Source organism: Achromobacter sp. 413638 (genome assembly GCF_043119405.1).
Lineage (GTDB): Bacteria > Pseudomonadota > Gammaproteobacteria > Burkholderiales > Burkholderiaceae_B > Achromobacter.
The window spans coordinates 1-55204 of record NZ_JBICCO010000032.1; the positions used below are offsets into that span (position 1 = coordinate 1).

General features: G+C 68.7%; 52 protein-coding genes (1 of these 52 cut by a window edge). 23 read left to right on the plus strand and 29 right to left on the minus strand.

All coding sequences use genetic code 11. The features are described 5' to 3' along the window. The first annotated feature begins 117 nt into the window (after positions 1–117). The 3 genes from ACEU5R_RS14925 to ptsJ all read left to right on the plus strand — a co-directional run bounded on the left by ACEU5R_RS14925 (position 118) and on the right by ptsJ (position 2834). Complete coding sequence (locus ACEU5R_RS14925; RefSeq protein WP_392410669.1) at positions 118–861, plus strand: hypothetical protein; 744 nt, start codon at positions 118–120, stop codon at positions 859–861. Positions 862–892: 31 nt separating this feature from the next. Continuing rightward, positions 893–1363: a WG repeat-containing protein gene (locus ACEU5R_RS14930; RefSeq protein WP_392410670.1), complete on the plus strand. Its 471-nt coding sequence runs from the start codon at positions 893–895 to the stop codon at positions 1361–1363. Between the two features lie 175 nt (positions 1364–1538). Continuing rightward, positions 1539–2834, plus strand: coding sequence for a transcriptional regulator PtsJ (gene ptsJ, locus ACEU5R_RS14935; protein WP_392410671.1), 1296 nt, complete (start codon positions 1539–1541; stop codon positions 2832–2834). A gap of 48 nt (positions 2835–2882) precedes the next feature. Here the strand turns inward: ptsJ and ACEU5R_RS14940 are convergent, their stop codons facing one another. The 5 genes from ACEU5R_RS14940 to ACEU5R_RS14960 form a co-directional block, all read right to left on the minus strand. Beyond that, a complete protein-coding gene (locus ACEU5R_RS14940; RefSeq protein WP_392410672.1) occupies positions 2883–3485 on the minus strand; it encodes a 2-hydroxychromene-2-carboxylate isomerase in 603 nt (200 codons plus the stop codon). After that, positions 3482–4810, minus strand: a complete 1329-nt coding sequence (locus tag ACEU5R_RS14945) for an MFS transporter (protein WP_392410673.1) — start codon at positions 4808–4810, stop codon at positions 3482–3484. The genes ACEU5R_RS14940 and ACEU5R_RS14945 overlap by 4 nt, the downstream gene beginning before the upstream one ends. Before the next feature lie 36 nt (positions 4811–4846). Continuing rightward, the gene (locus ACEU5R_RS14950) at positions 4847–5626 is read right to left on the minus strand and encodes an aldolase (protein ID WP_103271171.1); all 780 of its coding nucleotides are present in this window, start codon (positions 5624–5626) and stop codon (positions 4847–4849) included. A 107-nt stretch (positions 5627–5733) separates the two neighbouring features. Beyond that, complete coding sequence (locus tag ACEU5R_RS14955; protein WP_103271170.1) at positions 5734–6627, minus strand: LysR family transcriptional regulator; 894 nt, start codon at positions 6625–6627, stop codon at positions 5734–5736. Positions 6628–6749: 122 nt separating this feature from the next. After that, positions 6750–8234, minus strand: coding sequence for an L-lactate permease (locus tag ACEU5R_RS14960; RefSeq protein WP_392410674.1), 1485 nt, complete (start codon positions 8232–8234; stop codon positions 6750–6752). A 213-nt stretch (positions 8235–8447) separates the two neighbouring features. Here ACEU5R_RS14960 and ACEU5R_RS14965 point away from each other — a divergent pair, with 213 nt between their 5' ends. The 3 genes from ACEU5R_RS14965 to ACEU5R_RS14975 all read left to right on the plus strand — a co-directional run bounded on the left by ACEU5R_RS14965 (position 8448) and on the right by ACEU5R_RS14975 (position 11460). Next, positions 8448–9287, plus strand: a complete 840-nt coding sequence (locus ACEU5R_RS14965; protein ID WP_392410675.1) for a YggS family pyridoxal phosphate-dependent enzyme — start codon at positions 8448–8450, stop codon at positions 9285–9287. Positions 9288–9398: 111 nt separating this feature from the next. Further along, positions 9399–10925, plus strand: coding sequence for an argininosuccinate lyase (locus tag ACEU5R_RS14970; protein ID WP_392410676.1), 1527 nt, complete (start codon positions 9399–9401; stop codon positions 10923–10925). 217 nt (positions 10926–11142) lie between these two features. After that, the gene (locus tag ACEU5R_RS14975) at positions 11143–11460 is read left to right on the plus strand and encodes a hypothetical protein (RefSeq protein ID WP_392410677.1); all 318 of its coding nucleotides are present in this window, start codon (positions 11143–11145) and stop codon (positions 11458–11460) included. A gap of 114 nt (positions 11461–11574) precedes the next feature. Here the strand turns inward: ACEU5R_RS14975 and prpF are convergent, their stop codons facing one another. The 4 genes from prpF to ACEU5R_RS14995 all read right to left on the minus strand — a co-directional run bounded on the left by prpF (position 11575) and on the right by ACEU5R_RS14995 (position 16620). Further along, the gene (gene prpF / locus ACEU5R_RS14980) at positions 11575–12759 is read right to left on the minus strand and encodes a 2-methylaconitate cis-trans isomerase PrpF (RefSeq protein WP_392410678.1); all 1185 of its coding nucleotides are present in this window, start codon (positions 12757–12759) and stop codon (positions 11575–11577) included. An 81-nt stretch (positions 12760–12840) separates the two neighbouring features. Beyond that, positions 12841–15456, minus strand: coding sequence for a Fe/S-dependent 2-methylisocitrate dehydratase AcnD (gene acnD / locus ACEU5R_RS14985; RefSeq protein WP_103271164.1), 2616 nt, complete (start codon positions 15454–15456; stop codon positions 12841–12843). Beyond that, complete coding sequence (locus tag ACEU5R_RS14990) at positions 15456–16166, minus strand: GntR family transcriptional regulator (RefSeq protein WP_392410679.1); 711 nt, start codon at positions 16164–16166, stop codon at positions 15456–15458. Before ACEU5R_RS14990 ends, acnD begins: the two co-directional genes overlap by 1 nt. Before the next feature lie 274 nt (positions 16167–16440). Continuing rightward, positions 16441–16620 carry a hypothetical protein gene (locus ACEU5R_RS14995; protein ID WP_199771081.1) on the minus strand — a complete coding sequence of 60 codons (180 nt, stop codon included), beginning with the start codon at positions 16618–16620 and terminating at the stop codon, positions 16441–16443. Between the two features lie 110 nt (positions 16621–16730). Between ACEU5R_RS14995 and ACEU5R_RS15000 the strand changes: the two genes are divergently transcribed. Beyond that, entirely contained in the window at positions 16731–16913 is a 183-nt protein-coding gene (locus tag ACEU5R_RS15000; RefSeq protein ID WP_392410680.1) for a hypothetical protein, read from the plus strand. 107 nt (positions 16914–17020) lie between these two features. Beyond that, positions 17021–17986 carry a glycosyltransferase family 9 protein gene (locus ACEU5R_RS15005; protein ID WP_392410681.1) on the plus strand — a complete coding sequence of 322 codons (966 nt, stop codon included), beginning with the start codon at positions 17021–17023 and terminating at the stop codon, positions 17984–17986. Between the two features lie 57 nt (positions 17987–18043). Here the strand turns inward: ACEU5R_RS15005 and ACEU5R_RS15010 are convergent, their stop codons facing one another. Further along, positions 18044–19498 (minus strand): tetratricopeptide repeat protein, encoded by a 1455-nt coding sequence (locus ACEU5R_RS15010; protein ID WP_233772575.1) that lies wholly within the window; start codon positions 19496–19498, stop codon positions 18044–18046. A 208-nt stretch (positions 19499–19706) separates the two neighbouring features. Between ACEU5R_RS15010 and ACEU5R_RS15015 the strand changes: the two genes are divergently transcribed. From ACEU5R_RS15015 to ACEU5R_RS15025, 3 genes are all read left to right on the plus strand, one after another. After that, positions 19707–20405, plus strand: a complete 699-nt coding sequence (locus ACEU5R_RS15015) for a glutathione S-transferase C-terminal domain-containing protein (protein ID WP_392410682.1) — start codon at positions 19707–19709, stop codon at positions 20403–20405. Positions 20406–20643: 238 nt separating this feature from the next. Then, complete coding sequence (locus ACEU5R_RS15020; protein ID WP_392410683.1) at positions 20644–21990, plus strand: c-type cytochrome; 1347 nt, start codon at positions 20644–20646, stop codon at positions 21988–21990. Then, positions 21987–22919 (plus strand): c-type cytochrome, encoded by a 933-nt coding sequence (locus ACEU5R_RS15025; RefSeq protein ID WP_103271158.1) that lies wholly within the window; start codon positions 21987–21989, stop codon positions 22917–22919. The genes ACEU5R_RS15020 and ACEU5R_RS15025 overlap by 4 nt, the downstream gene beginning before the upstream one ends. Before the next feature lie 129 nt (positions 22920–23048). On the opposite strand, the gene ACEU5R_RS15030 is transcribed toward ACEU5R_RS15025, so the two are convergent. From ACEU5R_RS15030 to ACEU5R_RS15055, 6 genes are all read right to left on the minus strand, one after another. After that, positions 23049–24458, minus strand: coding sequence for a PLP-dependent aminotransferase family protein (locus ACEU5R_RS15030; protein ID WP_103271157.1), 1410 nt, complete (start codon positions 24456–24458; stop codon positions 23049–23051). A gap of 41 nt (positions 24459–24499) precedes the next feature. After that, positions 24500–24658, minus strand: a complete 159-nt coding sequence (locus ACEU5R_RS15035; RefSeq protein WP_392410684.1) for a DUF2474 domain-containing protein — start codon at positions 24656–24658, stop codon at positions 24500–24502. Next, complete coding sequence (cydB, locus tag ACEU5R_RS15040; RefSeq protein WP_392410685.1) at positions 24658–25665, minus strand: cytochrome d ubiquinol oxidase subunit II; 1008 nt, start codon at positions 25663–25665, stop codon at positions 24658–24660. Before cydB ends, ACEU5R_RS15035 begins: the two co-directional genes overlap by 1 nt. Before the next feature lies 1 nt (position 25666). Beyond that, positions 25667–27100 (minus strand): cytochrome ubiquinol oxidase subunit I, encoded by a 1434-nt coding sequence (locus ACEU5R_RS15045; RefSeq protein ID WP_392410686.1) that lies wholly within the window; start codon positions 27098–27100, stop codon positions 25667–25669. A 257-nt stretch (positions 27101–27357) separates the two neighbouring features. After that, positions 27358–28044, minus strand: coding sequence for an alpha/beta hydrolase (locus ACEU5R_RS15050; RefSeq protein ID WP_392410687.1), 687 nt, complete (start codon positions 28042–28044; stop codon positions 27358–27360). A 101-nt stretch (positions 28045–28145) separates the two neighbouring features. Next, positions 28146–29036, minus strand: a complete 891-nt coding sequence (locus tag ACEU5R_RS15055; RefSeq protein ID WP_392410688.1) for an EamA family transporter — start codon at positions 29034–29036, stop codon at positions 28146–28148. Between the two features lie 160 nt (positions 29037–29196). On the opposite strand from ACEU5R_RS15055, the gene ACEU5R_RS15060 reads away from it, so the two are divergent. Next, complete coding sequence (locus ACEU5R_RS15060) at positions 29197–30093, plus strand: LysR family transcriptional regulator (protein WP_103271151.1); 897 nt, start codon at positions 29197–29199, stop codon at positions 30091–30093. 24 nt (positions 30094–30117) lie between these two features. Here the strand turns inward: ACEU5R_RS15060 and phbB are convergent, their stop codons facing one another. Genes phbB through ACEU5R_RS15095 form a run of 7 tightly spaced genes read right to left on the minus strand, consistent with a single transcriptional unit; the run spans position 30118 to position 39598 of the window. Continuing rightward, on the minus strand, positions 30118–30879 hold the full coding sequence (phbB, locus tag ACEU5R_RS15065; RefSeq protein WP_103271150.1) for an acetoacetyl-CoA reductase: 762 nt from the start codon (positions 30877–30879) through the stop codon (positions 30118–30120). Continuing rightward, positions 30869–31336 (minus strand): hypothetical protein, encoded by a 468-nt coding sequence (locus ACEU5R_RS15070; RefSeq protein WP_103276200.1) that lies wholly within the window; start codon positions 31334–31336, stop codon positions 30869–30871. Before ACEU5R_RS15070 ends, phbB begins: the two co-directional genes overlap by 11 nt. Positions 31337–31384: 48 nt before the next feature. Next, positions 31385–32509 (minus strand): ABC transporter permease, encoded by a 1125-nt coding sequence (locus ACEU5R_RS15075; protein WP_103271149.1) that lies wholly within the window; start codon positions 32507–32509, stop codon positions 31385–31387. Between the two features lies 1 nt (position 32510). Continuing rightward, complete coding sequence (rbbA, locus tag ACEU5R_RS15080) at positions 32511–35261, minus strand: ribosome-associated ATPase/putative transporter RbbA (RefSeq protein ID WP_392410689.1); 2751 nt, start codon at positions 35259–35261, stop codon at positions 32511–32513. Then, positions 35261–36328 (minus strand): HlyD family secretion protein, encoded by a 1068-nt coding sequence (locus ACEU5R_RS15085; protein WP_103271147.1) that lies wholly within the window; start codon positions 36326–36328, stop codon positions 35261–35263. The genes rbbA and ACEU5R_RS15085 overlap by 1 nt, the downstream gene beginning before the upstream one ends. A 19-nt stretch (positions 36329–36347) precedes the next feature. After that, positions 36348–37859 carry an efflux transporter outer membrane subunit gene (locus ACEU5R_RS15090; protein WP_392410690.1) on the minus strand — a complete coding sequence of 504 codons (1512 nt, stop codon included), beginning with the start codon at positions 37857–37859 and terminating at the stop codon, positions 36348–36350. Continuing rightward, complete coding sequence (locus tag ACEU5R_RS15095; protein ID WP_392410691.1) at positions 37856–39598, minus strand: PHA/PHB synthase family protein; 1743 nt, start codon at positions 39596–39598, stop codon at positions 37856–37858. The genes ACEU5R_RS15090 and ACEU5R_RS15095 overlap by 4 nt, the downstream gene beginning before the upstream one ends. A gap of 213 nt (positions 39599–39811) precedes the next feature. Between ACEU5R_RS15095 and ACEU5R_RS15100 the strand changes: the two genes are divergently transcribed. Both ACEU5R_RS15100 and ACEU5R_RS15105 read left to right on the plus strand, forming a co-directional pair. Then, positions 39812–40462 (plus strand): TetR/AcrR family transcriptional regulator, encoded by a 651-nt coding sequence (locus ACEU5R_RS15100; protein ID WP_392410692.1) that lies wholly within the window; start codon positions 39812–39814, stop codon positions 40460–40462. A gap of 125 nt (positions 40463–40587) precedes the next feature. Then, positions 40588–42141 carry an EAL domain-containing protein gene (locus tag ACEU5R_RS15105; protein WP_392410693.1) on the plus strand — a complete coding sequence of 518 codons (1554 nt, stop codon included), beginning with the start codon at positions 40588–40590 and terminating at the stop codon, positions 42139–42141. Here ACEU5R_RS15105 and ACEU5R_RS15110 read toward each other — a convergent pair. After that, complete coding sequence (locus ACEU5R_RS15110) at positions 42138–42383, minus strand: hypothetical protein (protein WP_392410694.1); 246 nt, start codon at positions 42381–42383, stop codon at positions 42138–42140. The genes ACEU5R_RS15105 and ACEU5R_RS15110 overlap by 4 nt on opposite strands. A 102-nt stretch (positions 42384–42485) precedes the next feature. On the opposite strand from ACEU5R_RS15110, the gene ACEU5R_RS15115 reads away from it, so the two are divergent. The 3 genes from ACEU5R_RS15115 to ACEU5R_RS15125 all read left to right on the plus strand — a co-directional run bounded on the left by ACEU5R_RS15115 (position 42486) and on the right by ACEU5R_RS15125 (position 43799). Beyond that, positions 42486–43085, plus strand: a complete 600-nt coding sequence (locus tag ACEU5R_RS15115; protein ID WP_392410695.1) for a DUF2975 domain-containing protein — start codon at positions 42486–42488, stop codon at positions 43083–43085. After that, the gene (locus tag ACEU5R_RS15120; protein ID WP_392410696.1) at positions 43085–43342 is read left to right on the plus strand and encodes a helix-turn-helix domain-containing protein; all 258 of its coding nucleotides are present in this window, start codon (positions 43085–43087) and stop codon (positions 43340–43342) included. Before ACEU5R_RS15115 ends, ACEU5R_RS15120 begins: the two co-directional genes overlap by 1 nt. A gap of 82 nt (positions 43343–43424) precedes the next feature. Beyond that, positions 43425–43799, plus strand: a complete 375-nt coding sequence (locus ACEU5R_RS15125) for a DUF4156 domain-containing protein (protein ID WP_103276199.1) — start codon at positions 43425–43427, stop codon at positions 43797–43799. A 16-nt stretch (positions 43800–43815) separates the two neighbouring features. On the opposite strand, the gene kch is transcribed toward ACEU5R_RS15125, so the two are convergent. Both kch and ACEU5R_RS15135 read right to left on the minus strand, forming a co-directional pair. Then, positions 43816–45030: a voltage-gated potassium channel protein gene (gene kch / locus ACEU5R_RS15130; RefSeq protein ID WP_392410697.1), complete on the minus strand. Its 1215-nt coding sequence runs from the start codon at positions 45028–45030 to the stop codon at positions 43816–43818. 470 nt (positions 45031–45500) lie between these two features. After that, positions 45501–46301 carry a response regulator transcription factor gene (locus ACEU5R_RS15135; protein WP_392410698.1) on the minus strand — a complete coding sequence of 267 codons (801 nt, stop codon included), beginning with the start codon at positions 46299–46301 and terminating at the stop codon, positions 45501–45503. Positions 46302–47111: 810 nt separating this feature from the next. Here ACEU5R_RS15135 and ACEU5R_RS15140 point away from each other — a divergent pair. Next, positions 47112–47507 carry a helix-turn-helix domain-containing protein gene (locus tag ACEU5R_RS15140; RefSeq protein WP_103271138.1) on the plus strand — a complete coding sequence of 132 codons (396 nt, stop codon included), beginning with the start codon at positions 47112–47114 and terminating at the stop codon, positions 47505–47507. Here ACEU5R_RS15140 and ACEU5R_RS15145 read toward each other — a convergent pair. Beyond that, positions 47488–48642, minus strand: a complete 1155-nt coding sequence (locus ACEU5R_RS15145) for an acyltransferase family protein (RefSeq protein ID WP_392410699.1) — start codon at positions 48640–48642, stop codon at positions 47488–47490. The genes ACEU5R_RS15140 and ACEU5R_RS15145 overlap by 20 nt on opposite strands. Before the next feature lie 311 nt (positions 48643–48953). Here ACEU5R_RS15145 and ACEU5R_RS15150 point away from each other — a divergent pair, with 311 nt between their 5' ends. The 3 genes from ACEU5R_RS15150 to ACEU5R_RS15160 all read left to right on the plus strand — a co-directional run bounded on the left by ACEU5R_RS15150 (position 48954) and on the right by ACEU5R_RS15160 (position 51237). Continuing rightward, a complete protein-coding gene (locus ACEU5R_RS15150) occupies positions 48954–49481 on the plus strand; it encodes an META domain-containing protein (RefSeq protein ID WP_103271136.1) in 528 nt (175 codons plus the stop codon). 116 nt (positions 49482–49597) lie between these two features. Continuing rightward, positions 49598–50392 (plus strand): META and DUF4377 domain-containing protein, encoded by a 795-nt coding sequence (locus ACEU5R_RS15155; protein ID WP_392410700.1) that lies wholly within the window; start codon positions 49598–49600, stop codon positions 50390–50392. A gap of 107 nt (positions 50393–50499) precedes the next feature. Next, entirely contained in the window at positions 50500–51237 is a 738-nt protein-coding gene (locus ACEU5R_RS15160) for a sulfurtransferase (RefSeq protein ID WP_392410701.1), read from the plus strand. Between the two features lie 74 nt (positions 51238–51311). Here the strand turns inward: ACEU5R_RS15160 and metG are convergent, their stop codons facing one another. Then, entirely contained in the window at positions 51312–53378 is a 2067-nt protein-coding gene (metG, locus tag ACEU5R_RS15165; protein WP_392410702.1) for a methionine--tRNA ligase, read from the minus strand. A gap of 243 nt (positions 53379–53621) precedes the next feature. Further along, positions 53622–53897: a hypothetical protein gene (locus tag ACEU5R_RS15170; RefSeq protein WP_103276198.1), complete on the minus strand. Its 276-nt coding sequence runs from the start codon at positions 53895–53897 to the stop codon at positions 53622–53624. Positions 53898–53998: 101 nt separating this feature from the next. On the opposite strand from ACEU5R_RS15170, the gene apbC reads away from it, so the two are divergent. Then, a complete protein-coding gene (apbC, locus tag ACEU5R_RS15175; RefSeq protein ID WP_392410703.1) occupies positions 53999–55087 on the plus strand; it encodes an iron-sulfur cluster carrier protein ApbC in 1089 nt (362 codons plus the stop codon). Positions 55088–55090: 3 nt separating this feature from the next. Further along, positions 55091–55204 carry the start of an autotransporter assembly complex family protein gene (locus ACEU5R_RS15180; RefSeq protein ID WP_103271131.1) on the plus strand. 1776 nt of this gene lie beyond the right edge of the window, so the window shows 114 of its 1890 coding nt (coding positions 1–114); its start codon is at positions 55091–55093; its stop codon lies beyond the right edge, outside the window.

The window sequence follows — 55204 nt, forward strand, 5'->3', positions numbered from 1 at the left end:
CAAGCGGCTGAATAATTGCTATCTTCTCGTCGGGCAGACATCCAACCGGCCATGGCCATCCCCGCCACGGCCGCATGCCCACCGTAACGATCCAGGCTCCCACAGGACTTTCCGCCCATGAGCGCATCCCCCGACAAGATCGACTTCACCCAACCCCAGCCCTTCCTGCACCCGTTCCCCGACCCGGCCGACGTCTTCGCCTCCGACCCCGCCCAGGCCGCGAAGCTGCTGCATCCGCTGGTCTCCATCGACCTGTCCGCCGTCGACCCCGCCTGGTCCGGCCGCATCCACCTGCTGAGCCCGGTCGAACCCTACGACGATTATTTCGCCGATGGCGCCGAGGCCTATCACTCCTACTACACGCGCAGGAACTGGATCGGCTTCAGGCTGGGCGAGGACAGCCGCTACGAGCTGCTGGGCGACTGGCGCTGCTTTCAGGCGATGAGCGAGGACAAGACGCGCAGCCAGGATCCCGAGCTGCTCGAACACTACGCCAAGCAGCAGCAGTCGTTCGACGAGGTCAAGGCGGCCTATGCCGAGCGCGGCCTGCTGATGAACGTGGACCTGGGCAAGCGCGAGGGCGAGGCGCAGATGCTCAAGTATCGGCTGGCGTTCCTGGAAGACTGGAAGGAATCGCAGGGCGCGGGCAACTGGGCCGATCCCGACCTGTTTCCGCTGGAGTTCGTCGACAACCCGGAGATGGATTGGGAAGATGCGTTTCCGCTGACCGAGGATGGCCGGCCATTCCGCTTCGTGGCGGCGGTGCCGGGCTGGAACTACCGGGATGGCGGGGCCGACCAGATCCTGCTGTTCTATGATCCGCAGACCCGCGTGGCCCTGCAGACGTTCGAATGGAGTTGAAGCGGGCCGGCGCGCGGCCAAGGAGAAAAGAATGCATGTGAAACGCCGCGTCATCGGCGCGATTCTGCTGGGCGCGGCCTTGGGGCCGGCGCAGGCGCTGCAATACTGGCCGGCGCAGGAGCAGGATGACGCGCCGCCGAGCTACGACGTCCATGGCCATACGCTGGCCGTGGACGAGCAAGGCCTGGTCTACGTGGACCGCCAGGATCGCCCGGTGCTGCGCCCGTTCATCTACGACAATGGTCCGGACTTTTTCCAGGACGGGCTGGCGCGTCACGTGGAGAACGGCAAGATGGGGTTCCACGATGAGGCTCTGAAGGTGGTGATTCCCGCCCGCTATGATTTTGCCTTTCCGTTCCGGGACGGCAGGGCCAAGGTGGGGATGGATTGCGTCCAGTACCCGGAAGGGGAACACTCCAGCGTGCAGTGCAAGTCCTGGGAGAGCATAGACAAGGCGGGGCGGCGGGTAGAGGAGACGCAGGCGCAGAAGCTCTCCGACTGAGTCCCGGCAGGCAGTCGGCATGCGCGCCGCGCGCTGATCAAACTCCGGAAGGGATAGACCGGGTGGCAGGGGGCGTCCGCATTTTGCCGCAGCCGTCTATCGTGCCACACTCCGGCATCGGACTTTCCTGTCTGGCAAAATGGCCAGCCAATCAGTCCGATTGTCCTGGGACGATATGAAGATACAAGGAAAGACCGCTGCCCAGATCGTGGACTGTGTGCGCGCGCTGGTGCAGTCGCAGCAGTTGTTGCCGGGCCAGGCGTTGCCGCCGGTGCGCGAGCTGGCGGCGGAACTCGACATCAACCGCAATACCGTGGCGGCGGCGTACAAGCGGCTGGCGGCCGCCGGCATCGCGTTGACGCAGGGACGGCTGGGCACGGTGATCCGCGATCCCTACGGCGCGGGCGAGCAGGAAGGCGCCTTGCCCGATACGCCGCTGACCGATCTGGCCAGCGGCAATCCCCGGCGGGAATGGCTGCCGGACATGGCGCGGGCGTTCGCCGCCCGACCGTACCGGCCCCGGCTCTACGGCGAGCCGACGGTCAATCCGGGCCTGGAGACCTACGGGCGCGGCTGGCTGGCGCCGGATTGTCCGGGGCTGTTCGACATCAACGTGACGCACGGGGCGGTGGACGCGATCGAGCGCTTGCTGGTCTCGCACCTGGTGCCGGGCGACAAGGTGGCGGTCGAGAATCCCTGCTTTCTCAGCAGCATCAACACGCTGCGCTCGGCCGGGATGGCGGCGATCGGCGTGGCGATGGACGACGAGGGCATGCTGCCCCGCGCGCTGGAAGCCGCGCTGGAAAAGGGCGCGCGGGCGGTGCTGATCACGCCGCGCGCGCACAATCCCACTGGATGCAGCCTGAGCGAAAAGCGCGCGCGGGCGTTGGCGCGCGTGCTGGCGCGCCATCCGCAGGTCCTGGCCATCGTGGACGATCATTTCGCGCTGCTGTCCAACGCCGCCTATCATTCGGCGCTGCCCACGGGCGCGCCGCGCTGGGCGCTGGTGCGCTCGTTGACCAAGGCGCTGGGGCCGGACATCCGCGTGGCGCTGGTGGCCAGCGACGCGGCCACGTCGCGGCAGCTGCGCTTGCGGCTGGCCTCGGGCACCAGCTGGGTCAGCCATGTCTTGCAGGACATGGTCGAGGCGGCGCTGGGCCAGACCGAGGTGGCGCAATTGATGGCGCGGGCGCGCGAGGACTACGTGCGCCGCCGCGCCGCCCTGGAAGACGCGCTGCGCGCGCAGGGCCTGCCGCATGCGGCGCAGGGCGATGGACTCAATCTGTGGATTCCGCTGCCGGCGGACGATCAGGCCGTGGCGCTGGCCATGGCGCGGCGCGGCTGGCTGCTGCGCCATGGCGAGGCCTTCTGCGTGCAGGATCCCGTGCCCGGGCTGCGCGTGACCCTTTCCGATATCGAGCCGGAACAGTGCGCGCAGCTGGCGCGGGACCTGCGCCAGAGCATCGCCTGAGCAGGGAATCGCACGGAGCAGCGTCACGCGCTGCCACGGGATCCCGCGTCACGTCGCTGCGATCGCCTCTTCCAGCATTTCCAGCCGGTCCTGGCCCCAGAACAACTCGCCGGCATAGACATACGATGGCGAGCCGAACGCGCCTGCGGCGACCGCTTCGTCGGTGTACTGGCGGTAGCGTCGCTCGACGTCCGGCGCGGTCGCCGCGCGCAGCAGGGCGTCGGCGTCCAGCCCCTGCGCGGCCGCGATCTCGCGCAGCGTGGATTCGGACGAGATATCGCGGTCCTCGCACCACTCGGCATGCAGGATGGCCTTGTACAGCGCGGCCACCGGCAGCCCCTGCAGGTCCGCCGCGATCACGATGCGCGAGGCCTGGTCGGCGTTCGGGCACATATGGGCGGGGTGCGGGTTGACCGGGATGCCCAGCTTGCGGCACCAGCGGCGCAGCTCGGCGACGCGGTAGTCCTGTCGTTCCCGCGAGCGCTGGCCCAGCAGCACGCCGCCGGTGCGCGCGTAGACGTCGGGCAGGTCGACCGGCTTGTAGCGGATGGCCACGTTCTGGCGCCGCGCGAGCGCCTCCAGGCGGTCGGCGCCCAGGTAGGCCCAGTCGGAATTCAGCCAGAAGTAGTAGTCGAGGTGCGACGGTTTCATGGGCGGGCCTCCAGGCGGGCGCCGGCCGGCAGCGCGAAGCGCGTGGGCCGGTGCATGAAGAACGCGCTGGCGATGGCGACCAGGCCCAGCGCGCTCAGGTACCAGACAATGTAGCGCGGGTCGCCGCCGCCGTAGGCCAGCAGCGACGTGGCGACCAGCGGCGCCAGTCCGCCGCCGATGGCGCCCGACAGCTGCACCGCCAGCGAGATGCCGCTGTAGCGCACCTCGGGCGGGAACTGGGCCGAGAACAGGCCGCCTTGCGGGCCGTACAGCGCGGCGTAGACCAGGCCCACCGCCACGGCGACCGCCGTCGTGACGGTGGCGGGATCGCGCGTCTGCAGCATCGAGAAGAACATGGGCGCGAACAGCAGGATGCCCGCCGCGCCGGCCATGAAGATCCACTTGAAACCGATGCGGTCGCCCAGCACGCCGCACAGCGGCATGGTGAACAGCGCCAGCGTCGCGCCCCAGACGGTGGCGTCCAGCATGGTGGCGCGCGGGATGCCCAGCGTGCCGGTGGCGTAGGCCAGCGAGAAGGTGACCACGGTGTAGAACCAGGTCACTTCGGCCAGCCGGCCGCCGACAACGATCAGCACTTCGCGTGGATAGCGGCGCAGCACCACCAGCGCCGGCACCTCGACCTTGTCGCCCTGTGCGCGCATGCGCTCGAAGTCGGGCGATTCGGCGACCTTGGCGCGGATGAACCAGCCCACCAGCAGCAGCACCACGCTGGCCAGGAACGGAATGCGCCAGCCCCAGGACAGCATGTCCGCCTCGGGCAGCGCGGCGACCGCGCCCATGGCCAGCGAAGACAGGATCAGGCCCGGCGCCACGCCGGTCTGCGGCAGGCTGCCGAAGAAGCCCTTCTTGCCTTCGGGCGCGTGCTCGACGGCCATCAGGATGGCGCCGCCCCATTCGCCGCCGACCGCCACGCCCTGCAGGAAGCGCATCAGCACCAGCAGCACGGCGGCCCAGTAGCCGATGCTGTCGTAGGAGGGGATCAGGCCGATCAGGATGGTGGGGATGCCCATCATGAAGAGCGTGATGAGCAGCATGGACTTGCGTCCGACCTTGTCGCCGAAGTGGCCGAACACCACGCCGCCCAGCGGGCGGGCGAAGAAGCCGACGGAATAGGTGGCGAAGGCGGCCAGGGTGCCGCTGATGGGATCGATGGCGGGAAAGAAGATCTTGTTGAAGACCAGGGCCGCGGCGGTGCCGTACAGGAAAAAGTCATACCACTCGATGGTGGTGCCCATCATGCTGGCCAGCCCGGCCGTGACGTAATGGCGGCGCGAGCGCGCCGCCTGCTTTGCAGGCGTAGTCATGGCGACGTCCTTGAAAGAGTGCGGAAGGAGCGGCGCTCAGGCCGGCAGGGCGGGGATGCCGCGCGTCTGGCGGACCCAGTAGTCGAAGGTGGCGCGCACGATGGCTGGCTTGAGCAGGTAGTCGTGCGCCTCGCGGGCCAGCGCGTCATCCACCGGCGTGAGCGGGCCGAAGGCCTGGGCGCGGATCTGCATGCGCGCGGCGCGCTCCAGGTAGACCGACAGATAGGTCGCTTCCTCGCAGGACGCGCCGGCGGTCAGATAGCCGTGGTGCGCCAGGATGATGGCGCGCTTGGCGCCCAGCGCCTCGGAGATGAGCACGCCTTCCTGGTCGGCGATCGGCACGCCGGGCCATTCGCCCAGGAAGGCGCAGTCGTCGTGCAGCGGCGTCATGTCCATCTGCGCGATCACCAGCGGCTGGCGCGCGGCGGCCAGCGCCGAGGCCCAGGGCGAGTGAGTGTGGATGATGGATTGCACGTCGGGCCGCGCCTCGTACACCCACAGGTGAAAGCGCGTGGCGGGGTTGGCCATGCCCTCGCCGGTGAGCGTGTGCAGGTCGCGGTCGACTTCGATGAAATCAGCGGGCGTGGCCTCGTCGAAGCCCAGGCCGAAGCGCAGCGTCCAGTAGGCGCCGGGGCGTTCAGAGCGCACGCTGATCTGGCCGGCCAGTCCGGCCTCCTGTTCTGTCATCGCCAGGATGCGGCAGGCATGCGCCATGGTCTCCTGGATGCTGCGGGGCACGGCGCGCAGGTGCTGCTGCATCTCCTGCGTGGCGCGCTGGTCGAAATACGATTTTTCCCTGAGGGCGGCGGGGTTCATGCGGGGCGTCTCCGTTTTATGGTTCTGTGTTGGCGCGGCATGCGCGCAACCTGACCGTATTGTGGAGAGGGCCGCCGCCGGCAGCCATGCACCTCAGCTCATAGCAGCTATGCCGGGGCGCCGCCGCGCAGCTCGCCGGCCAGCTGTTCGACGCGGCTCAGGAATTCCTTGAGCAAGGGCGTGCGCGGCTTGCCCGCCTGCGTCACCGCCACCACGCGGCGGCGCAGCAGCGGCCGGGTCACCGGCAGCTTGCGCAGGCCGTAGTCGTCCAGCAGCTTGTCCGGAATGCGGGCGGGCAGGATGCAGTCGCCCACACCCGAGGACACCAGCCTGAGCATGGCGTCGATGGTCTCGGCCTCGGCGGCGAAATCCGGTTGCAGGCCGGCGCTCTGGATCATGCGGCGCAGCGCGTAGTGCGGCGGGAAGCCGACCAGCCGCAGCGACAGCGCGGCCAGGTCCTGCGGGCCGGACAGCGCACTGTCGTGGCGCACGATGAGCGCCATGTCGTCGTCGAACAGGGGACAGGATTCCAGCGTGCCGGAATCCACCGCCGAGTCGTAGACCAGGCCCAGGTCGGCCTTGCCGCTTTCCACCAGGGCCACCACTTCGGGCGAGCTGCGGCCCATGATGGACAGGTTCACCGAGGGATGCGCGCTGACGAAGCCGGCCACCAGATCGGCGGTGTAGTAGTAACTGAGGGTGTGCACGGCGGCCAGTCGCAGCGTGCCCTGCGTCACGCCCTGGTGCCGCATGCGTTCGACCGCCAGGTCGATGCCGCGATAGGCCGGCTGGGTGGCGTCGTAGAGCAGCTTGCCGGCCTCGGTCAGCTCCACGCCGCGCCCGGTGCGCAGGAACAGCGGTTGGCCGATGCGGGCCTCCAGCGTGGCCAGCTGCCGGCTCAGTCCCGATTGCGTCTGGTCCAGCGCGTCGGCCGCGCGGGACAGGGACCCCAGTTCCGCGATGCAGATGAAATAGCGCAGCTGCCTGTCCATGGTTTCCATCCCGTTCCCCTCGTGCTCTTGTGCGGACCCGGCGATGATACGGGCTGCTTGCCGGCCGCGCGATCGGGACTAACGCGGCTGGCGACGCGGCGGGCTTGCAGGTGTTGTGCGCGGCTTGCCGTTCAATGCCGGGGCGACAGCGCGATCGCCAGCGCCATCAGCAGCAACAGCGCCAGCGCGGCCAGCGCGCAGGGCAGCAGCGCCGCATAGACCTTGCGTTCCTCGCCACTGCCTTCGGCCAGGTTGGCCGCGATCGACATGCGCACCGGCGAGAACAGGCTCATGGCAGTGCCGCTGACATGTTGCAGCGCGGCCACCGCCGACACGCTCAGGCCGGCCTGCACGGCGATGGCGGTCTGCGCCGGCATGAACAGGCTGTTGGGCATGTTGCCACTGTTGGTCAGCACGCCGAAGGCGGCCGAGAACAGCGGCGCGACGACTACGGCGCCCTGGCCCAGCGCGTCGAACATGCCGCGCGCGAAGGCCTGGGAGATGCCGGCGGCGGCCAGGATTTCGGCCATCATGGCGAACAGGAAAACGGTCATCACGGCGTGGCGGCCGGTGGTCCAGGCGGCGCGCGCCTCGCTCGGCAGCCGGGCGGCCTGGCCGCGCAGCGCGGCGGTCAGCACGCCGGCCGCGATCAGCCAGGAGCCGGCATGCAGCAGCGGCGACCAGGCCGGCAGATCGGCGTAGGGGGCGACACGGCCGACGGCCGCCAGGGCGGCTCGCCATTCCGGAACCAGGCGCGTCAGCGCCAGCGCCGCGATCAGCGCGGCATAGGGCAGCATGCGGCGCGCGGTCGCGGCGAAGGCGCGGCGGTCCGGCCGGCGGTCCAGCAGATAGCGCAGCGTGATCAGCGGGCCGTAAGAGGCCAGCAGCGCGGTCTCGGGGCCGAGCCAGGCGGTGAACGCGGCGAGCAGGGCCAGCGCGGCCGCGATCCAGCCGGCCTCGCGCAGGCGCTCCGTGGTCTTGCCACCGCTATGCGGATCGAAACCGGCCCGGCTGGCGGTGCGCCAATACAGCGGCAGCCATACCAGCGCCATCAGCGCGGTGGTGGGAACCATCGCATACAGCGCCAGTTCCGTGCCGGTCATGCGTGCATAGGCCGAGGCCAGCAGCGTGCCGCTGCTCATGGCGCCCCAGGGGATCAGCGTCTGGCTCAACAGCGCGAAGACCATCAGGTGGCGCGGCGCGATGCGCTGGCCGCGTAGCAGCGCGACGGTGCCCAGCATGCCCACGCCGAAGCCGGTGGCCGCCTCGGCGAAAGGGCCGACCAGGAAACAGGCGAAGAACAGCAGGCGACGCCGGTCGCGGGCATCGGCGGGGCTTGCCGCGCCGCCGTCCGCAGGCGCGCTGGCGCCGTGCGCGGCTGCTTGCCAGAACAGCAGTCCGCCCAGGATGTAGGGCGCGATGGTGGCGCCGATCCAGGCGCCGCGTTCCAGCGCCAGGGCCAGCTGCGCGCCGCCGAAGGCCGTGTCGCCGGCGTAGATGGCCACGGGCACCGTGGCCAGCAGTCCCAGCGCGGCGGCCTGCGTGGCGTTCAGCCGCGCGATGGCGATCGCGCCGGCGATGACGAGCATGGGAAGCGACCACAGCAGGTAGTTCATTCGGCGTCCAGCGACGGAAGTGGGGCGGCCGGCCCGGTGGGCGCGGCGCGCGTGAGGCAGAGAGAGTAACGCAGCCGGCGCACGTGCCGGAACAGGCCCGCGTTGGCGTCATGTCATTCATGCCTCGCGGTTCGTCGTGCGTGATAATATTTGACCTATGACAAAAATGAAGCGACGCCAGGAACGCGCCGCTTCGATGCGCGAGGTTCAGGCATGAGCGAAGCAATCGATCAGGAGGCGGGCGGCGCGTCCGTGCAAACCCAGACCCAGCATGACCAGCACGGCCGCTGGCCGCGCGCCGAGTCGGTGGAGGATTTCCGCCGCAACCTGGCCACGGTCAACCAGCGCATCGCCGACGCGGCCCGCCGCGCCGGGCGCGCGCCGGACAGCGTGCGCCTGCTGCCGGTGAGCAAGACGGTGGACGAGGCGCGCATACGCCTGGCCTACCAGGCCGGCTGCCGCTACCTGGGCGAGAACAAGCTGCAGGAGGTGTCGCGCAAATGGGAGGCCATGGCCGACCTGACGGACCTGCGCTGGTCGGTCATCGGCCATCTGCAGACCAACAAGGCCAAGCTGGTGGCGCGCTACGCGGCCGAGTTCCAGGCGCTGGACAGCCTGCGCGTGGCCGAGGCGCTGGACCGCCGCCTGCAGGCCGAGGGCCGCGCGCTGGACGTGTATGTGCAGATCAATACCTCGGGCGAGGCCAGCAAGTACGGCCTGCAGCCCGACGAGGCCGCGGCCTTCCTGCGGCAGATGCCGGCCTATTCCGGCTTGCGGGTGCGCGGCTTCATGACGCTGGCGCTGTTCTCGGCCGAGGCCGGGCGCGTGCGCCAGTGTTTCGTGCTGCTGCGCACGCTGCGCGACCGGCTGCGCCAGGACGCGCCCGCCGGCGTCGGGCTGGACGAGTTGTCGATGGGCATGTCGGGCGACTATGAAATCGCCATCGAGGAAGGCGCCACCGTGGTGCGCGTGGGGCAGGCCATCTTCGGCGCGCGCAACACGCCGGATTCCTATTACTGGCCGACCGGGGACGGCGCCCCGCCGCCCGCCTGAGAAAGACGCGCTTTCGCGCGGCCGACAGGATCTGCGTATAAGCGCAAGCCTGGATGTCGCGCAAGCCCGGGGCTGACTACACTGGCCGGCATTGCCTTCGCCGAGACCGCCATGTTCACACGCCCCGTCATTGCGCTTGCGCTCGTCCTGACCGCTGCCTGCGCGAGCGCGCAGACCGAGTCCAAACCCGTCCAGCAACGCGATCCCTTCTATTGGCTCGGCGAGATCAACAAGGCCACGCTGGTCATCAATACCGACCAGAGCCTGCTCGACAAGCGCATGGCGCCCAGGCTGGCGGCGGGGCTGGCCAAGGTGCTCGAGGCGGGCGCCCAGCCCGGCGCCGGGCGGCCGTCGACGGTGATCTCGTTCGAGCCGCTGCTGATCAAGGCGGCGGGCGAGGACGTGACCCTGCTGCATGCCGGGCGTTCCAGCCAGGACATGCACGCCACCTACCGCAGCGCCATCCTGCGCGACAAGCTGCTGGAACTGGCCGATCAGCTGAACCAGACCAGCGCGACGCTGGTGGCGCTGGCAGGCCGCCACGCCGCCACCATCGTGCCCAACTACACCAACGGCGTGGCCGCGCAGCCGAACAGCTACGGCCACTACCTGCTGGGGCAGGCGGCGGGGCTGATGCGCGATGCGCAGCGCATCCGCGAGGCGTATGTCCGCATCGACCGCTCGCCGATGGGCACCACGGTGCTCAATGGCACCAGCTGGCCGCTGGACCGCGAGCGCATGGCGCGCTATCTGGGCTTCGAGGCGCTGGTGGACAACGCCTACGACGCCGCGCAGATCTCGTCCATGGACCAGCCGGTGGAGGTGGCATCGATCGTCGCCAGCATCGCGCTGCGCACCGGCAACTTCGTCGAGGACGTCTTGACGCAGTACGCGCAGTCGCGCCCGTGGATCCTGCTGCAAGAGGGCGGCGGCAATACCTACGTGTCCAGCGCCATGCCGCAGAAGCGCAACCCGGGCCTGCTCAACGACACGCGCAGCGATGCGTCCACGGCGCTGACGCTGGCGATGGGGCCGCTCCTGCAGACGCACAACATCACGCCGGGCATGAGCGATCCGAAGGACGTGAGGAAGAATTCGGCGATGGTGGACAGCGGCATCGCGGCGCTCAAGCGCTGGGACCGCGTGCTCAAGGCCCTGGTCATCAGCCCGGATCGTGCGCTGGAGGAGCTGAACAGCGATTGGACAGCCTCGCAGGAGCTGGCGGACCTGCTGATGCGCAAGTACAAGCTGCCGTTCCGCGATGGCCATCATTTCGCGTCGGAAGTCGTGGCTTATGCCAAGACCCACGGCATCAAGCCGCTGGATTTTCCCTACGCCGAGGCGCGCCGCATCTATGCCGAGTCGCAGAAGGATTCCAAGTACGGGACCGAGCTGCCGATGAGCGAGGCCGAGTTCCGCGCCGCGCTGGATCCGGTGGCCATCGTGAACAGCCGCGCCACCCTCGGCGGCCCCCAGCCCGCCGAGATGGCGCGCATGCTGAAGGACGCGGACGCGCGCCTGGCGGAGCAGGATGCCTGGATCAAAGCGCGCCGTTTGCATATACAGCAGGCGTTGGACGGACTGGATCGGCAATTCGACGTAATAGTCTCTAGTGCGGCGCAGCAGGCCGAAAAATAGCCTCGAACCTCGATCCCACCCAGTGTGTTGCGGTGCATGGTCGGCACCGTGATGTCGTTCGTGCGCGCCATTTCTGGCAGCGCTATTGCGGCGCAATTAAGGGAAAGTCTCAGGCGCGTAGTCCTAGGACAGGCCATTAAATTCGATGTGCGTAGGTCGTTAAGACAATGAAGGCCGGCCGGTTTCGAATGCCGGCGCTTCGTTGTCAGGAGGCGCCATGATTACGCCACTTCGTTGTCTACCGGTCTTGCTCCTCGGCGTCGCCGGCGCTGTCTCCACGGTCCATGCCCAGGGCGGAGAGATCCGTTTTTACGGCGCCATCGTGGAGCCCGCGAGCTGCTCGCCCAAGACGCGTCCGGGCAGCCTGCAGGTCAGCGTCGAGTGCGAGGCGGAGCGGGCCCGCGCCGCGGGCCAGCCTGTGAAAGCGTCCACGCGCAGCGCCAGGCATGTGCAGGTGCGTGTGGATCCGCTGCCGGCGCGTGAAGGCGCGCAGGGCAAGACCAGGCACTATGTCGTCACGCTGTCCTATCTGTAGGACGCGCGACGCATAGCCGGGGCGGGCACGAGGCCCGCCTCGCCCGGCCCGCGAGGATGCCGGGAATTGCGCGCCTCTTGCCGGGCGCGGGCGGGGACGATTTTTTCCCGAGGATCAGAAGCCTGCGCGAGGCACGTGCACGCGACCTTCCATCAGGATGCGGGCGCTGCGGCTCATGATGGCCTTGGTGACCTTCCATTCGCCGTCCACCAACTGCGCCTGCGCGCCGACGCGCAGCGTGCCCGAGGGGTGGCCGAAGCAGACCTGGTCGCGCTCGCCGCCGCCGGCGGCCTGGTTGACCAGCGTGCCGGGCACGGCCGCCGCCGTGGCGATGGCGACCGAGGCGGTGCCCATCATGGCGTGGTGCAGCTTGCCCATGGACAGCGCGCGCACCAGCACGTCCACGTCGCCCGCGCCGATCTTCTTGCCGCTGGAAGCCACGTAGTCGCGCGGGCGCGCGACGAAGGCGACCTTGGGCGTGTGCTGGCGGGACGCGGCCTCTTCCAGCGATTTGATCAGGCCCATGCGCAGCGCGCCATGGGCGCGGATGGCCTCGAAGCGCGCCAGCGCGGCGGCGTCGCCGTTGATGTCTTCCTGCAGTTCGGCGCCGGTGTAGCCCAGCGCCTCGGCGTCCAGGAAGATGGTGGGAATGCCGGAGTTGATCATGGTGGCCTTGAAGGTGCCCACGCCCGGCACGTCCAGGTCGTCCACCAGCTTGCCGGTTGGGAACATCGAGCCGCCGTCGCCATCCTCGGCCGGGTCCATGAATTCCAGCTGCAGCTCGGCGGCGGGGAAGGTCACGCCGTCCAGCTCGAAGTCGCCGGTTTCCTGCACTTCGCCGTTCGTCATCGGCACATGGGCGATGATGGTCTTGCCGATATTGGCCTGCCAGATGCGGATGGTGGCGATGCCGTCGCGCGGCACGCGGGCCGGGTCGACCAGGCCGTTGGTGATGGCGAAGGGGCCGACGGCGGCCGACAGGTTGCCGCAGTTGCCGCTCCAGTCGACGAAGGCCTGGTCGATGGAGACCTGGCCGAACAGGTAGTCGACGTCGTGGCCGGGGCGGCTGCTCTTGCCGATGATGACGGTCTTGCTGGTGCTGGAGGTGGCCGCGCCCATGCCGTCGATCTGCTTGCCGTAGGGGTCGGGGCTGCCGATCACGCGCATCAGCAGCGCGTCGCGCGCGGCGCCGGGCGCGCGCGCCGGTTCGGGCAGGTCGTCCAGCTTGAAGAACACGCCTTTGCTGGTGCCGCCGCGCATGTAGGTGGCGGCAATCTTGGTCTGGGGAGCGTGGGCCATGTCGCGGTCCTCGGGGTCTGTCGGGTTGATCGGGAGAGGCGGGCGCGCCGGGGTCGGGCGCCCGCCTGCCGTGGCCTGGTCTCAGCCGGCCTGCTTGGCCGCGCCGGCCGATTCGGCTTCCAGGAAGTCCTGGGCGAAGCGCTGCAGCACGCCGCCGGCTTCGTAGATGGAGACTTCCTCGGCCGTGTCCAGGCGGCAGGTCACCGCGGCCTGCACGGTTTCGCCATTGGCGCGGTGGATGACCAGCGTCAGGTCGGCGCGCGGCTTGCGCTCGCCGATCACGTCGTAGGTCTCGGTGCCGTCCAGCGACAGCGTCTTGCGATTGACGCCGGGCTTGAACTCCAGCGGCAGCACGCCCATGCCGATCAGGTTGGTGCGGTGGATGCGCTCGAAGCCCTCGGCCACGATGGCTTCCACGCCGGCCAGGCGCACGCCCTTGGCGGCCCAGTCGCGCGACGAGCCCTGGCCGTAGTCGGCGCCGGCCACGATGATCAGCGGCTGCTTGCGGTCCATGTAGGTCTCGATGGCTTCCCACATGCGCATGACCTGGCCTTCCGGCTCGACGCGGGCCAGCGAGCCCTGTCGCACCGTGCCGTCGGCGTTCTTCACCATTTCATTGAACAGCTTGGGGTTGGCGAAGGTGGCGCGCTGCGCGGTCAGGTGATCGCCGCGATGGGTGGCGTAGGAATTGAAGTCCTCTTCCGGCAGGCCCATCTTGTGCAGGTATTCGCCGGCGGCGCTGTCCATCAGGATGGCGTTGGACGGCGACAGGTGGTCGGTGGTGATGTTGTCGCCCAGCACGGCCAGCGGGCGCATGCCGCGCAGCGTGCGCGCGCCGGCCAGCGCGCCTTCCCAGTACGGCGGGCGGCGGATGTAGGTGCTCTGCGGGCGCCAGGGGTACAGCGGATCGACGGCGGCGCGGCGCTCGTCCTGGATGCCGAACATGGGCGCGTAGACCTTGCGGAACTGCTCGGGCTTGACGGCGGCCTTGACCACGGCGTCGATCTCGGCGTCGGTGGGCCAGATGTCCTTGAGCCGGATCTCGCGGCCGCTGGCGTCCGTGCCCAGCACGTCGCGCTCGATGTCGAAACGGATGGTGCCGGCGATGGCGTAGGCCACCACCAGGGGCGGCGACGCCAGGAAGGCCTGCTTGGCGTAGGGATGGATGCGGCCGTCGAAGTTCCGGTTGCCCGACAGCACGGCAGTGGAATAGAGGTCGCGGTCGATGATCTCCTGCTGGATCTTGGGATCGAGCGCGCCGGACATGCCGTTGCATGTGGTACAGGCGAAGGCGACCACGCCGAAGCCCAGCTGTTCCAGCTCCGTGGTCAGGCCGGCTTCGTCCAGGTACAGCGCGACGGCCTTGGAGCCGGGCGCCAGCGAGCTCTTGACCCAGGGCTTGCGCGTGAGCCCGGCGCGGTTGGCGTTGCGCGCCAGCAGGCCGGCGGCGATCACGTTGCGCGGGTTGCTGGTGTTGGTGCAGCTGGTGATGGCGGCGATGATGACGGCGCCGTCGGGCATCAGGCCGGGCTGGTTCTCGACCTTGCCGGCGATGCCGCGCTCGGCCAGGTCCGCGACCGGCAGGCGGCGGTGCGGGTTGGACGGGCCGGCCAGCGTGCGCACCACGGTGGACAGGTCGAAGCGCAGCACGCGCTCGTACCGCGCCTGCGTCAGGCTGTCGGCCCACAGGCCGGCGGTCTTGGCGTAGGTCTCGACCAGCGCGATCTGTTCGTCCTCGCGGCCGGTCAGGCGCAGGTAGTCGATGGTCTGCTGGTCGATGGCGAACATCGCGGCGGTGGCGCCGTACTCGGGCGCCATGTTCGAGATGGTGGCGCGATCGCCCAGCGTCAGCGCGGCGGCGCCGGCGCCGTAGAACTCCAGGTAGGCGCCCACGACCTTTTCCTTGCGCAGGAATTCGGTCAGCGTCAGCACCACGTCGGTGGCGGTGATGCCGGGGCCGGGACGGCCGGACAGCTCCACGCCGATGATGTCGGGCAGGCGCATCCAGGACGCGCGGCCCAGCATCACGTTTTCGGCTTCCAGGCCGCCCACGCCGATGGCGATCACGCCCAGCGCGTCCACGTGCGGGGTGTGGCTGTCGGTGCCGACCAGCGTGTCGGGGTAGGCCACGCCGTCCTGCGCGTGGACCACCGGCGACATGCGTTCCAGGTTGATCTGGTGCATGATGCCGTTGCCGGGCTGCACGATGTCGATGTTGCGGAAGGCCTGCTTGGTCCAGTCGATGAAATGGAAGCGGTCTTCGTTGCGGCGGTCTTCGACGGCGCGGTTCTTGGCGAAGGCGTCGGGGTCGTCGCCGCCGTATTCCACGGCCAGCGAGTGGTCCACGATCAGCTGTACCGGCACCACCGGGTTGACCTTGGACGGATCGCCGCCCTTGTCGGCGATGGCGTCGCGCAGGCCGGCCAGATCGACCAGCGCGGTCTGGCCCAGGATGTCATGACAGACCACGCGCGCCGGATACCAGGGGAAGTCCAGGTCGCGGCGGCGCTCGATCAGCTGCTTGAGCGCGTCCGTCAGCTGCGACGGCTCGCAGCGGCGCACAAGGTTTTCCGCCAACACGCGCGAGGTGTACGGCAGGCCGTCATAGGCGCCGGGCGCGATGGCCTCGACGGCGGCGCGCGCATCAAAGTAGTCCAGGCGGGTGCCCGGCAGGGGCTTGCGATAGGATTTGTTCATCATGCCTCGGTACGCCGGAGGTTGCCCTGGGCGATCTGTTGTTCGATGTTGAGACGGGATGCGCGGATGTGGCGGCGCATCAGGAGTTCAGCCAGCTCGCCATCGCGGTCGGCAATGGCGTCGAGAATGCGGTGGTGTTCGGCAAAGGACTGCCGGGGGCGGTTGGGCGTGGTCGAGTACTGGATGCGGTACATGCGCGCGAGCTGGTAGAGCTCGTCGCACAGCATGCGGAACAGCATCTGGTTGCCGCTGCCTTTGACGATGCGGTAGTGGAAGTCGTAGTCGCCCTCCTGCTGGTAGTAGCCCAGGCCCGCCTGGAATGCCTCGTCGCGCTCGTGCGCTTCCAGCACGCGGCGCAATTCCTGCACCTCGGCGGCCGGCATGCGCTCGGCGGCCAGGCGGCAGGCCATGCCTTCGAGCGATTCACGGATTTCGTACAGCTCGCACAGTTCCTGCTGGCTCAGCGACACCACCCGCGCGCCGGCGTGCGGCACGCGCACCAGCAGCCTCTGGCCTTCCAGGCGGTGCAGCGCCTCGCGCAGCGGGCCACGGCTGACGCCATGGATGCGGGCCAGCTCGGGTTCGGAAATCTTGCTGCCCGGGGCCATCTCGCCCGTGACGATGGCGGCCTGGATCTTCTTGAAGATCTGGTCCGACAGCGTTTCGCCATCGCCTGGCGCGGCGTTCGGGAGCGTGAGGATCTGGCTCATGGTGTCGACAATCTGGCTCGAATTGGCGAGCGAAATGCGGAATTGGCGGGCTTGTCTCGAATAATTGTCAACAATTTACCCGCGAGGCGGGAAAGGCGCAAGCGCGTGGGCGGGGCTGCGCGGCGGCGGGGGCAGGGGGCGGGCGTTCGTGTCGACAATCTGTCGGCGAGCCGCAATGCCGGGCCCGGATGAGATCGGGGGAGAGGAGGAAGCCGGGACAGGCGCCGCGCATGGCGATGGTTCCCCAGGGCGGGCGCCCTGGGGAACCATCGTGTCAAAGGCCGGTGTCGGGGTAGTTCGGGCCGGCGTCATGGAAGCCGCCGCTGCTGTACGGGTTGGCCGCGCCAGGGTGGGGCGGGCCGCCGGGGCCGAGCGAGCAGCCGGCCAGCGCCAGGGTCATGGCCAACAGCATGGCCAGGCGGGACAGGGGGAAAGCGGATGGGAAATGCGTCATGGTGAGTCTCCTGTGCCGATCCCCTCGGAACGGCGCGCAACGTGCAGCGTATGTGCCGATCATAGCGCCGGACGGACGGGACGCAGGCAAGCGCGGCTCCGGACCTGTTTGTGACAAAAAACAACGACTTCAAAACTCTTCACATTTATTCAACAAGCTCTTGTATTCCGTTTGAGGCGCTGCGGGTAAATTCGCCAATTGCCGGCATCGGCGGCGTGGCCGTTGCGATGACGGCGAGCGGCCGTGGCGCCCGGGACAGGAAGAAGCGTCCAGGGCGGCTGGCCGAGGCGTGATCGGCAGCTGAAAAAGCGCCGCGATACCAATAAGAGAATCAATCTCGATGTCAGTCATCCGTCGCGCAGGGCGGCGGGTGCAATTCAGGGAATACGGGAAAGAGGGTATGCCGGATACGGTCGTCTATATCAGGAGCCAGCCCCGCTACGGGGATCAGGTCGTGGCGTTTCCAACGCTCTATCAGCTCAAGCAATGGTGGCCGTCGCAGCGGCTGCGGGTCGTGGCCCGGGATGACGTGGGGCGTTACTACACGTCCCTGCCCTGGGTGGATGAATTCGTGCGCGTGTCCAGCTTCCGCGAACACGTGCGCTGCCTGCCCGCGCGCGCCAATGCGTCGATCAATCTGCATCACAGCAGCGAGCGCTACGGGCTGGTCAGCCTGCTGCGCCGTCCGGCGTTGCGCATGGGCTTTCGCAACAATCGCCTGAGCGACGGCGCCTGGACGCATTCGCATCCCAAGAACATCGGCGAATACATCGGCCTGGCCAATCTGCGGCTGCTGGGCACCTACCGTTCCTTCGATCCCCACCAGGCGGCGCTGAACTGCTTCCGGGAAATCGCCGAGCAGCGCAAGCGCCCGGTGGCGCCGGTCGACGTGGTGATGATTCCAGGCGGCGGCTCCGGTCCGTTCAAGCGCTGGAGCATCGCGCACTACATCCGGCTGGCGGACCTGCTCAAGACCTCGATCGGGCGCGGCACGCAGTTTTCCTTCGTGCTGGGGCCGGACGAGGCCGCCGAGCTTGAACTGATCAACAGCCTGCGCCGTCCGGAATTCCGGATCGAGTATTGCCGGACCATTCCGGAGCTGTCGGCGCTGATGCTGCGCGCGCGCCTGATCGTCGCCAATGACTGCGGTCCCTCGCATATCGCGCAGGGCGTGGGCGTGCCTTACGTGGGCGTGTTCAACGAGTCCAACCCCGAATGGTTCTGGCAACGTCCTGGCGCCGTTGATGTCGTGCCCGACGTCGTCGGCGCGGGCATCAACAGCATCCCGCCGGAAAAGGTGCTGGCGGCCTGCCTGGCGGCGATCGCCGCCGATCCGGTAGAGCGCACGAAGCTTGCCGCGGCCTGAGCCGGGCATGCGCGGCCCGCGCTGCTGCCCGGGCCGGGATCGCTGGCGCGGTTCGCCTCAGGCGGCCGCGCCGCGCGGATGGCGTTTGTCGCGGGTCGGCCGGGGCTGCGCGCAGCGCTGCTGGTAGGCCTGCACTTGTGCGCTGCCGGAGGCGTGGAACAGTGGATGCGGGTAGTCCACGGCGCGCAGCGCATCGTACAGGCGCCGGCCCCACACGCACTGGGCCTCGGCCTGGTCCCAGATCCGCCGCGCCAGCGCCTGCTGGCCGTCACGCCATAGCGCCAGGCCGTAGTCGGCGACCATTTCCTCATCGCGCGGCTGTGCCGCATAGCCGCGTTTCAGCATATCCAGCCCGCCGGCGGCGTCGCCGCGCAGAAAGCGTATCCAGCCCAGCGTGGCCTGGTTGTAGGGCCGCAGGCCGGCCGCGCGGATCGAGCGCCGCGCCTGGGCCTCGGCTTGCGGCAGGTAATCCGGGAAGTCCGCCAGGTAGTAGGCGACGCTGTTGGCGTAGTCCGGATCCGGCCGACCGGACTTGCGAGCCTGGCGGCGCTGCAATTCCATGGCGTCTGCCAGGGCGGCGTCGGGCATGCCCAGCAGCTTGTGCAGCATGTAGCGGTCGGCCAGCGCCTGATCGTCCAGCGGGCTGATGCGTTCGATCCATGCCGGCGCGGTGGCTTCCTCCACGGTGCGCCGCGCCCATTCGGGCTGGCCCGCGCCCAGCAGCACGGTCGCCAGCGCCACCTTGCCTGCCGGCGCGTCCGCGCAGCCCATGGCGGCGACCCGCTCCCGGGCGGCATCCAGATCGCGCCGGGCCAGCTCCAGGTTCAGCATGTTCAGTTCAGTGAAGCAGGCAGGGTCGAAATCGAAGTCGTTGCTCGTGTACAGATTGAGCGAGGCCGCAGGCATGGCATCGCTGACATAGGCCGTGTTGCCCTGCGCGGAGGTATAGCCCATGTCGGTCTGCAGCTCGCCCCAGCGCTGATGCAGCGCGATGCGGTAGGGGTATCCGGCCACCGGCGCGTGCTCGCCGCTGCTGCTCAGCTGGAATACCTGACCCCAGCTGTAGTCGCCGGCCAGCCGGACCAGGGTGAAATCGCGGGCCAGGTGGTCGGTCTCGGTCCAGATCCAGGCGGTGCGTCCCTGCGCGTCGGTCACGCCGTGGATCACGCCGCTGCCGTCGGGCGTGTTGCGGATGGACTGATCCTTGCCGGTCAGGAACAGGCGGTAGGGTGTGTGCGGCGCGAGCTGGGGGCCGGTCGGGCCCTGCACCTTCAGCACCAGGTAGCGGCCGTAGGCGCCCGCGCCGAACTGCGGCATGCCAGGAGGCGGCGCCGAGGGCCGGGCGTGGGTCTTGGCCTTGGTCGCGACGCTGGACGCGGGGGCGGGGATGGCCGTGGGCGCGAGGGCGGCCGCCGCCGAGGCGGCGGCGATGGGGGCGGCCAGGCAGGATGCGGGCGGGGACAGCAGCGCGCCGGCCAGAAGCAGCGGGCGCAGCCAGATAGGTGTGGACATCGTCGGTACGGCGGGCATGCGTCGGGCGGGCGCGGGTTGACGGGAAGAACGGACGAGGGCGCGAGCCGCCTATTCTCTCAAAGAATCGGCGCGTGCCCGGCGGGCGGTCCTGGCGGCGGGGATTTGCGCTAAATTTGCCCGACGCGACGGGCCCCGGGCCCGCGCGGCCTTCCCGACCCCATTCTTCCGATTCCCCGGAGCGCGACGCATGACTTCCCTCGATTCCTACGCCATCACCAGGAAATGGCCGGCCAGCCACCCTGACCGCATCCAGCTGTATTCGCTGCCCACGCCCAATGGCGTGAAGGTGTCGATCCTGCTGGAGGAGCTGGGGCTGCCCTACGAGGCGCACCGGGTCAGCTTCGATACGCAGGACCAGTTCACGCTCGAGTTCCTGTCGATCAGCCCCAACAACAAGATTCCCGCCATCCTCGATCCCAACGGGCCCGATGGCAAGCCGCTGGCGCTGTTCGAGTCCGGCGCCATCCTGGTTTACCTGGCCAGCAAGACCGGCCAGTTCCTGCCGGCCGACGCGGGCGGGCGTTTCGAGACGCTGCAATGGCTGATGTTCCAGATGGGCGGCATCGGTCCGATGTTCGGCCAGCTGGGCTTCTTCCACAAATTCGCCGGCAAGGACTATGAAGACAAGCGTCCGCGCGACCGCTACGTGGCCGAGGCGCGACGCCTGCTGGGCGTGCTGGACCAGCGCCTGCAAGGCCGCGACTGGGTCATGGGCGATACGTACACCATCGCCGACATCGCTATCTTCCCCTGGGTGCGCAACCTGATCGGTTTCTACGGCGCGGGCGAGCTGGTCGAGTTCACCCGGTACAAGAATGTGGCGCGCGTGCTGGACGCTTTCGTCTCCCGGCCCGCCGTGGTCCGGGGTCTGACGATCCCCGGCTGAGCCGCGCGGGTCTTGGGCCGGCGCGCCGGGGCTTGCGGTTTGACGCGGCCTCGGCGCGCGGTCGGTGGCCACGCCGCCCCTTTTCCGCCCGGTTTGCTGCCGATCAAACAGCGGCCATAGATTCATGCTGTTCGGTCATATGTTAATTACTAAAAGGCGTAAGCTGATCCCATAGGCTGGACAACGCAGTACGAATTTCCCCGACGTGCGCGCAGGCCAGCGGACACGGAGGGTCAGTATGAGTAAGTTCGGGATCTGGGCGGCGCTGGGCCTTGTGGCCGCGGCAGGCATCGCCATCGGCGGCGCAGAAGCGCTGACCGCCGCCCGCAAGGTCGACGCGCCCGCGCCCGTCGACATCCAGGATCGCAGCCTGGTCCAGGCCGGCGCCTATATCGCGCGCACCGGCGACTGCGTGGCCTGTCACAGCGTGCCCGGCGGCAAGCCCTTCGCGGGCGGCCTGGCGATGCAGACGCCGGTGGGCACCATCTATTCATCGAACATCACGCCCGACAGGAAGACGGGCATCGGCGCCTATAGCTACGCCGATTTCAAGAACGCGGTCCAGCACGGCATCCGCAAGGACGGCACGCCGCTGTACCCCGCCATGCCCTATCCGTCCTACGCCATCATGCCGGACGCGGACCTGCGCGCGCTGTACGCCTATTTCATGGCCAGCGTGGCGCCGGTCGAGCAGCCCAGCGCGGATTCGACCATCCCCTGGCCGCTGAACATGCGCTGGCCCATGGCCTGGTGGCAGCTGATGTTCGCGCCCAAGCGCGACTTCGCCGCGCCCGCCGCCGCCGACGAGAAGCTGACGCGCGGCGCCTATCTGGTGGAAGGCCCCGGCCATTGCGGCGCCTGCCATACGCCGCGCGGCCTGGCCTACCAGGAAAAGGCGCTGTCGATGGCCGACGGCGACGCCTTCCTGACCGGCGCGGTGATCGACGGCTGGCGCGCCAAGAGCCTGCGCGGCGAGGCGCAGGGTCTGCAATCCTGGAGCCCCGCCGAGATCGCGCTGTTCCTGAAGACCGGCCGCACGGACAAAGTGGCCGCTTTCGGCGCGATGGCCGACGTGGTCGAGCACAGCACCCGCCACTTCGCGGACGCCGACCTGGAGGCCATCGCGGCCTACCTGAAACAGCTGCCGCCCGCTCCGGGCAAGCTGCAGGCTTTCGCGCCCAAGGCCGACAGCACCACGGCGGCGTTGCTGGATGGCCGCTACGGCTCGCGCGGCGCGGTGATCTACGTAGAGCAGTGCGTGGCCTGTCACCGCGCCGACGGCCAGGGCATGCCGCGCATCTTCCCGGCGCTGGCGGGCAACTCGGCTGTGTTCGCGCAGAACCCGCAGTCCATCATCCAGATCACGCTGGAGGGCGGCAGGATGCCGGCCAACGCGCAGGATGCGATGGCCTTCGCCATGCCGGCCTTCAATCACCTGAGTGATCAGGACATCACCGACGTGATCAACTTCATCCGCGGCGCGTGGACCAACCAGGCGCCGCCCATCGGCGAGCGCGACGTCGCCCACATCCGCGAATTCCTGGCCGGCAAGAAGCCGAACATCGTCGCCGGAGGCAAACAATGAGCAGGAAACTGAAACTCGCATCGCTGCTGGCCGCGCTGGCGGCTTGCGGCGCCTGGCTGGGCGCCAGCGCGGCCGATGCGCCGGCCACACCGGCTCCCCCGGCCGCCGACAGGCAGGCTCCCGCGCGCACCTTCCCGGTGCTGGACAAGGACGGCAAGCGCCTGCCCGACTACACCATTCCGTCGGACACCGACATCGCCAGGCAGCCCAACGCCGAGCAGATCAACTACGGCAAGCGCCTCCTGAACGAGACGCGTCGCCTGCTGCCCAACAACACCGGCGCCAGCATGAACTGCAACAGCTGCCATGTGCAGCAGGGCAAGAAGCCGATGGGCGCGCCGTACATCAACACGGTGAATTCCTTCCCGCAATTCAATCCGCGCGCCAACCGCGTGGTGACGCTGGAGGACCGCATCAACGGCTGCTTCATGCGCTCGATGAACGGCAAGCCGCTGGCCAAGGACTCGGCCGAGATGCAGGCCATGATCGCCTACATGAAGTGGTTGGCCCAGGACGTGCCGCACGGCGCCAAGGTGCAGATCGAGAACGCCTGGCCCATCGACATGAAGCTGACGCCGAACCCCGAGCGTGGCAAGTCGCTGTACGCGGCGCAGTGCGCGGCCTGCCATGGCGCCAACGGCGAAGGAAAGAAGGACCGCGCCGGCGACATTGTTTTCCCGCCGCTGTGGGGCGATGAGTCCTTCAATATCGGCGCGGGCCTGGCCCGCACCTACAAGGCAGCCGCCTTCATCCGCAACAGCATGCCGATGGGCGTGAACACCCACGGCGCCTGGGGCGAGGGCGATGTGCTGTCGGACCAGGACGCGGTCGACGTGGCCGAGTACTTCACGCACATGCCGCGCCCGGATTTCGCCGGCAAGGAAAAAGACTGGCCGCAGGGCAAGAAGCCGAAGGACGCGCGCTACTGACGCCATTCCGGTGGCGTGAACGATCAGGCCGGCGCCGCGAGGCGCCGGCCTTTTTTTTTTCTGCGGGCATGAACATGATGCGCGGCACCAGTGTGCTGTCCCGCAGATGCGCCCTCAGGAAATCCACCCCTAGCCGCCCATCAGCTTGCCCAGCGTCGCCATGCCCTGTTCCAGCCCGCCGTTCCACGGATGGCCGTAGTTCAGCCGCAGGAAGTTGCCGAAGCCGCCGGTGGCCGAGAACAGCGGACCGGGCGCGATGCTGATGCCGTGGCCCAGCGCGGCGCGATGCAGTTGCAGCGTGTCGATGCGTTCGGGCAGCTCGACCCAGATGAAGTAGCCGCCCTGCGGACGCGTGGCACGGGTGCCCTTGGGAAAATGCCGCGCCACGGCCTGCAGCATCTCGCCCTGTTGCAGGGCCAGCTGCTGGCGGAACTGGCGCAGGTGGCGATCGAAGCCGCCTTTCTCCAGGTAGGCGGCGATGGCGGCCTGGGTGGGCGCGGCGGTGGCCAGGCTGGTGGTGAGCTTGTTGCGCATGATGCGGCGCGTGTAGCGGCCGCCGGCGACCCAGCCGACCCGGTAGCCCGGCGCCAGCGTCTTCGAGAACGAAGAACAGTGCATCACGATGCCCTCGCGGTCGAAGGCCTTGGCCGGGCGCGGGCGCTTGTCGCCGAAATAGAGTTCGCCGTAGACGTCGTCCTCGATCAGCGCCACGCCGTGGCGCGTCAGCAGCTTGACCAGCGCTTCCTTCTTGGCGTCGGGCATCAGGCTGCCCAGCGGGTTCTGGAAGGTGGTCATCAGCCAGCAGGCGCGCGGCTTGTGGCGCACGATGGCCTGGGCCAGCGCGTCCAGGTCGATGCCCTCGCGCGGATGGGTGGCCACCTCGATGGCGTGCAGCTGGTTGCGTTCCAGCGATTGCAGCGCCGCGTAGAAGGTCGGCGATTCCACGATCACCGCGTCGCCCGGCCGCGTCACCGCGCTCAGGCACAGGTTGAGCGCGTCCAGCGCGCCGTTGGTGATGATGATGTCGTCCACCGGCACCGTCAGGCCGTCGGCCAGGTAGCGCAGCGCGATGGCGCGGCGCAGCGCGGCGTCGCCGGGGCTGAGGTCATCGATCGAGCCCCAGGGGTCGAGCTTCTGCACCGTCGACGCCATGAACTTGGCCAGCCGGCCATAGGGCAGCAGCGAGGGATTGGGAAAGGCCGAGCCGAAGGGCAGCATGTCGCGCCGCAGGGTGGCGTTGAGCACCTGCAGCACCTTGTCGCTGACATCCACCGGATGGCGGACGGCAGCGGCGCTGGAGACGGCCTCCAGTTCCGGCAACGTGGCCTGCGGCGCGCGCAGCACGTAGTAGCCGGAACGGTCGCGCGCGCGGATCAGGCCGCGCGCCTCCAGCAGGTAGTAGGCCTTGAACACCGTCGAAGGGCTGACGCCGCGGCTGGCGCTGGTCTGGCGCACCGAGGGCAGCCGGTCGCCGGCCTGCAGCAGGCCCGACAGGATCGAGCCGGTGATTTCCTCGGTCAACTTTTCATAGCGTTTCATGGCGGTTCCGCGCGGGCGGCCTGCAAGGAGAGGGAATGGGATCAGTGGGACATGCCGATCGCGCGCATCGCCAGGCGCATGGCCCAGGCCGCCACGCCCAGCGCGGCGACGCTGCCGGCCCAGATCAGCGCCAGCCACAGCAGCCGGCTGCGCCAGGAGGGGAGCGTCGTGGCGGCGCCCTTGTCGGATCGATATTGCATCAGTGATACCCCTCGCCCGCGCGCACCTTGCCGCGGAACACGTAATAGGACCAGGCCGTGTACATCAGGATGACCGGGATGATGGCCAGCGCGCCCACCAGCGCGAAGCCCAGGCTCTGCGGCGGCGCGGCCGCCGTCCAGATCGAGACGTCCGGCGGAATGATGGCCGGCCAGATGCTGATGCCCAGGCCGCTGTAGCCCAGGAACACCAGCCCCAGCGACAGCAGGAAGGGGCCGGCGGCGGGCGCGCCCCGCACGCGGCGGATCAGGTCGAAGCCGGCCGCCGCCACCAGCAGCGGCACGGGCAGGAACCAGAACATATTGGGCAGGCTGAACCAGCGCTGCGCGATCTGCGGCTGCGCCAGCGGCGTCCACAGGCTGAGCGCGGCGATCACGGCCAGCAGCGCCAGCGTCAGCGGCTTGGCGGCGCGGCACATGCGACGTTGCAACGCGCCCTCGGTCTTCATGATCAGCCAGGTGCAGCCCAGCAGCGCATAGGCGGCCACCAGGCCCGCGCCGGTGAACAGCGAGAAGGGGCTGATCCAGTCCCAGGGACCGCCCTGGTAGACGCGGCCGACGACCGGGATGCCCTCGATGTAGGCGCCCAGCGCCACGCCCTGGAAGAAGGTGGCGCAGATCGAGCCCAGCACGAAGGCGCGGTCCCACAGCGGGCGGTGGCGTTCGTCGGCCTTGAAGCGGAACTCGAAGGCCACGCCACGGAAGATCAGGCCCAGCAGCATGAACACCAGCGGCAGATGCAGCGCGTGCAGAATGACGGAATAGGCCAGCGGAAAGGCGGCCATCAGGCCGGCGCCGCCCAGCACCAGCCAGGTCTCGTTGCCGTCCCATACGGGCGCCACGGTGTTGACCATGACGTCGCGCTCCCCGGGGTCGGACACCAGCGGGAAGAGTATGCCGATGCCCAGGTCGAAGCCGTCCATGATGACGTACATCATGATGCCGAACAGGATGATCACGGCCCAGATCAATGCGAGGTCGATGCCCATCTCAGGCTCCCGAATGCGAGGTTTGCGGCGGCAGGCCGGCGCCGGTGGAGGCGGCGGACAGGGGGCGCGACGGCTGGCGCGGTTCGCCGGGTCCGCCGGACAATGGGGCGTGGCCGGGGGCGGGCGTGGGACCCATGCGGATCAGGCGCAGCATGTAGGACACGCCGGCGCCGAACACCAGCAGGTATACCGCCACGAACAGCGCCAGCGTCAGCGTCAGCTCGCCCAACCCGTGCGGCGTGGCCGCATCGGCCGTGCGCATCACGCCGTACACCACCCAGGGCTGGCGGCCCACTTCGGTGACGTACCAGCCGGCCAGCATGGCGATCAGTCCAGAGGGTCCCATCCACAGCGCGAAGCGTTGCAGCGCGCGCGATTCATGCAGCCGGCCGCGCCAGCGCGTCCACAGCGCCCAGATCGCCAGCGCGATCATCAGCAGACCCAACCCGACCATGACGCGGAAGGACCAGAACACCACCGGCACGTTGGGCCGGTCCGCCGCCGGGTAGGACTTCAGGCCGGGGAACTGCCCGTCCCAGCTGTGGGTGAGGATCAGGCTGCCCAGGCGCGGGATGTTGAGCGCGTAGCGGGTTTCCTCCTTGTCCATGTCGGGCAGGCCGAACAGGGTCAGCGGCACGCCGGAGCCCGGCTCGTTTTCCCAATGGCCTTCCATGGCGGCGACCTTGGCGGGCTGGTGCTTGAGCGTGTTCAGTCCGTGGACGTCGCCCACCACGGCCTGCAGCGGCGCCACCAGCAGCAGCATGCCCATGGCCATCGCGAACATCTTCTTCACCGCCGGGCTGCGGTCGCCGCGCAGCAGGTGCCAGGCGCCGGACGCGCCCACCATCAGCGCCGTGGCCAGGAAGGCGGCGATGCCCATGTGCGCCAGGCGATAGGGGAAGGACGGATTGAAGATCACCGCCAGCCAGTCCGTGGGCACGACCTGGCCGTTGACGATCTCGTAGCCGGCCGGCGTCTGCATCCAGCTGTTGGACGCCAGGATCCAGGTGGCCGACACCAGCGTGCCCAGCGCCACCATCACCGTGGAAAAAAAGTGCAGGCCGGGCCCGACGCGCGACCAGCCGAACAGCATCACGCCCAGGAAACCCGCTTCCAGGAAGAAGGCGGTCAGCACCTCGTAGGCCAGCAGCGGGCCGGTGATGCTGCCGGCGAAGTCGGAGAAGAAGCTCCAGTTGGTGCCGAACTGATAGGCCATCACCAGGCCGGACACCACGCCCATGCCGAAGTTGACGGCGAAGATCTTGGTCCAGAAGTGATAGAGATCCCGGTACACCGTGGCGCGGGTGCGCAGCCACAGGCCCTCGAGCACCGCCAGATAGCTGGCCAGCCCGATGGTGATGGCGGGGAAGATGATGTGAAAGGAGATGGTGAAGCCGAACTGTATTCGGGCGAGCAATAGCGCGTCGCTGTCCATGACGGTCGTTCCTGGTGCGTGTTGAAGCTACGCCGTCAAAGTAGATCTCCCGGGTTGAACAGTACAGATTCAGAGAAAACTAAAAAAAGCGTATCAGTTTGGCCGCAGATATCGCACAAGGCTTGGTTTCATTGGGGAAATAGCCTGTTTTCCGCAATTCGCATAGTGGGGACGAAGCACAAGAAAAACGGCGCAGCTGGTCCTGGGGGACCCTCTGCGCCGCTGCATGCGTGGCGCCAGTGCCACTGCGCCGCTGTTCAGGCGCGCGTCGCCTCGTCGATCAGCGCTGCTACTTCGGGTGCGCGCGAGGCGAGCGATGCGTGGCTGGCGTCCAGCGTGATGACCTTGCGCGCGTTCAGGCGGCCGGACATCCAGGTCTGGTTCTCGGGCGTGATCATGCGGTCCTGGCTGGAGATCTGGTACCAGCTCGGTTTGTCGCGCCAGGCCGGCCGGGTCACCGTGGTGCGGAAGGCCGAGGCCAGCGGCGCCTTCTGCGTCACGGCCATGACCAGCGCGTCGTCGGCGCTCAGGTCCTGGCAGAAGCTTTCGTGGAACTTGTCGGCGCGCAGCCACAGGTAGCCGTCGCTGTCGGGCGCCAGGTGGGGCGCGGCGGCGGGCGGGCGCTGCTGGGTCAGGCCGCCCGCGCTTTCGCCGGCGTCGGGCGCGAAGGCGGCGATGTAGACCAGGCCCGTGACGTTGGGCTGGTTGCCGGCCTCGGTGATGACGGCGCCGCCGTAGGAATGGCCGGCCAGCAGCACCGGGCCAGGCTGCTGGGCGATCATCTTGCGCAGCCGTTCGGCGTCGTCCGCCAGCGAGGTCAGCGGCAGCTCGACGGCGTGCAGGCCGGCGTGGCCCAGGCGCGACAGTTCCAGGATCACCCGGCTCCAATGGGCGGCGCCGCCCCAGAAACCGTGGACCAGGATGATGGTGGGTTTGCTGCTCATTGGGAGTCTCCCGGGATGGATGGGAGTCCGATCATGCAGCAAGCCGGCCGCGCCCGCCATCGCGCTGACTGCCGGATTTACCTATGCATACACATGCGGTCTCAGCCCGGCGCGCGGCGCGGCGTCGCCGGCGCGGGCGCCATGCGCTGGGCGCGCTGGCTCAGCCAGACGCTGGCCACCACCACCGCCATGCCGACCAATTGGGCGGCGCTCAGGCTCTGGCCCAGCACGCCCCAACCCAGCAGCACGGCCGTCACCGGGCTGAGAAAGCCCAGCGAGGACACCACGGCCGGTTCCAGCCGCGCCACGCCGCGAAACCACAGCACATAGGTGAGCGCGGCGCCGATCAGGCCCAGGTAGGCGATGCCGGCCACGTTCAGCAGGCTGAACGCGGGCAGCGCGGGCTCGGCCAGCAGGGCGGCCGGCGCCAGCAGGATGCCGCCGGCCGTCAATTGCCAGGACGTGAAGGTCAGCGCCGACACGGGCGGTTGCCAGCGGCGACTGAGCACCGTGCCCAGCGCCATCGAGGCGGCGCTGGCCAGGCCGGCGGCCACGCCGACCGGGTCCAGCGCCGCCTTGGGCGTGAGCACCAGCAGCGCCACGCCGCCCAGGCCGGCAGCCGCGGCCAGCACCGCCAGGCCCCGCACCGGCGCGCCCAGCAGCAGCCGCGCCAACGCGATCACCAGCAGCGGCTGGATCGCGCCCAGCGTCGCCGCCACGCCGCCGGGCAGGCGGTAGGCGGCCACGAACAGCATGGCCCAGAACACCGAGAAGTTCAGCGCGCCCAGCAGGAACACGCGCGGCCACCAGACGCCCTGGGGCAGCTGGCGCACGAACAACAGCAGCAGCAGGCCGGCGGGCAGCGCGCGCAGCATGGCCACGGTCAGGGGAATGCCGGGCGGCAACATCAGCGTCGTCACCACGTAGGTGCTGCCCCAGATTGCCGGCGCGGCCGAGGTGAGCAGGAGGTCGGAACTGCGGTTCGTGGTCATGTCCTGGCAGCGGCCCGGGCCGGTGTCCGTTGAGGGTTTCGGGGAGATCCAGGACCGTGCGTGCGGCGCCTTGGCGTCATGACCGGAAGGCTAATTGAATTCCTGCTTCGTGATAATGGCCATTATGATCGCGATATCGTTCACCAAAGGTAAATAATCCGTGGACCATCTGACCGCGCTGCGGGTATTCCGGCAAGTGGTGGAGCAGGGCGGCTTCGCCGCCGCGTCGCGGCAGCTCGGCCTGTCGCCCGCCGCCGTCAGCAAGAACATCGCCGAACTCGAGGCCCACGTCGCGGCGCGCCTGCTGAATCGCACCACGCGGCGCATGAGCCTGACCGAGGCGGGCACGCGCTACTACGAGCAGGTCGCGCGCATCCTGGACGAGCTGCGCGAGGCCGAGCAGTCGCTCGGGCCGCTGCAATCCGCGCCCACGGGCACGCTGCGCGTCAGCGCGCCCATGTCCTTCACGCTGACGCGCCTGTCCACCGCGATTCCCGCCTTCCTGGCGCGCCATCCGGACCTGTCGCTGGACCTGAACCTGGAGGACCGGCGCGTGGACATCGTCAAGGAAGGCTACGACCTGGCGATACGCGGCACGGACCGGCTGGAGGATTCCAGTCTGGTGGCGCGCCGGCTGATGACCCTGGAGCATGTGCTGTGCGCCGCGCCTGCCTATCTGGCGCGTCATGGCGAACCGGCATCGCCGGCTGACCTGCGCGGCCATGAGTGCGTGCAGTTCACGCTGTCGGGCCATGCCGACGAATGGACCTTCCAGCGCGCGGGGCAGACCCAGCGCGTGCCGGTGCGGGGGCGCTACAAGGTCGGCTCCAGCCTGGCGGTGCGCGATGCCCTGCGCGCCGGCTTCGGCCTGAGCCTGGTGCCGCGCGTGTATGTGCAGGACGATCTGGCGAGCGGCGCGTTGCGCGCCGTGCTGGACGACTGGCGGCCGGTGCAGACCGACATCTACGTGGTGTATCCGTCGCGCCGCCACATGGTGGCCAAGGTGCGCGCCTTCATCGATTTCCTGGTCGAGGAACTGGGCCCGCCCGGGCCCTGAGGCGCGGGCGGGCAGAGGCGGCGCTCAATACATGTGCTGACCGCCGTTCATGGCGATGTTGCTACCCGTCATGAACGCGGCCGCGTCGCTGCAGACGAAGGCCACCAGCGCCGCCACCTCGTCCGGCTCGCCCAGCCGGCCCAGCGGGATCTGCGGCAGGATCTTCTCCTTCAGCACCTCTTCCGGCACGGCCTTGACCATGCTGGTGGCCAGGTAGCCGGGCGAGATGGTGTTCACCGTCACGCCCTTCCTGGCCAGCTCCAGCGCCAGCGACTTGGTGAAGCCGTGGATGCCGGCCTTGGACGCCGCGTAGTTGGCCTGGCCGAACGCGCCCTTGCTGCCGTTGACCGACGAGATGTTGACGATACGTCCCCAGCCCCGATCCGACATGGCCCCGCATAGCGGTTGGGTCATGTTGAACATCGAGTCCAGGTTGCTGCGCATCACCTCGGTCCAGTCCTCGTAGCGCATCTTGCGCAGGCTGGCGTCGCGCGTGATGCCGGCGTTGTTGACCAGGATGTCGACCTGCCGGCCGTCCTGTTCCAGCTGGCGGACCAGCGCCTGGCACGCTGCGTTATCGGCCACGTCGACCTGATACAGCGTGAAGTCGCGGCCCAGCCCGGCCTGTTCGTCCTGCCAGGCGCGGGCGGCGGCCGCGCTGCGGTGATACGTCACCAGGACCTGGTGGCCGGCATCATGCAGCGCGATGGCGATGGCGCGGCCCAGGCAGCCGGTGCCGCCGGTCACCAGCGCGGTGCGTGCTTGGCGGGAAGCGTCATTGGCCATGTCGGGCTCCCGCCTGCGTGGCTTCGCGCATCGCGCCGCAGGCGCTGGCCACCTGGTCGGACATGTTGGACCAGAACTGCGTCACGGGCGTGGCGGCCAGGCCGGTGGCGGCGCCGGCGGCGTCATGCAGCCAGCCGTTCATGGCCTCGCTCCAGCCGGCCGCCAGCGCGGCCTGCTCCTCGAGCGCGGCATGGGTGAGGGCCTTGCTGGCTTCCAGCTGGGCCTGCCATTGCTTGCGGGTGACCTCGCCCAGCGCTGGCGCGATTTCCTGCCAGTTGCCGGACGCCTTGAGCGGGGCCAGGGTGGACAGGTACTCGGCGGCGGCACCGCCGTACAGGCGTTGGCCCAGCGCCAGCCAGCGCTGCTGGCTTTGCTGGGCCAGCAGGGCGAGTCGCTGGCAGCACGCGGCGTTGGCGCCGAACAGACCCGTGGGCGTGGAGGCTGTCGTTTTCTTCATCATCCGTCCTTTTAAAGTGTCGTGGTAAGGGGCAACGAATACTTGGCCTCAAGCCATCTGGCTGAGGGTCTTGCGAAAGCGGGCCAGCGAGAACATGAACAGCGCGGTGCCGATCAGGGCCAGGGCGAGGAAGGGCTTCCAGACGACGTCGATTCCCGCGCCCCGGTAGAGAATGGCCTGGCCTAGCTCCACGAAATGCGTGGTGGGCGCGGCCAGCATGATGTCCTGCACGAACTGGGGCATGCTCTCGCGCGGCGTGGTGCCGCCCGACAGCATCTGCAAGGGCAGCAGCACCAGCACCAGCAGCATGCCGAATTGCGGCATGCTGCGCGCCAGCGTGGCCATGAAGATGCCCATCGAGGTGGTGGCGAACAGGTGCAGGGCCGCGCCGGCCAGGAACAGGGCGACGGACCCTTCTATCGGCACTTGCAGCAGCCCGCGCACGATGAACGTCAACGATAGCGCGGCCGACGCCAGTACGACCAGCCCCATCGACCACACTTTGGCGACCATGATCTCCGTCGGTGTCACCGGCATGACAAGCAGGTGTTCGATGGTGCCGTGCTCGCGCTCGCGGATCAGCGCGGCGCCGGTCAGGATGATGGACAGCATGGTGACGTTGTTGATGATCTCCATCAGCGCGCCGAACCAGGCCTGGGTCAGGTTGGGGTTGAAGCGCATGCGTACCGCCAGGCCCACCGGCGGCTCGGCGCTGGCGCGGTAGCGGCGTGCGAACTCGTTGATCTCGTCGGCGACGATCTGCTGGATGTAGTTGCTGCCGGTGAAGGCCTGGCTCATGCGGGTGGCGTCCACATTGAGCTGGATCTGCGCCGGCCGGCCGGCCAGCACGTCGCGCTGGAAGTCGGGCGGGATGTTCAGCGCGAAGGTGTAGCGGCCGGCGTCCATGCCGGCGTCGGCCTGCGCCGGCGTCACCATCGCCGGGCGCGTGAAGTGCGGAGGGTAGAAGGCCGAGACGATGCGCGCCGACAGCGGCGAGCCGTCCTCGTCGACCACGGCGATGGCGGCGTTGTGCAGCGATTCGGGCACGGCGGTGGCGGCCGTGTAGATCATCAGCGTGAACGACACCGTGATCAGGATCAGCATCATCGGGTCGCGCGCCAGGCTCCACAGTTCCTTCACGCCCAGTCGCCAGATATTGGACCAGTGCCGCATTTCAGCGCTCCTGTTTGCGCAGCAGCAGCGCCGACGCGCCCAGCGCCACCGGTATGGCCGCCAGCAGCGGCCAGAACGAGGACTGCAGGTTGGACAGGTCCAGCGCCTTGCTGAAGACGCCACGGCTGATGGTGAGCATGTGCGTGGCCGGGTAGACCTGGCCGATCAGCTTGCCCAGGCCTTCCAGCGAGGCGACCGGCGTGAGCAGGCCGGCGAACTGCACCGCCGGCACCAGCGTGCCGATCATGGTGAAGAACAGCGCCGCGATCTGGCTGCGCGTGAAGGTCGAGGCCAGCAGGCCGATGGCGGTGGCCACCACGTTGTAGATCAGCGCCGCCAGCAGCAGCGTGGCGAAGCTGCCCGTGACCGGCACGCCGAACACCGTCACCGCCAGCAAGGCCATCAGCAGGAAGTTCAGCATGGCCAGCGCCACATAGGGCGCCTGTTTGCCCAGCAGGAATTCCAGCCGCGTGACCGGCGTGACGTACAGGTTGATGATGGAGCCCAGCTCTTTCTCCCGCACCACCGCCAGCGCGGTCAGCATGGCGGGCATCATGAGCAGCAGCAGCGGAATCACGGCCGGCACCATCGCCGGCAGGCTGCGCACGTCGGGGTTGTAGCGAAAGCGCGTCTCCACGCTGGCGGTGGCCGCCGTGGAGACGCCCAGGCGCTCGCGCGCCTGCTGCGCCAGCCAGCCCTGGTGCATGCCCAGCACGTAGCCACGGATGGTCTCGGCGCGCTGCGGCATGGCGCCGTCGATCCACACGCCGATCTGCGCCGGCTTGCCGCGCTGCACGTCGCGGGCGAAGCCCTGCGGGATCTCGATGGCCAGCGACAGCTCGCCGCTGCGCATGCGCGCGTCCATGTCCTGGTAGTCCGTCACGGGTCGATGTTCGATGAAGTAGCGCGAGCCGGACAGGTTCAGCGCGTAGTTCTGGCTCAACCCGGTCTGGTCGCGGTCCATCACCGCGTAGCGCAGGTCTTCCACGTCCAGGCTGATGCCGAAGCCGATGACGAACATCAACAGCAGCGAGCCGGCCAGCGCCAGCGTGGCGCGCACCGGGTCGCGCCGCAGCTCCAGCGCTTCGCGCCACATATAGCTCAGCATGCGCTGCGGGCTGAAGCGACGGTGGGCGACGGGGGCGGCGGGTTGGGCGGCGGCGTCCTCGATGGCCGGCGCGTCCGCCTTGGCGCCGGCGCCGGCGTCGATCAGGTAGGCGATGAAGGCCTCTTCCAGCGTGGCCGCGCCGCGCTCGCGCGTGATCTCGGCGGGCGAGGCGCTGACCAGCACGCGGCCAGCGTGCATCAGCGACATGCGGTCGCAGCGCTCGGCCTCGTTCATGAAGTGCGTGGAGATGAAGATCGTGACCTGGTCCTGCCGCGCCAGCGCGATCAGCAGGCGCCAGAAGTTGTCGCGCGCCACCGGGTCCACGCCCGAGGTCGGTTCGTCCAGGATCAGCAGCTCGGGCTTGTGCACCATGGCCACGGCCAGCGACAGGCGCTGGCGCACGCCCATGGGCAGGTTCTCGGGCAGCGCGTCGCGCACCGCGTCCAGGCTGAAGCGCGCGGCCATCTCGTCCACGCGCGCGGGAATCTCGGCCTCGGGCACGTGGAACAGCCGGGCGTGCAGCACCAGGTTCTGTTCCACCGTCAGCTCGCCGTACAGCGAGAAGGCCTGCGACATGTAGCCGACGCGGCGGCGCGTGTCGATGTTCCTCGGATCGACCTCCTGGCCGAACAGCCAGGCGCGGCCCTCGCTGGCCGGCAGCAGGCCGGTCAGCATCTTCATGGTGGTGGACTTGCCGCAGCCGTTCGAGCCCAGGAAGCCGAAGATCTCGCCCTTGCGGATGCGGAAGTTGACGTGGTCCACGGCCACGAAGTCGCCGAAGCGCATGGTCAGGTCGCGCGCCTCGATGGCGATCTCGGCCTGGTCGTCCAGCGCCAGCGGCACGATGCGCACCGGCTCGTGGCCGCGGCGCTTCTCTTCGGGCAAGAGCGCGATGAAGGCTTCCTCCAGCGAGGCGGCGCGGCCGCGCGCCTGCAGCCCGGCGGGTGTGTCCTGGGCCAGCACGCGACCGTCGTCCAGCGCGATCAACCAGTCGAAGCGCCGCGCCTCGTCCATGTAGGCCGTGGCCACGATCACGCTCATGGCGGGGCGCTCGGCGCGGATGGCGTTGATCAGGTCCCAGAACTGCGCGCGCGCCAGCGGGTCCACGCCGGTGGTCGGTTCGTCCAGGATCAGCAGGTCCGGGTCGTGGATCAGCGCGCAGCACAGCCCCAGCTTCTGCTTCATGCCGCCGGACAGCTTGCCGGCCGGGCGCGACAGGAAGGCCGCCATGCCGGTGCTGCGCGTCAGGCTGTCGATGCGCCGGCGCCGCTCGGCCGCGTCATGGCCGAACAGCCGGCCGAAGAATTGCAGGTTCTCTTCCACCGACAGGGTCGGGTAGAGGTTCTTGCCCAGGCCCTGCGGCATGTAGGCGATGCGCGGGCAGACGGCGTCGCGGTGGCGGCCGTCGGCCATGTCGCCGCCCAGCACCGTCACGCGCCCGTCCTGCGCGGCGCGCGCGCCGGCCACCAGCGACAGCAGGCTGGACTTGCCCACGCCGTCCGGGCCGATCAGGCCCACCATGCGGCCCGCCGGCACGTCCAGCGTCACGTCGTCCAGCGCCAGCACCTCGCCGTAGCGCAGGCTGACGCCGGCCAGCGACGCGACGGGCGGCGCGGCGGAGGGGACGCCGGGTTGCGTGGCCATCAGGGCACCCGAACTTCAAGTTGGGCGGGCCACTGCGCGCCGGCATCCAGCTTGATCCAGGCCACGCCGGGCAGGCCGGTCTTGACCTGTTGCAGGTGCTTGTGCAGCAGCTCGGGACTGATCTGGGCCTTCACGCGGAACATCAGCTTCTGCCGCTCGCTGGCGGTTTCCACCGTCTTGGGCGTGAACTGGGCGGTGCTGGCGACGAAGGACACGGCGGCCGGAATGACGTACTGCGGCGCGGCGTCCAGGATGATGCGCACGTCCTGGCCGAGCGCCACGCGGCCGGCGGCCTGCTCGGGCAGGAAGAAGGTCATGTAGACGTCGGCCAGGTCGACCATGTTGAGCACCTTGCCGCCCGCGCCCAGCACTTCGCCCGGTTGCGCCACGCGATACTGCACGCGGCCGGCGCGCGGCGCGCGCAGCTCGCTGTCGGCCAGGTCGGCGTCGATGCGCGCGACCGTGGCCTGCGCCGCCTCGACCGCCGATTGCGCGCCCACCTGGGCGGCGCGCGCGGCCTCGATGGCGGCGGCCGCGGCCGTCACCTGGGCGCGCGCGGCATGCACGGCGGCCTGGACGCTGCGCACGCGGGCGCGGTCGTCGTCCAGTTCCTGGATCGACGAGGCGCCTTCGCGCGATAAGGTTTCGGAGCGCGCCAGGCGCCGGCGCGCGGCGTCCAGCTCGCTCTCGCGCTGCGCCACCACGGCCTGGGCCGCCAGCTTGTCGCTTTCGCGCTGCGCGGTCTGGGCGGCGGCGCTGGCCACGCCGTTGATCGCGCGCTGCTGCTGGGCCACGGCCTCGGCGCGCTGGGCCAACAGGGTATCGACCTGCATGCGCGCCAGCGGCTGGCCGGCGGCGACAAAGTCGCCTTCCTTGACCAGCACGTCCTGCACGCGGCCGGGCAGCTTGGCGGCGACATCGATCTCGGTGGCTTCGATGCGGCCGTTGCCGCTGATGAAGCCTTCGCCGGGGCCGTGGTCGCCCAGCAGGCGCCAGCCCAGGTAGCCGGCGCCAGCCACGGCTACGACGAGCAGGGCGGGAAGCAGTTTCTTGGCGGGTATGCGCATGGGAGGAGATCCTTCGGGTTTATTGGCCGCGAACCGGCGCGGGCGGGGCGGCATCGGCGGGTGTGGCGGATGGGGTGGGCGTCTCGGTCAGGGCAGGCGGGCGCGTGCCGCCGCCCAGCGCCGCGTACAGGCCGACGCGGCTGGACAGCAGCGCGCGCCGCGTCTGCACCAGCTTCTGCTGCGCGGCCAGCAGGTCGCGCTGCGCGTCCAGTACTTCCAGGTAGGGCGAGGCGCCGTGGTCGTAGCGCAGCTGGGCCAGCCGGGCGCGTTCGCCCTGCGCGGCGACGGTGGCGCGCAACACCTCCACCTGCTCGGCCAACCAGTGGCGCGCCGACAGCGCGTCGGACACGTCGCGGAAAGCGCTCTGGATGGCTTTCTCGTAGCCGGCCACGGCCTGGTCGCGGCGCGTCTCGGCCAGGTCCAGCGCGGCGGAGCGGCGGCCGGCGTCGAAGATCGGCAGGCTCAGCTTCGGCGCGAAGCTCCAGGCGCGGCTGCCGCTGTCGAACAGGCCGTCCAGCTCGGCGCTGGCGGTGCCGTAGGCGCCGGTCAGCGTGATGGACGGGAAGAAGGCGGCGCGGGCGGCGCCGATGTTGGCGTTGGCGGCTTTTAGACGGTGCTCGGCCGCGACGATGTCGGGACGGCTGGCCAGCAGGTCGGACGGCAGTCCCGCCGGCAGGTCGCGCATGACGGCGGCGTCGTCCAGCCGCGCGCCGGCCGGAGGCAGCGCCAGCGGGCCGCCCGCCAGCAGCGCCAGCGCGTGGGCCTGCGCCGCGCGGCTCTGTTCCAGGTCCGCGCCCAGCGCCGTGGCCTGCTGCCACAGCGTTTCCACCTGGGTCAGGTCCAGCCGCGAGATCGCGCCGACCTCGAAGCGGCGCTTGAAGATGCGCAGCGATTCGGCGCGCGAGGCAATGGTCGCGCGCGTCAGCGCCAGGCGTTCGTCCAGCTCGCGCAGCGTCAGGTAGCCGTCGGCCACCTGCGTGATGAGGCTGAGCGTGGCGGCCCTGGCGGCGGCGTCGGAGGCCAGGTAGTTTTGCAGCGCGGCGTCCTTCAGGCTGCGCACGCGGCCCCAGAAATCCAGCTCCCAGCTCGCCATGCCGACGCCTACCTGGTACTGGCTGCTGATCTGCGGCTGGCGCGTCAGGTTCAGGTCGCCCGGCACGCGGGCGCGCGACCCGTCGGCCTGCACGCCTATCGTGGGGAACTGGTCGGCGCGCTGGATGCCATAGAGCGCGCGCGCTTCCTCGACGCGCAGCAGCGCCGTGCGCAGGTCGCGGTTGTTGCGCAGCGCGCTGTCGATCAGGTCTTGCAGGATCGGGGCGGTGTAGTAGTCGCGCCAGTTGACGGTCGCCGCCGCCGGCGTCTCGGCGTCCGCCGTGGGCGCCTGCTCATAGGTCGTGGGCACCGGTGCGGCGGGACGCTGGTAATCGGGCGCCATGGACAGGCAGCCGCCCGCCAGCAGCGGCAGCAGCGCCGCGCCTAGCGCGCGCAGCACGCGCGCGGATGCCGGTCGGGCGGGCAGGTCTGGGGTCATTCCTCTTTCTCCAGGACATAGGCGCCGGGCGCGTCCGCCAGCACGGGATAGCCTTGGCGCGGCGCGCCCAGGGCGGGCGGCTTGCGGGGCTTGCCGGAAAGGCCGGCGAGCCAGCTCGTCCAGGCCGGCCACCATGAACCGTCGTGCGCGGGCGCGGCCTGCAGCCACTCGTCCGGCGTCAGCGTGGGGCCGCCGGCGGGACGCGCCAGACTGCGGTAGCGGCGGCGCGGGTGGCCGGGTTCGCTGACGATGCCGGCGTTATGGCCGCCGCTGGTCAGCACGAAGTCCAGCGGCGCTGGCGTCAGGCCGTGCAGCTTGAATACGGAGCGCCATGGCGCCACGTGGTCGTTCTCGGTGCCTACGCAGAACAAGGGCAGCCGCAGGTCGCGCAGCATCACCGGGCGGCCGTCGACCCGATACCGGTTGGCCGCCAGGTCGTTGTGCAGGAACAGCTGGCGCAGGTATTGGCCGTGCATGCGCGCGGGCATGCGGGTCGCGTCGGCATTCCAGGCCATCAGGTCCGACATGGGCGCTCGCCGGCCCAGCAGGTATTCGTTGATCATGCGCGACCACAGCAGGTCATAGGACCGCAGCATCTGGAAGGCGCCGGCCATCTGCCGCGAGGTCAGGTAGCCGGTGCGCGCCATCTGCGCCTCCAGCAGGCTGACCTGGCTTTCGTCGATGAACAGCGCCAGCTCGCCCGGCTCGCTGAAGTCGGTCTGCGCGGCCAGCAGACTCAGGCTGGCCAGGCGCGTGTCGCCGTCGCGCGCCATGGCGCTGGCGGCGATGGTCAGCAGGGTGCCGCCCAGGCAGTAGCCGGCGGCGTGCACGCGCGTGTCGGGCACGATGGCGGCGATGGCGTCCAGCGCTTCGCCGATGCCGAGCGCGAGATAATCGTCCATGCCCAGCTCGCGGTCCTGCGCGCCGGGATTCTTCCAGGAAATGCAGAACACCGTATGACCCTGGCGCACGAGGTAGGCGATCAGCGAGTTGTGCGGCGACAGGTCCAGGATGTAGTACTTCATGATCCAGGCCGGCACGATCAGCACGGGCTCGGGGCGCACGGTCGGGGTGGCGGGGCTGTACTGCAGCAGTTCCATCAGCCGGTTGCGCCACACCACCTTGCCGGGCGTGACGGCGACCTGCTTGCCGGGGATGTAGTCGCCGGCGCCCGCGGGCGGCTGGTTGGCCAGCGCGCGCATCGCGTCTTCCCAGGCATGGGCGGCGCCGCGCAGCAGGTTGGCGCCGCCTTCCTGCCAGGTCTGGCGCATCACTTCGGGGTTGCCGGCGATCTGGTTGCCCGGCGACATCAGGTCCAGCCACTGGCGCGCGGCAAAGGCCGCCAGCTGCGCGTGATGGGGATCCACGCCGGGCACGCCCTGCGTGGCCTGTTCCCACCACTGCTGGGCCGCCAGGAATCCTTCGCTCCACAGGTTATAGGGCCATTGGCGCCAGCCTTCACCGGCATAGCGGCGGTCACGGGCAGCGGGGGCGTCCGGCGCCTGGGCCGCCGTGACGGGCAGCAGGTAGCGGCCCAGTTGCGCGGCCTGGCGAAATGCCAGGCTGGCCAGTTCAGCCTGTTTGCCCGGGGCGCAGGCCAGGTGCGAGGCCCAGTCCGTCCAGGCCAGCAGGCCGGCCGCCGGCGACAGGCCGCCGGTCCAGCGGGCCATCGCGGCGCGCGCGGCCGTGTCCAGCGTGTTCGCTTTGCTTGCCCATGCGGAATCGGATGAGGTCGGCATGCATGCTCCAGGACGCCGGCGGGCTTGCGCCGCCGGCAGGCGGCCACTCGGGCGTGGAGGCGGGCTGGTGGCCCGGTTCCGGCGCCGGCGGCGGCCGATGGCAGGATCTTGCTGTCATTGTGCCCAGGCGGTCTTGATCATTCCTTGATCAAAGTCAAGTTAGCGACCGGCCAGTCGGTTTTTAATGGACCCGTTCTGTTCAGGAGTGGGGCCATGGGGACTCAGCGGCGCCGGCTTGCGCCGGCTTTGCGGGTCGCGCAGATACTTGACGCGGCGCTGCAGGAGTTTTCGGCTTCGGGATACGCGGGCGCGAGGATGGATGACATCGCGCTGCGGGCGGGCCTGTCCAAGGGCGGGCTGTATGCGCATTTCTCCAGCAAGGAAGCGGTGTTCGAGGCGCTGATCGCGCGTCACCTGAGCCCGGCGCCGCTGGACGTGGAGGCGGTGGTCGACGGCGCCTCGTCCACGCGCGATCTGGCTGAACGCATCGTCGATCAGCTCTATGTAAGCCTGGCCAATCCGGCCATGATCAGCGCCATGCGGCTGTTGCTGGCCGAAAGCGCCCGCGTGCCGCAGCTGGCCGCGCGCTGGCGGCGCGAGACCACCGACGCCCAGCAGGCCTGCCTGGCGTGCCTGCTGGAGCGGGCGCGCGCGCGCGGGCTGTGCGCGGGCGGCGTGGCGCAGGAACATCCCTGGCTGCTGTTGTCGCCCATCGTGCATACCATGGTGGCCTGCATCCTGCTCGGGCCCCAGGAGCGCATCGACATGGCTGCCCGCAGGCGCGCCCATGCGGCGCTGATCGGCGAACTGCTGGAAGCGGGCGGCGGGCAAGCCGGCGCGCCAGCGCAGATTGGCGACCGGTAGAGGAATCCGCGCCCGGCTTGACACCGTCTTGAGCATGGTGTCGTATGCTGTCGCCGGACGCTACGATTCTTTCATCCTTATCCACAAGAGGGGGCGGCTTGCCTACATCGGGAATGACTGCCCGCGTGTCATCGTGGCGTTTCCTGCCCGTTGCGCTGGCCATGGTGCTGCCGGTCCTGCTCTGTGTGGGCTGGAGCTGGTTTCACGCAGTCGGCGAGGTGCGCAAGGACGCGTCGATCGCGGCCGGCGTGGTGCGGGTGCAGACCGGCACCATCCTGACCCAGGCGCGCGAGCTGCTGGTGCGGTTGGTCGACCTGACGGCCAAGGACTGCGGCGAGGCCCTGCCCACCATGCAGCGCTGGGCCACGTTGAATCCATATGTTCGCGCGCTGATCCTGGCGCAGGATGATCGCATCTACTGTTCGTCGGCGGTCGGCGCGACGGACTACAGCATCACCGAGTTTCACCGCTGGCCGCGCAGCATGACGCCGGCCGGTTGGCTGTATACCGCGCAGGGCACGCCGATGGCGCCCGACCGGCCGGCCATCCTGCTGGGCGTGCCGGGCCGGGATGGCCGCAGCGGCGCGGTGGTGGTTGATGGGCGCAACCTGCAGGACATCATCAATTCGGTCGCGACCCTGGGCGACTTCCAGATCGAGCTGACGCTGGGGGAAGGGGCGCCGGTACGCAGTGCGTCCTGGACGGACTGGGCCGGCAGCGTCGAGCCCGTGTACCAGGAGATGACGGACAGCATGAACGGCGCGAAACTGCGCATCAGCGTGGTGGTGCCGCCGCAGGCGCTGGGGCTGGAGTGGCAGAAGCTGTTGCTGACCTACGTGCCTTTGTCGTTGCTGGCGGGCGCGCTGCTGGCCTGGGCGGCATATCGCTTGCAGCGCAGCCGCCAGTCCTACCGGGAACAGTTGCGCCGCGCGATGGCGGCGGGCGAGTTCCATGTGGAGTACCAGCCGGTGTACAGCCAGGTCACGGGCCGCTTCGAAGGGGTGGAGGCGCTGATGCGCTGGATGCGTCCGGGCACGGGGCTGGTGCGGCCCGACATCTTCATCGCGGCGGCCGAGCAGGAAGGCGTGATCATCGAGCTGACCCAGCATCTGCTGGGCCTGATCGAGCGCGACATGCGCGAATGGGACACGCCGCCGGGCTTTCATGTGGGCGTGAACATCGCGCCCGAGCATCTGTCCAGCGAGGATCTGGTGCCGGACGTGCGCGCCTTCGTCGCCGCGACGGCCGCGCGCCAGCCGCTGCTGGTGCTGGAAATCACCGAGCGCAGCCTGATCGAGGACAGCGGCCGCGCCCGCCGCAACATCGACACGCTGCGCGCCGAGGGCGTGCGCGTGGCCATTGACGATTTCGGCACCGGCCATTGCTCGCTGTCCTATCTGCAGAAGTTCCCGGTGGACTACCTGAAGATCGACAAGGGTTTTGTGCATGCGATCCAACCGGACGGCGAAGAGGCGCTGGTGCTGGACGTGATCATCATGCTGGCGCACCGGCTGGGGCTGTCGGTGGTGGCCGAAGGCGTGGAACAGCGCTTCCAGTTCGACTACCTGACCGAGCGCGGCGTGGCCTTCATCCAGGGCTATCTGTTTTCCCGTCCTTTGCGTTCGGCCGATTTCATGGCCTGGTACGCGGGGCAATCGCGGCCGGTCGTGCCGGATTAGCCGGCGTCGCGCAGGCAGATGCAGGGCGTTGCGGGCCGCGCGGGCCCGCGCTCCAGCGTCAATCGGGGCAGGCCAAGCGGCGAATAGCGGTTGCTCAGGGACCATTGAACCCGCAGACGCAGGCCGCCATCGCCGGCCCGCGCGCAGCTTGCGTCGTCGGAGGCCGAGGTGCCGGCGGGAACGAGCAGCAGCAGCGCCAGGCCCAGCGCCGCGAGACCGGCGATGGGTTTCATAAATCGCATACGGCTTGCTTTTTGGGGTTAAAAAATTATTGTTTTGCGATAAGTATTTGCTACACTACAGCAATTGATAGTGATCCGCAACGCTCGCCAGGACTTTCCGAGATGCTTCATTTCCCCACGCAGCCGTCGGCCGCGGCCATCAGCGATGGCGTTCGCCGCATGGCGCGCATCCGCCGACTTTCGCGCTGCATGCGCTGGCTGCTCGCGGCCACGGCCGTCCTGTTCGTCGTCCTGGCCGTGGCCATCTGGTTCCTGAGTTCGGATGCGGCGCTGACCCGCAGCCTGCATGCGCTGCTGGGCATCACCGATCCGTCCCGCGCGCCCGCGTTGCAGCTCGGGCCGGGCTATCGGGTGGCGGGCTTCTCATTGCTGGGACTGCAGTTGGCGCTGGTGCTGCGCGGCATCGCGCATGCCCATGCGATGTTTGGCGACTTCGCGCGCGGCGAAGTGCTGACCTCGGCCACGGCCCGTCGCTTGCGCGGCATCGCGTTGCTCATCACGCTGTTCGCGTTGTGCTCGCCGCTGGTGAAGATGCTGCTGGTGCTGCTCTTCACCTGGAACGCGCCCGGCGAGCCGCACATGCTCATCCACATCCAGCTGGAAGACATCCTGCTGGGTCTGCTTGGCGGCCTGCTGTTCGCGCTGGCCTGGGCCATGGAAGAAGCGGCGCACGTGGCCGAAGAGAACCGGGGGTTCATCTGATGGCGATCGTGGTCAGGCTCGACGTGGTGCTGGCGCAGCGCAAGATGAAGGCGCGCCAGCTCGCGCAGGAGATCGGCATCACCGAACCCAACCTTTCCCTGCTGAAGTCGGGCAAGGTCAAGGGCATCCGCTTCGATACGCTGGCCCGCATCTGCGAAGTGCTGCAGTGCCAGCCCGGCGATCTGCTGGAGTACGTGCCGGACGAGGCCGCCGGCATGACCGCGGCGGACGCCGGCTTCGATTTCCGCCTCGACTGATTCCTCCTGTTTCCCAATGCCGTCCGCGCATGCATGAAGCATGGCGCGGCGGTTTCACACGCCCCTACGATGGATGATCATCATGCAAAGTCCGCAGTGCCGCCGCCATGTCCGGTCGCTGATCCTGTTGCTTTCCGCCTGCGCCCTGGCGGCCTGCGCGCCCACGCCGCTGGCCCCCGGGGCCGCGAGCAACGTGCGCATCACGCACAACGAGCCCGGCAAGGGCTGCGCGTTCCTGGGCGACGTGACCGGCAGCCAGGGCGATTTCCTGAGGGGCGCGATCACGTCCAATGCCGACCTGGAGACGGGCGCCCGCAATGACCTGAAGAACCGCGCGGCGGCGATGGGCGGCAATGTCGTATACCTGCTGACGCAGCGGGCCGGGCAGACCGGCCGCAAGGATCATTCGGAGCAGACCAACGTGACCTTGACGGGCAACGTGTACCGCTGCGAGTGAGCGGGGCTGCCTGGCGTCAGGCCGGTTCGGCGGCGGCCGGGCCGGCCTTGGCGAAGAACAGATCGGTGATGGCCTGGCTGTCCAACGGTTCGCCGTTGATGGCGCGGGCCAGCAGCTCCGCGCCCAGCAGCTGCACCGAGAACACCATGTCCGGCCGCACGCGTCGGATTTTTTCCAGGTGCTTGCTGGTGTTGACCAGCGCGACCGTCTTGGCGCCCTGGCCGGCGGTGGCTTCCTGGGTGGCCAGCACGATGAAGGCGTTCTCCGCATCGTCGTCGCGCAGCGCCAGCACGTAGCGGGCGCGGGTCACGCCGGCCGCGCGCAGCACCTCGACGCTGGACGGGTCGCCTTCGATGAGGTCGGCCGTCGCCGGATATTCCTGCGGCACGCCGGCGGGCACGATGACGGTGACTTCGTCGCCGCGCCTGCGCAGTCCGTCGTAGACGCTGAGCGCCAGCGGCGTCGCGCCCGCGATGATGATGTGGTTCTTTCTCATGGCGGTGGAGAATCGGCCCTTGACCAGGCGTTTCAGGTTGCCGCCGATCACCGGGCCGGCGATGGCGCTGACGGAGGTGGCGAACACCGTGATGCCGAGGATGATAATCGACGCGGTGAACAGCCTGGCCGCGCCCGAGTGCGGCGTGATGTCGCCATAGCCCACTGTCGACATGGATACGATGGAAAAGTACAGCGCGGTGCCGGCGTCGTGGACGGGCGGATTGAATTCATCGCCCAGGTATAGCGTGCCGAACACCGCGTAGATCAGCAGCGACAGCACGCTGACCAGGGCGAACAGCGAGCCCGCCGTGACGCTGGCCCGGTCGAAGCGGCGCCAATAGGCCATCAGCGCCAGGATCAGCACCAGCGTATAGATGCCCAGGCCTGCGTGTCCGCTGTCGCCCAGGATGGCGAAGGTGCCCACGCCGATCAGCAGCACCAGCGAGAAGGCCCAGGCGATGCGGGCCTTCAGGATCAACCCCAGCGCGATCACCTGCAGGCCCACGCCCAGCACCAGCCGCGGAATCTCCAGCAGCCCGACCACTTGCATGATCTCCTGCCAGTTGTCCAGCGCCAGCCAGAACGAATACTCGCGCGCCTGCACTTCGCGCAGCACGGGGTGCATGAACGCGTAGCCATCCAGCGCGACGAGGAAGGCCAGGCACCAGTTGGACGGGAACAGCGACGTCAGCTTGCGCAGCCGCCGCAGGAGCGGGGAGGGGGACAAGGGCATGGGACCGGGGATTGTCGATGGCGCCCATTTTAGGACGGTGAGTAAGGTCTGCCGCTATACCTATTATGTATGGAAGGCTATCAACAAAGAATTACGATAAATCCGAGCCTGGTCCTAAACTTCCTACATCACGCTGCGATCCGAAAGGAACGCCGCTGATACGGGCGAAAAGCCCGCCAGCAGCAAGGCGGACGATTTCCCGTGTATTGCACGCAGCGGTCGGGGCGGGGACTAGAGACCCCGCACTGACTCACGGTTCACTCCGAGCGTGAGTAGTGAGGCACGAATGTTGGAATCGCGTGATCCAGGTAGAAGGCATCAGTGCCGGCTGATGGCTCCTGTTCACGTGTTGTTTTAGCGCGGCGTCTTACCTTCGGGGCAGCGCCGCGTTTTTTTCGCCTGCTTCCTGCCTGTCGCTTCCGGACGCGGATCCATCCCGGGTTTGCGCATATTTCCCTTCCAGATTGTATTCAGTATGACGTCGCGTTCGCGACGGCCGTATCGCGTCGCCATTCTTCGGCGCCATCGTCGGCCTGCGCGCGCTCGTCCAGGTCCAGCTTGATGTCGGCCGCGAACATATAGCCCCAGCCGTGCACCGCGCGGATGGGCAGGGTCATGTGGTTGGCCGTGGCCTTGCGGCGCAGGCGGCTGATCATGACGTCGACGAAGCGGCGGCGCGTGACGCCGCTGTCGGCGTCGTCCGCGCCGTCGGCATAGAAGGCCTCGCGGCTGACCTTGCGATCCGGCGCGTGCACCAGGCGCGACAGGAAGTCGCGCTCTCCGGTGGTCAAGCCCATGGTGCGCCCGCCCGGGCTGATCAGGGTCCAGCCCTTGTTGGCCAGCCGCCATGCGTCGCTGGGCGGCTCTCCGTTGGCCGGAATATCGCCCGGCTCGGCGTCCATGCCGGCCGCGCGCCGCACCAGCGCCTGCAAGACCGCGGCCAGCTCCAGTCCGCTGACCTCGGGCGACAGGCAGGCGTCGGCGCCGCACAGCAGCGTGCGTATCCGGCTTTCGGCGTCGGGAAACGCGGCGATGGCGACGATGCCCAGGCCCCGGTCGATGCCGCGCAACCGCACGGCCGCGTTATGCACGTCGGGCAGCGGCGCTTCCAGCACCACCAGCGGGCTCGGGCGCCGGGAGTAGCGCTCGTACACATCGACCAGTTCGTGGCAGCGGCGCACGTTGAAACCCAGATGGGACAGCGCCTCGATCAGTCTGGCATGCCTGGCGTCGTCCTTGCCCAGGAAAATGACATCCAGCGTGTTGTTCATTGATGCTTCCAATGAGACTGCGCGGCGCAGCCGCCGCGTGGAAAGGGGGCGCGGGCGTTACCGGATGGTATCCGCCCGGAAGGCAAGGGATCCGGCCGAGGGGCCGGCGGTCTGTCGGTCGTCCATGGCCCGGTGGCGATGGCTTCTTGCCCGTGCAGTCCGATCCTTGCGTGTCATGCCCCTCTCCCTGTGCCGCCCGCTCGGCGTCGCAAGCGTGGCGGTGTTGTTGGAATGCGGGCGAGTGGTTGCACGGATGGCGGAAAAGGTCCGCGTTCCGGCTGCGGTTGCCGGCTGGCAGGCACGGGGTCCGGGCGGCGCATGGCCTGGCGTTCTGCGCCTTTGGCCGCCGATGACCCGGTACTGCTTGGAAGTCACGCCCGTGTTTCATTTAAACACGGGCGTGTTTTTTTGTGAAGATAAGTTTCTGTAGTTTCTAGCGGTAACAGATGCGATTGCTCAAATCCGTCCAAACCCATTGAAACGCTGTTTTATTCCGTGGTTGCAACGATGCGATATTAAGTATTACCGATACATTATTTTCTATTTTTAGTGCATCCAAACTCCTACACTCTCGCCGGATCCGGCCCAAGGCCAGGGCTCGGTTCCGGCCGCCCGAGCGTCTGCGCAAGCTGCTGATAGATAGCGCTTTTTGGGAGACGGCGAGCGCGGGGCGCGGGCGCCAGGACTGGCGGCGGACGGGCGGAAGAGGAGGCGTTGCGAGATTTGCGGATTAGCCCGGAAATTGGGGTGTAATCCGTTTGTTTGGCAGCAGTATTGAGATGTTTTAATCAAATAAATAAATTCAAATTAATGGCTCAGGTTGATCGATTGGACACGTTTAGCCATCGTCTGCGCAACGCAAGGATGCTACAGGGATGGACACAAAAGGACTTGGCGGTCGCGAGCAACCTGTCGCAAAGCGCCATCGGCAACTATGAAAGCGGTCAACGCCTTCAGCCGTCCAGCGAGGCCCTGATCAAGCTGACCCGCGCGCTGCGGGTCAGCCCCATTTGGCTGAGCGCCGGGGAAGGCCCGATGTTCAGTCCGGAGCCGGCCGAGCCCGCCGCCAGCGCGGGCGAGCCCGATGTGCCGCCGCCCTGGCCGTTCGAAACCGTTTCCTATGCCACGTATGCGCGCCTGAGCACCCAGGAAAAGCGCCAGATCGAGCAGGTGCTGGCCGCGTATATCAGGGCGCGCGGCGAATAGGGTTCACGCGCCGCTGGCGCGACGCGGCGGGTTGGCTTGCCGCGGGCCTCGGATCGACGGACAGGTCCTCCCGACCGCCGGCGCGCAGCCGGACGCGCAAGCGTTCGACGGGATCGGCGATCAGCGCGTTGAGCAGGGCCGCGAAGCCGATGCAGCCGGTCAGCACCAGCGCATCGAAAAGCGCCGGCTGGCGCGCGCTGGCGCCGTCGAGCAGCCAGCCGAAGAACAGGATCACCAGGGCATGGCAGATATAGATCGGGTAGCTCAGTTCGCCAATCGCCTTGTCCAGCCGGTATCGCGCCTGAAACAGGAAGGCCAGCGGCAGCAGCGCCGCGAACAGCAGCACCGCCAGCGCGTCGCGCAGGTTGTGGTTCAGCCCGATGAAAAAGTGCGCGCAGCAGTACGCCGCCAGGATGGCGACGCCCAGTTCCGGCAGCCGGGGCCAGCGGCGCGTCAGCGCCTGCCAGCGCGGCAGCAGTATCTGGTGCGACAGCGCGCCGGCCAGGAACAGCGCCAACTCGGCGGGAAAGAAGCGGTAGGTCCAGGGATCGCTCAAGCCGATGCCGGTGGCGATGAGCACGGCCCGCAGGGCCAGCGAGGCGGCCAGCAGCGCGAGCAGCCTGCGCGGCGACCGCAGGACGAAGGGCGCGACCAGGTAGAACGTGATCTCCACGCCCAGCGTCCAGGCCTGCGGCACCAGCAGCCCCTGGTAGAGCGGCACGTCGCTGTGCGCGAAACTGCCGGTAAAGAGCAGGGAGGAATGCTCGATGCCGAAGAACATCAGCCAGTCCTGTCCCACGATGAAAAGATTGGACAGGATCAGGAACAGCCGGGCCGACAGGGGCAGGTCGTCGTAGAGACGGAAAAAGCTGCCATCGCCGGCGGCGTGAGCGGCCAGGGTCAGCGCAGCGACCGCCAGGTAGACCGGAAACAGGCGTAGCAGCCGGTTGGCGTAGAAGTGCCCCGTCGCGCCCTGGTAACGGTCGGTGCCGGTCAGTACGTAGGAAATCAGGAAACCGGAGATCACATAGAACAGCTGCACCGCAAGGCGTCCGCCGACCAGTTGATTCGTCGCGCCGCCGCCAAGGTGGTCCAGGACCACGGACAGCGCCAGCAAGGTTCTCAGAATGCCCATCGGGATGTCTCCGCAGCCTGTTTCGCGTGCTCCGGCGCGTTGCGCGGGCATTGTCGGCCCGCGGCAGTCGCCGCCATGGCGGCCGCCCGGGTAGCGATGCCACGGCTGGAGTTCAGGCGATTCTGCGCGCCGGCGTCGCCGCGCGCCATGAGGCATAAGACCCAGTACCCGGTCGCTTGGCTTGCCCGCCGAGCGCCGGACTCCCGCTTTGGCCCTCGGGCGTAGGGCTGAGGGCCGGCGCAAGGCGCGGGACAACGGCGAACGATGCCGGTTACAGTCTAGGGGTGTGCAATCAATCGGAGGTTCCGCCCATGCCCAATACTCAGTTCTTGCCCGGCCGCCTGCTTTGCATGGGTTTGCTGGCCCTGGCGCTGGCGGGATGCGCGGGATCCGGCGGCGCTCGTCCGCAAGGAGCGGCCGCCGCCAACGCGGCCAGCAGCGCGGATTCGCTGGCGCAGACCGCCTGGGAACTGGTGCGCTGGGTCCAGCCCGGCGGCGCGCTGCGCGACATTCCCCATGGCGACAACGGCGAGCCCGTGAAGCTGGTGTTCCTGGCCCAGGGCAAGCAATACCGCGTCAATGGCTTCGCCGGCTGCAACCGCTACATGGGCACCTACAGGATCGAGGGAGGCAGGCTGCGCATCGACGCGCCGGCGGCCACGCGCATGGCCTGCCCGACGCCGGAGCGAGCCGGCCTGGAAGCGGACTACCTGCGCGGCCTGGGCAGCATCGATACCTTCACGCTCGACAACGGCGGGGCACCCCGTCACCTGACCTTCAACCTGCGCGGCGGCGACGTGCTGGAGTTCGTGCGGCGCGAGGATCCGCCCACCCCCTGAGCGGCCTGGCGACCAGGCGTTTCAGTCTGTTTTCCGCCGGCGTGGCGTCCGTGCGCCTTGCCTACAATGTCGGGCCGCCGGTACGGGCGCTTCACGTCGATTTCGGGAGATCTTCCATGTCCATATCCTCCAGCTTGCGTTGGCTCGCTCCCTGCGCGCTCGCCGTCGGTCTTGCCGCCTGCGCATCGCCGCCGCGCGGCCCGGGCGCGCAGGATCCGCGCTTCCAGCCCGCCGCCGCGTCCGACGTGTACGCGCAGACCAGCTGGGACCTGGCCCGCTGGACGCGACCCGGCGGCGCCTTGCGCCAGATTCCCCATCCGTCGCAGACCTCGCGGCCCGTCACGATCAGCTTCATCCATGACCAGGGCGCGCCCGTGGTCAGCGGCTTTGGCGGCTGCAATCAGTACAACGCGCCCTACACGGTGGCCAATGGGCTGCTGATCGTGCGCTCGCGTCCGGTGTCCACCATGATGGCCTGCAATCCGGAGGCCATGCGGCTGGAGCAGGATTTCCTCGACGGCCTGACGCGCATCACGTCCAGCACGCTGGACAACACCGGCAATCCGCGCCGCCTGACGCTGCTGCTGTCCTCGGGCGACACGCTGGATTTCGGCCGCCGGATCGATCCGGCGACCGGCGGCCAGATGGGGCCGAAAAAGCTCGTGTACGTCGATTCCGAGCGGGTGCCCTGCAATGCCGGCGCTGGCCGCGCCATGTGCTACCAGGTGCGCGACAGCGCGGCCCAGCCCTGGCAGCTCTGGTATGGCGATATCACCGGCTTCAATTTCCAGCCGGGCGTGCGCTATCGGCTGCGCGTGGTCGAAGTGCGCGATCCGAATCCGCCGGCCGATGCGTCCGGCTTGAAATGGGTGCTGGACGCGGTGGTCGAGCAGGAGCCGGTGCGGCGCTGAGGCCCCGGTCCGGGCGCGGGCCCGCCAGCGATTATGATGGCGGCTCCCGCGCATTCCGCATTTTTCGCGGCCCGCGCATGCCGCGCCGGTCTTGTCACGCTACGTCCATGTCTTCCGTTGCCAATATCTCCGCCTATAAATTCGTCTCGCTCGACGGCTTGCCCGAGTTGCGGGAAACGCTGCTGGCCCGCGCGCGCGAGGACGGACTCAAAGGCACGATCCTGCTGGCCGAGGAAGGCATCAACCTGTTCCTGGCCGGCGCGTCCGCAGGCATCGAGTCTTTCCTGGGCGTGCTGCGCGAGGATGCGCGCTTCGCCGACCTGGAACCGAAGTACAGCTACAGCGACGCGGTGCCGTTCCGCAAGCTGCTGGTGAAGATCAAGCGCGAGATCATCCGCATGAACCATCCGGCCATCCGCCCCGAGGCCGGTCGCGCGCCGGCGGTGGATGCGCGCACGGTGGCGCGCTGGCTGGCGCAGGGCGCGGACGACGCCGGTCGTCCGGTCGTGATGCTGGATACGCGCAACGCCTTCGAGGTCGACGAGGGCACATTCAGGAACGCCATCGATTGGCGCATCGAGCGCTTCACCCAGTTCCCGGACGCGGTGCAGGCGCACCGCGACGAGCTGCGGGGCAAGACCGTGGTCAGCTTCTGCACCGGCGGTATCCGCTGCGAGAAGGCCGCCATCTACATGAACGAGGCGGGTATCGATCACGTCTACCAGCTCGAGGGCGGCATCCTCAAGTATTTCGAGGAGACCGGCGGGCCGGGCTACGAGGGCAAGTGCTTCGTGTTCGATGAGCGCGTGTCGCTGGATCCGGCGTTGGCGCCCAGCCGGGCCTGAGCCGCCGCGCACCTGGCGCGATCAAGAAAAAACCCGCCGTGAGGCGGGTTTTTTATCGTCGGGCCGGCGCCGCGTCAGCGCACGCGCATGCCGGGCTTGGCGCCGGGGAAGGGCTCCAGCACGTAAATGCCGGCATCCACCGATTCGTCGGCGTGGCTGGCGGCCAGCACCATGCCTTCGGACACGCCGAACTTCATCTTGCGCGGGGCCAGGTTGGCCACCATCACGGTCAGCTTGCCGATCAGGTCTTCGGGCTGGTAGGCCGACTTGATGCCGGAGAACACGTTGCGGTGGCGGCCTTCGCCCACGTCCAGCGTCAGGCGCAGCAGCTTGGTCGAGCCCTCGACGTGTTCGCAGTTGACGATCTGCGCGATGCGCAGGTCGACGCGGGCGAAGTCGTCGATGGAGATGGTCTCGGCCAGCGGTTCGCCGCCGGGGATCACGGCCGGAGGCGCGGGCGGTTCGAACAGGTCTTCCAGCATCTGCGGCTCGACGCGCTGCATCAGGTGCTTGAACGGTGCCACGGTCCGCGGCAGCGCGGCGGCGTCGGCCCAGACAATGCCGGCCTGCGCGCCGAACAGCTCGCGCGCGACGCGGTCGGTCAGTTCCGGCAGCACCGGGGCCAGCATTACGGACAGGGCCTTGAAGCCGGCCAGCGAGCGCGAGCAGATGTCCTGCAGCGCGGCCTTCTGCGCGGCGTCGGCGCTGCCGATGCCCTTGGCCAGCACCCAGGGCTGGGCGGTGTCGAAGGCCTGGTTGATGCGGTCGGCGCAGGCCATGATCTCGCGGATGGCGCGGTTGTATTCACGCGCCTCGAAGGCGGCGCGGATCGATTCGGCCTGCTCGGCGTACTCGGCCGACAGCGCGGCGGCGTCGCCGGCATAGGCCAGCTGGCCGTCGAAATGCTTGGTGATGAAGCTGGCCGCGCGGCTGGCGATGTTGACGTACTTGCCGATCAGGTCGCTGTTGACGCGGGCGATGAAGTCCTCGGGGTTGAAGTCCATGTCTTCGACGCGGGCGTTCAGCTTGGCGGCGATGTAATAGCGCATCCACTCGGCGTTCATGCCGAGTTCCAGATAGCGCAGCGGCGAGATGCCGGTGCCGCGGCTCTTGGACATCTTCTCGCCGCTGACGGTGATGAAGCCGTGCACGTTCAGCGCGTCCGGCGTCTTGCGGCCGGCGAACTTCAGCATGGCGGGCCAGAACAGCGCGTGGAAGTAGATGATGTCCTTGCCGATGAAGTGGACCTGTTCGGTGTTGCCGTTCGGGTCGAGCAGCGCGTCGAAATCCAGGCCGGCCTTGTCGCAATAGGACTTGAGCGAGGCCAGGTAGCCCACCGGCGCGTCCAGCCAGACGTAGAAGTACTTGCCCGGCGCGTCGGGGATTTCGATGCCGAAATAGGGCGCGTCGCGCGAGATGTCCCAGTCGCCCAGCTTGGCTTCGCCGTCATCGGCGCCCAGCCATTCGCGGGTCTTGGCCAGCACTTCCGGCTGCAGGTGCCTGCCGCCGGCGGCGTTGGCGCCCGTGGTCCATTGCTGCAGGAATTCCACGCAGCGCGGATCGGACAGCTTGAAGAAGAAATGGTCCGAGGACTTCAGCACCGGCGTGGCGCCGGTCAGGGCCGAATACGGATTGATCAGTTCGGTGGGCGCATAGACCGCGCCGCAGACTTCGCAGGAATCGCCGTACTGGTCCTTGGCGTGGCACTTGGGGCATTCGCCCTTGATGTAGCGGTCGGCCAGGAACATGCCCTTGACCGGGTCGTAGAACTGCTCGATCGAGCGCGTCTCGATCAGGTCCTGCGCCTTCAGCGCGCGGTAGATGTCCTGCGACAGCGCCACGTTCTCGGCCGAATCGGTCGAGTGCCAGTGGTCGAAGCGGATGTGGAAGCCGTTCAGGTACTGCGGGCGCTCGGCGGCGTAACGCGCCACCAGGGCCTGCGGCGTGATGCCTTCCTTTTCCGCCTTCAGCATGATCGGCGCGCCATGCGCGTCGTCCGCACCCACGAAGTGCACCGTGTGGCCCGCCATTCGCATCGAACGCACCCAGATGTCGGCCTGGATGTACTCCATGATGTGGCCGATGTGGAAGGATCCGTTGGCGTAGGGCAGGGCGGTGGTGACGAAAAGAGTGCGAGACATGGTCTTCGTGCGGTTGAGGGAAAGGTGGATAGACCGGCCATTTTAGGGCAATGGCGGTGGCGGGCCAGCGGCGGGCCTCGGCGGGGGGCGAAAGGGGATGGCGGGACCGCATGGCCGACTCTCCGGTCCGGAGTGGGGCGGATGGTGCGGGCAGACAGAACGGGCCGTCAAGAAACGGCCCGAAGGGAGTGTCCCTGGTGCGCGCCCGGCCGCCGCGAGGCGGCCGTGGCAGGCGCGCCGGCGTCAGCGGACTTCGCGGGCCTCGACGTCGATCACGTCGCCGCCGCGCGCTTGCGCGAACGGAGCGGCGGCCGACTGGAACGGATTCGGGCGGGCGCCTTGGCGCTGGCTCCAGTAGGCGCGCACGCCGAACGGCTTGCCGCGCACCTTGGCCACTACGTACAGGATCGCCACGGCGATCGCGGTGGAGAGCATGAACACCAGCGCCATCGCCATGCCGATCAGGGCCAGCGCGGCAAACAGGACGGCACGGAGGAAGCGGATGAGAGGATTCGTCATGAAGGTCGGATGCAAAACGCAGCGAAAGGTTCCCGCGTATCCGCTATCCTTTAGGGGACGGCGGCCAGCAGAAGCCGCGCTGCCTACGGAACCATAGTGACATGAGTATAACGATAGAACACATCCGCGCCGCGTTGCGGGGCGCGCAAGACCCGAATACCGGCCTGGATCTGGGCGTATCTGTAAAAGATCGTGACATTCAACTGCAGGGCGGCCGGGTCGCCCTGACGCTGGAACTGGGCTATCCCGCCGACGCCTTCAAGGATCAGGTGCGCGGCATCGCCGTCGCGGCGCTGGCCGCCGCCGGCGCGCCCGACGCCCAGGTCTCTGTGACCTGGAAGGTCGCGGCGCACGCGGTGCAGAAGGGCTTGAAGCCGCTGCCGAACGTGCGCAACATCATCGCCGTGGCTTCCGGCAAGGGCGGCGTGGGCAAGAGCACCACCGCCGTGAACCTGGCGCTGGCCCTGGCGGCCGAGGGCGCCAAGGTGGGGCTGCTGGACGCCGACATCTACGGCCCCAGCGTGCCGACCATGCTGGGCGTGTCGGGCCGGCCCGAAAGCCGCGACAACAAGAGCATGGAGCCGCTCGAGGGCCATGGCCTGCAGGCCAATTCCATCGGCTTCCTGATCGACGCGGATTCCCCGGCGATCTGGCGCGGCCCCATGGTCACGCAGGCGCTCGAACAACTGCTGCGCCAGACCAACTGGCGCGACCTGGACTACCTGATCGTCGACATGCCGCCCGGCACCGGCGACGTGGCGCTGACGCTGGCGCAGAAGGTGCCGGTGGTGGGCGCGGTCATTGTCACCACGCCCCAGGACGTGGCGCTGCTGGACGCGCGCAAGGGCCTGCGCATGTTCCAGAAGGTCGAGGTGCCCATCCTGGGCGTCGTCGAGAACATGGCCATCCACATCTGCTCGCAATGTGGCCATGCCGAGCACATCTTCGGCGAAGGCGGCGGCCGGCGCATGGCCGAGCAGTACGGCACGCCCTGGCTGGGCAGCCTGCCGCTCACGCTGGCGATCCGCGAGCAGACCGACGCGGGCCAGCCCACCGTGGTCTCCGACCCCGGCAGCGAGGCGGCGGCCCTGTACCGCGGCATCGCCCGCAAACTGGCGGTAAGCGTTGCGGCGCTGCCCCGCGACATGGCGGGCAAGTTCCCCTCCATCGTCGTGCAACAGCCGACCTGACGCATGCGCTGGGCAGCCCGGGCCCTTCTGGCCGGACTCTGCGCAATGGCGGGCGAAGCGGCGGCCAAGCGTCCCGAAATCGTGGTCGACCCCGGCGGCGTGACGCCGGCGGCGCTG

Excerpts from the sequence above, each read along its gene's own strand:
- ACEU5R_RS14925 (WP_392410669.1), top strand. The coding sequence starts at position 118 with ATGAGCGCATCCCCCGACAAGATCGACTTCACCCAACCCCAGCCCTTC.
- ACEU5R_RS14930 (WP_392410670.1), top strand. The coding sequence starts at position 893 with ATGCATGTGAAACGCCGCGTCATCGGCGCGATTCTGCTGGGCGCGGCC.
- ptsJ (WP_392410671.1), top strand. The coding sequence starts at position 1,539 with ATGAAGATACAAGGAAAGACCGCTGCCCAGATCGTGGACTGTGTGCGC.
- ACEU5R_RS14940 (WP_392410672.1), bottom strand. The coding sequence starts at position 3,485 with ATGAAACCGTCGCACCTCGACTACTACTTCTGGCTGAATTCCGACTGG.
- ACEU5R_RS14945 (WP_392410673.1), bottom strand. The coding sequence starts at position 4,810 with ATGACTACGCCTGCAAAGCAGGCGGCGCGCTCGCGCCGCCATTACGTC.
- ACEU5R_RS14950 (WP_103271171.1), bottom strand. The coding sequence starts at position 5,626 with ATGAACCCCGCCGCCCTCAGGGAAAAATCGTATTTCGACCAGCGCGCC.
- ACEU5R_RS14955 (WP_103271170.1), bottom strand. The coding sequence starts at position 6,627 with ATGGAAACCATGGACAGGCAGCTGCGCTATTTCATCTGCATCGCGGAA.
- ACEU5R_RS14960 (WP_392410674.1), bottom strand. The coding sequence starts at position 8,234 with ATGAACTACCTGCTGTGGTCGCTTCCCATGCTCGTCATCGCCGGCGCG.
- ACEU5R_RS14965 (WP_392410675.1), top strand. The coding sequence starts at position 8,448 with ATGAGCGAAGCAATCGATCAGGAGGCGGGCGGCGCGTCCGTGCAAACC.
- ACEU5R_RS14970 (WP_392410676.1), top strand. The coding sequence starts at position 9,399 with ATGTTCACACGCCCCGTCATTGCGCTTGCGCTCGTCCTGACCGCTGCC.
- ACEU5R_RS14975 (WP_392410677.1), top strand. The coding sequence starts at position 11,143 with ATGATTACGCCACTTCGTTGTCTACCGGTCTTGCTCCTCGGCGTCGCC.
- prpF (WP_392410678.1), bottom strand. The coding sequence starts at position 12,759 with ATGGCCCACGCTCCCCAGACCAAGATTGCCGCCACCTACATGCGCGGC.
- acnD (WP_103271164.1), bottom strand. The coding sequence starts at position 15,456 with ATGAACAAATCCTATCGCAAGCCCCTGCCGGGCACCCGCCTGGACTAC.
- ACEU5R_RS14990 (WP_392410679.1), bottom strand. The coding sequence starts at position 16,166 with ATGAGCCAGATCCTCACGCTCCCGAACGCCGCGCCAGGCGATGGCGAA.
- ACEU5R_RS14995 (WP_199771081.1), bottom strand. The coding sequence starts at position 16,620 with ATGACGCATTTCCCATCCGCTTTCCCCCTGTCCCGCCTGGCCATGCTG.
- ACEU5R_RS15005 (WP_392410681.1), top strand. The coding sequence starts at position 17,021 with ATGCCGGATACGGTCGTCTATATCAGGAGCCAGCCCCGCTACGGGGAT.
- ACEU5R_RS15010 (WP_233772575.1), bottom strand. The coding sequence starts at position 19,498 with ATGTCCACACCTATCTGGCTGCGCCCGCTGCTTCTGGCCGGCGCGCTG.
- ACEU5R_RS15015 (WP_392410682.1), top strand. The coding sequence starts at position 19,707 with ATGACTTCCCTCGATTCCTACGCCATCACCAGGAAATGGCCGGCCAGC.
- ACEU5R_RS15020 (WP_392410683.1), top strand. The coding sequence starts at position 20,644 with ATGAGTAAGTTCGGGATCTGGGCGGCGCTGGGCCTTGTGGCCGCGGCA.
- ACEU5R_RS15025 (WP_103271158.1), top strand. The coding sequence starts at position 21,987 with ATGAGCAGGAAACTGAAACTCGCATCGCTGCTGGCCGCGCTGGCGGCT.
- ACEU5R_RS15030 (WP_103271157.1), bottom strand. The coding sequence starts at position 24,458 with ATGAAACGCTATGAAAAGTTGACCGAGGAAATCACCGGCTCGATCCTG.
- ACEU5R_RS15035 (WP_392410684.1), bottom strand. The coding sequence starts at position 24,658 with ATGCAATATCGATCCGACAAGGGCGCCGCCACGACGCTCCCCTCCTGG.
- cydB (WP_392410685.1), bottom strand. The coding sequence starts at position 25,665 with ATGGGCATCGACCTCGCATTGATCTGGGCCGTGATCATCCTGTTCGGC.
- ACEU5R_RS15045 (WP_392410686.1), bottom strand. The coding sequence starts at position 27,100 with ATGGACAGCGACGCGCTATTGCTCGCCCGAATACAGTTCGGCTTCACC.
- ACEU5R_RS15050 (WP_392410687.1), bottom strand. The coding sequence starts at position 28,044 with ATGAGCAGCAAACCCACCATCATCCTGGTCCACGGTTTCTGGGGCGGC.
- ACEU5R_RS15055 (WP_392410688.1), bottom strand. The coding sequence starts at position 29,036 with ATGACCACGAACCGCAGTTCCGACCTCCTGCTCACCTCGGCCGCGCCG.
- phbB (WP_103271150.1), bottom strand. The coding sequence starts at position 30,879 with ATGGCCAATGACGCTTCCCGCCAAGCACGCACCGCGCTGGTGACCGGC.
- ACEU5R_RS15070 (WP_103276200.1), bottom strand. The coding sequence starts at position 31,336 with ATGAAGAAAACGACAGCCTCCACGCCCACGGGTCTGTTCGGCGCCAAC.
- ACEU5R_RS15075 (WP_103271149.1), bottom strand. The coding sequence starts at position 32,509 with ATGCGGCACTGGTCCAATATCTGGCGACTGGGCGTGAAGGAACTGTGG.
- rbbA (WP_392410689.1), bottom strand. The coding sequence starts at position 35,261 with ATGGCCACGCAACCCGGCGTCCCCTCCGCCGCGCCGCCCGTCGCGTCG.
- ACEU5R_RS15085 (WP_103271147.1), bottom strand. The coding sequence starts at position 36,328 with ATGCGCATACCCGCCAAGAAACTGCTTCCCGCCCTGCTCGTCGTAGCC.
- ACEU5R_RS15090 (WP_392410690.1), bottom strand. The coding sequence starts at position 37,859 with ATGACCCCAGACCTGCCCGCCCGACCGGCATCCGCGCGCGTGCTGCGC.
- ACEU5R_RS15095 (WP_392410691.1), bottom strand. The coding sequence starts at position 39,598 with ATGCCGACCTCATCCGATTCCGCATGGGCAAGCAAAGCGAACACGCTG.
- ACEU5R_RS15100 (WP_392410692.1), top strand. The coding sequence starts at position 39,812 with ATGGGGACTCAGCGGCGCCGGCTTGCGCCGGCTTTGCGGGTCGCGCAG.
- ACEU5R_RS15110 (WP_392410694.1), bottom strand. The coding sequence starts at position 42,383 with ATGCGATTTATGAAACCCATCGCCGGTCTCGCGGCGCTGGGCCTGGCG.
- ACEU5R_RS15115 (WP_392410695.1), top strand. The coding sequence starts at position 42,486 with ATGCTTCATTTCCCCACGCAGCCGTCGGCCGCGGCCATCAGCGATGGC.
- ACEU5R_RS15120 (WP_392410696.1), top strand. The coding sequence starts at position 43,085 with ATGGCGATCGTGGTCAGGCTCGACGTGGTGCTGGCGCAGCGCAAGATG.
- ACEU5R_RS15125 (WP_103276199.1), top strand. The coding sequence starts at position 43,425 with ATGCAAAGTCCGCAGTGCCGCCGCCATGTCCGGTCGCTGATCCTGTTG.
- kch (WP_392410697.1), bottom strand. The coding sequence starts at position 45,030 with ATGCCCTTGTCCCCCTCCCCGCTCCTGCGGCGGCTGCGCAAGCTGACG.
- ACEU5R_RS15135 (WP_392410698.1), bottom strand. The coding sequence starts at position 46,301 with ATGAACAACACGCTGGATGTCATTTTCCTGGGCAAGGACGACGCCAGG.
- ACEU5R_RS15140 (WP_103271138.1), top strand. The coding sequence starts at position 47,112 with ATGGCTCAGGTTGATCGATTGGACACGTTTAGCCATCGTCTGCGCAAC.
- ACEU5R_RS15145 (WP_392410699.1), bottom strand. The coding sequence starts at position 48,642 with ATGGGCATTCTGAGAACCTTGCTGGCGCTGTCCGTGGTCCTGGACCAC.
- ACEU5R_RS15150 (WP_103271136.1), top strand. The coding sequence starts at position 48,954 with ATGCCCAATACTCAGTTCTTGCCCGGCCGCCTGCTTTGCATGGGTTTG.
- ACEU5R_RS15155 (WP_392410700.1), top strand. The coding sequence starts at position 49,598 with ATGTCCATATCCTCCAGCTTGCGTTGGCTCGCTCCCTGCGCGCTCGCC.
- ACEU5R_RS15160 (WP_392410701.1), top strand. The coding sequence starts at position 50,500 with ATGTCTTCCGTTGCCAATATCTCCGCCTATAAATTCGTCTCGCTCGAC.
- metG (WP_392410702.1), bottom strand. The coding sequence starts at position 53,378 with ATGTCTCGCACTCTTTTCGTCACCACCGCCCTGCCCTACGCCAACGGA.
- ACEU5R_RS15170 (WP_103276198.1), bottom strand. The coding sequence starts at position 53,897 with ATGACGAATCCTCTCATCCGCTTCCTCCGTGCCGTCCTGTTTGCCGCG.
- apbC (WP_392410703.1), top strand. The coding sequence starts at position 53,999 with ATGAGTATAACGATAGAACACATCCGCGCCGCGTTGCGGGGCGCGCAA.